Raw genomic sequence first — 57,671 nt, 5'->3', positions numbered from 1 at the left:
TTGGCATATTCAAGTTCTTTAGAAAATGTATTACGTGTAATATGACCGCCAAAAAACAATGCTAATGACCCGTCATGTTTTGTAAATGGAAAACAATACAAGGCTGCAGGATGAAATTGAAATTTATTAAAAAAATACGATCTTGGATCATTCTTAATATTTTCCCAGTACTCATTGTCACCGGTTATAAGGACCCGGCCTAAAAACCCTTCCCCTACTGAGAATTCCGCATTTAATAATCCTTGTGCAGCTTCCCCTGAAACACTTGTAATGGAGTAGGTTTCCTCTTCCCGCTTTTCAGCTAGTCCCATAAAATCAAAATCGTTCCGTTTGCCAAAAATTTTTCCCATTAATGCATTAAGTTCTAAATCACTGTTTTGGAAGGCATCCATGAGCAAGTCGTTATATATTTGGTAGGATACATATTCGCTTCTCTCGTCAGAATATGCTGAAGAGAGTTTAATCAATTTATTAATCCAACTAATCCATTCACGCTTTTTCTCTATAGTAAGTATCGGTGTTTCATCAAGAACACGTTCCCATCCATTAACATCAGGATAGTTATTTTCCAATTGTTTCTTAACTAAATGTTTTGTTTCTTCCTCAATCATTAAGCCCGCCCATAAAAAGTATGTAGTTCCTCCTGATGTTACAGGGGCTATAATTGTGTGAATACCAGGCCATATTTCGTAGACCAATGGATTCTTTATATTTTTCGCTTCTTTTAATGTCTTTTTCATAACAGCCAATAAACTGTCATGTTGCTGGTGAAGCAATGTTGTACAAAGCCTATTATCCCCTTTTATCGGCAGTACAGGTTCCCCATATACATCTGTCGTTATAACGGAAAGCATGAAACGTTCACTGGATATATCAAGAATTTCTTTCAATACTTCGATATTTTGGTTCATGTACCCTCAGGTGTACTTTTACTTTCAAGCTCCGTTATGATAAAAGGTTCTTTATACCGGTATAATGGTATGGATTCATCTCCCAATAGCTGTAATATTCCTTGCTTCACCAATAGTTCCAAGACTGGAACAAGATTCTCCTTTTCTCTTCCAAGCCGCAGTTCCAAGCCATCAATCGATTCAACCATATAAGGATTCGATTGGAATAGCATAGTACACTCCGCCCTCAATGGCAATAGATTATCCTTTACCATGGGATTTCCTCCTCTAAATTTCCAATTACTCCATAATATGTAAGCCTATATTGTTTGCACTTATATACCCTGCTTTGTTAACTATTAAACTAACGATTGCATAAATCGGGAAAGCAGGCTCCTTTTCTGTACATATAGTCCATTGTCTAAAATACGATAAGGGTGTTCTCCATCAGCGACCCTTGTTCCGCGCATTTTTAATACCTCGATCGTTCTTTTACGTAAAGTATAGAATCGTACCTTTATTGCTAACCGTATATAGCCATCAAATACAAAATGCTCAACTGAAGCAGTTTCTGATTTTAAAGCAGATTGTTCCTGAAGTAGGATTGAAGTCAGTCCATGCTTACGTAATACATTTCGAAATGTGTAAAGCATTTTCCGTTCATTACCGTTTAAGTATTTTATAAGACTTATACTATCAATTACAATCCGCTTACAATCAATTTCCTTAATCATTTCCTCGAACAATCCACCGGGGTTAACTATTTGGTCCATAAGAATTTCTGGCGATAGACCAACAACACGCAGTTTATTTTCCTGTTCGAGCTTACGTAAATCCCAATTAAATAATCTCATATCTTCATAAATTTGTTCAGGGAATTCTTCAAATGTTATAAAAATTCCAGGTTCATTATGCTTTCTAATACCTTCAAGTAAAAACTGGATACCAAACGTTGTCTTTCCTGTTCCCGGTCCGCCTTCTACAATAGTTGTACTTCCTTGAGGGAGACCTCCAAATAAAACGTTATCTAATCCAGGTATTCCTGAAACAGTTTTTTGTCGCATTATCTCACCTATCCTTTTCAGTCAGGGGCATTCATCCATAACAGCATAAAGTTATAGGAAAGATACATCCTATCCTATACTAGCAATCTTTCGATATGTATCCCCTACTGTTCTCATTTTAACTTATACGCTGCTCCTATTAATATCGACTACTAGTATCAGGTGATAAATAATAATAAAGACTCAAAACTTTCGGCAAAATAAGGTGTTTAGCAGGAATTTTTCCTATATTTAGCATAAAATAAGGACTAAAGAATCAAAAACCGAATTTCTAGAAACCATTCCTGGAAAATAAAAACCCCCAAACTATGTCAATGCTGCTGAACAAAGTTTAGGGGTTTTTCTAATTCTATATAGATTGCTATTTCGCAAAGAACTCTTCTGCCTGTTCCAAGTAGGTTTCCTGATCAGGTGTCAAATCATATTCTTCCACAATCGCATCAACTGGGCATACCGATTTGCATGCAGCACAATCAATACAAACGTCTGGATCTATGTAGTATTGCTCCGGTCCTTTTTCAATGCAATCAACCGGGCAAACAGTCAAACATTCTGCTGATTGTTCTTGACGGCATGGGTCCAATATTACAAAAGCCATCTATCGCACCCTCCTCTACATTCATGCTACAGTTAATAATACACGATACAAGCCTTTCAAGTAAACTATTCAATTCACAATTTGTCAAAATACAAGTGATAATGCAAAGAACAGCCAGGGTTAAATGCCACATGACAAGACGGACAGCTGTATCCACTATCAAGATATTCATTTATCGTAAGTTCTGTTTTACACGTACCACATAAAATAGCCTTTTCATTAAAGTCCTCTCGGGGCCACACTCTTGAGGCTCCACACCCATATTGTTGATGACAATGGTAGCATGAATAATATTCGTTGCAACAATAAAACTTAATTGCTATCCTATCATTTTCACTATGATAGTGGTTACAACGTGTTTCGGCATCAATTGCTCCGTTTACTTTCATAAGAATACCTCCAAATTACCTCTGAAAGTAGTATATCATATTAGTTTTATACAATAATATCCCGGGTATCGGTAGGTATAACCAATTATAAAGGAGTGCTTAAACGATGAAGAATTATAGCGTAGCACCAAATCAGGATGCATCAGCATGGATAGTAAAACTGGAAGACATAGCACCAGCCGACGAATTTGAAGCAAAAGATGATGCCATCGCAAAAGCAGAGGAAATGGCAAAAGAAAATAGTCCAAGTAAACTTTCCATTTTGGATAAGGAACATAATGTTACCCGAGAAGAAAGGTTCTAGAAAGCTTGGCTTATTGGTAGGGGGGGTTCCCCCTCATAATTTGGGTGTAGCCTTTACTAGTTAACTTTCTAGAGAAATATACTAAGACATAATTAAAACTTTCAAATTTAACATGAATAATAACAGGATAGGTTTTTAATACGTTTAATTTCAATGGTTGGATTTAATAGGTAGTTGATATAAACTGCGACACAGTGAAAATTTTCTTTTGCACCACTCCGGTACCAATGCAACATCTGCCCAAGCTAACACTTTCGCAGTCTTACTAGCCATGGGCTCACTCATCGGGGTTATGAGAACGCGAACACTGTTCAAATAGTGTGAAACGTGTCTTCATCAGGGTTATGAGAACCCGAAATCTGTTTAAATAGTGAGAAACGGTCACTCATATCGAAGTTATGAGCCCCGGTTGAGTATTTTTCCATGTTACTTCGCAGTTTATATCTAATAAGCAACATTAGAAAACTAGACATTCTCAAAGCCTTTTGGTGAATGCCTAGTTGCACTTATGCATTAAGAAAGTAGTTATACTATCTTAACTGCAAAATAAATTCGAACTAATTCCAATTCTATTTCAAGAATTTGAATCATAGTTCGGATTTCACTTTGACAAAACACTTTTGCCCCAACCTCTTTCTAGTTTTATTGTTTTATTATACATAGTTATATATTACTAATCTTAAGTTGACATAAAGCATAATTCTATATATATTTATAATAGTTACACAATTCAATTAAATTTTGGAAAACTTGGCTTTTGCAAGCCTTAGTTGCAATTATGCAGTAAGAAAGGATTTATACTTGCTTATCTGTTAAATTAAGGGGGTGTTTCCTGGTTTGGAGGTAAATGATAATATCATAAGCAACAAAAGCGTGGATAGTTTCATTCAATCGATTGAACGGGATTTTTTTATAGGGAGGACAGAGGAACTTGAATTCTTTTACAACCACCTTAATTTTACTAATAATGATATAAAAGTCCTGTATATCCATGGAACTGGCGGAGTTGGCAAAACATACTTATTAAATGAATACAATCGGATTTCCAATGAAGAAGGCTTGCTATTCTTAAAAATGGACAGCAGAGACTTCCCTCAGACTCCTGAAGGATTTGCGGATCATATACTCACCTTAATTGAAACACATACCCACACACAGCTATTTTCCGAAAACTACTCATTACGAAAATTCCTTCACACCTTATCAGAATTAGCATCAGATCGACGTATAATAATAGCAATAGATTCATATGAACATATGGATGCCCTTGATCGGTGGTTCCGGCAAGTATTTATACAAAACTTGCCCTCCACCATACTCGTTATTATGGCTGGTCGCCATCCCCTGTCAGGTGAATGGGTCGAATCACCTGCCTGGCGCAGTCTAACGAAAGAAATCGAACTGAAAGATTTTAGTTTGGCACAAACACGGGCATTTCTTGATTACTATGGTATCGATAACAGCCACATGATTAAGGCGATGTGGAAGTTCACTGATGGGCATCCATTAACACTCACACTAGCAGCACTAACAGACAAAGAATTTTCAATTGGCACATTACATGAACAATCATCACATATCCTGATGGAACTTACTCAACGTTGGTTACTTGAAGTAAAGGACGAATCACTACATCGTCTAATTGAAGTCGCCGCCTTGTTTTTTAACTTTGACCAATCAAGTCTGTCAGCTGTCCTCAAGGAAGAAATTGATATAAAAACATTTAATGCACTTACATCTTTATCATTCGTTAAACCTGTTAAAAATGGCTGGGCTATGCATGATTTAGTAAGAGATGCTATTAAGATGAATTTGAAACTGCGTCATCCTGAACGTTTTGAAAAATACAGCCAACGCAGTGCATCTTTTTTTTATAAAAGAACAATCACAAATCGCTCACCTGCAGATGCGGCGTCCTTTTTCTACCATTTAGGTGATGAGTTTATCCGAAGTGTTTTTTTTCAAGAAAAAATTAATAATTCGATGTATCTAGAGCCGATTGCCGATTATAATTTCCATGAAGTATCTCGATTCTTTGAAAACCGTAAAAGTGATTTTTCAGAAAGCGAAGCACAATTTTACAATAGGGAAACAAATGAATCGTATCATTTTCATGCTTCATTCGAACATAACCGCAAAGAAATGGAACTTATTGATGACACATATGTCAAAAAAATTAACTATAAGGATGCCCATTTATTAAAAAATAAAGATAATAAAACATTAGGGCTATCTATCATCGTACCGATCAATGTAAGCACGCTAAAAGTACTTGCCAAAGAACCTGTATCCCGTGCGTATTTCAGCAGATTAAATGATCAGGATACAAAGGAATACAGCGTCCCTGAAAATGAAAATGCGGGGTGGTTTATCCGGTTCCTTGATTACACGGATTCAACTGATACCGCTGCACGATCATTTATGCTATATAACTTATTCCCGCTATTGTTAACTAGCGGAAGAATAATTGTATCAACACCCTTACCATTTTTTCAGGATTTACTGGAGAATTTTGGGTTCCAGAAGATCCCGGAAGCAACGCATTATGACTATGGAGAAAACTACCCGTCCACCACTTATATTTTGGATGTGCGCGGTCCAAGGTTAGCCAATTATTTAAAACAGCTGACAAACGGTAATTCTGTTCAAAATGAGATGGAAGTTATTGCAACGACATTTTCATTAACTGAACGAGAAGTCGACATCGTTACGCTAATACTGGAAGAGAAAGGAAATGCCGCCATTGCGAAAGAATTATATGTTGCGGAAATAACCGTTAAAAAGCATATCACACGGATTTTCAAGAAAATGGAAGTAAAAAACAGATCACAGTTGATAAAATGTGTTATGGAAATTATTTCATAAGTGGATTTGGTAGGCAGTTTAACTGCCTACCTTTTTTCAACTACTTCAGCAGGCTTATTTTGCCGATTAATGGTAATTGTTTTTGTTTACCATTAGCAGCATTGATAATACCTAATATTACAAATATAAACCAGCATAGTGTGCCTAAAGGTAAAATCAGTAACCACCCTATAAGTGGGACTATAGTGCCGATTACACTCACACTAACTCCAAAGAGAAATAATACCAGACCCTGATTTGCATGATACATTGCAAATTTCGAATCCTTTGAGGTAATAAGTGGAATGAAAAAGATAATGTACGCTAAAATTGCCATCCCTTTATTTTCTTTAACATCCGCTGACTCTTCCTCAACTGTTTCATTAACATTTTCCGATTTGACTTCTTCAGTCATAATAAACACCTCCTTATAAATACTATTCAGATCATGAAATATTTATATTACTTTATGCCCAAAAATTATTCTGGTGCGATATTGTGGTTGTAACAAAACAAATTTTCAGGGTCATAAACCCGCTTTATCTTTGCAAGTTTAAAATAATTATCTCCATACGTATTTCGTGTAATTTCCTCACCAAGTTTTACACCGTTTAAATAAGACGTTTTTTGATAGGAATAAGGTAATAATTGATTATAGACAGAATCCATCCATTCTTGACTTCCAACAGGGTCCCCACTTACTATTTCACCATCGAAAAGAACTAGGAAGCGTGCATCCCTGACAGCGAATGCGGTTTCGTCTGCTGAAACACGGTTCATTCGTCCATTAAGCATCCAAATTTGTGCCATTGCCATAGGGAGCGGTGAATTTTCCATGCTTTCAAAAATGATATTAAGCATTGCTTCATCCAATTCTTTAAAAAACAGTGATGTTCCAACAATTTCAGCACCTTGAGGAACCATTTGATCAAGCTTTTTCTGCAGGTCGGTATATGCTGTTTTTCCTGTATTATCCATTAAAGGAATTGCCAGTTCCTGTAACGGTTCTATAAATGCCTTTTCAGTTTCATGAGTCAACTCACCAGTGTACATTCCCGATACTGCTATCACACGTTTTCCATGCATACTCTCAGGCAAAAATGGTGCTGGAGGCAACTGCATAATTATCGAATTCACTGATATCTCATCCGGCGCATTATTCATATAGTCATCCAACTTCTGAAATATTTCTTTGGCATCCTTGTAATCATACATTATATCAATTGCCATAACATTAGGACCTACAGGGTAAAGCTGTAATTCAAATGATGTCACAACACCAAAATTCCCACCCCCACCACGAATAGCCCAAAACAGATCAGTATGCTCATCATTACTAACCTTAATTAATTTCCCATCAGCAGTAACCATTTTCGCTGACAAAATATTATCGCACGTTAATCCATATTTCCCTCTCAAATAGCCAAATCCACCACCTAGCGCTAATCCGCCAATACCTGTCTCTGAAACAGTTCCCGTTGGTGTAGCCAATCCGAATTTCTGTGTTTCAGAGTCAATATCACCCAGCATGGCACCCGCCTCTACGGTAGCAACTTGACGTTCCTTATCAATAGTTACGGAGTTCATTTTTGATAGATCCAACATAACACCCTCTTCACAAACAGCAGTTCCAGCCAGGTGATGTCCCCCACTACGAACAGAAATGTCCATCTTCTCCTTCTTTGCAAAGGAAACAGCTGATATTACATCTGCTTCTGACAAGCACTCAAATATAGCAGCGGGATATCTGTCAATCAGATTATTCCACACCTTTCTTTTTTCATCATAGCGTTCATGATTAGGTAAAATAATAAAGCCGCTTTTATCCGTTTGTGCCTCTTCTTTCATTCACCATTACCTCCATGATTAAAAATTAGGAACTTTCATTTGATTAAAGAAAGCATACCATAGGAGTGGTATGGTGTAATGTATACTCAGGTATACTTTTTTAAACAATTAAAACAGCGGCTTGATTAATAATAATCAAGCCGCTGTAAACTCTATTAAGGTATGATGAGCCTTACCTGAAATAGATCAAATATAGATTCGACAACATCTTCCAATTCAGTTGTTTCTTCATCTTGAGACGAATCTCCATCATTTTCCTCATCCGTTGTGTCATTTGAATTAGGATCCGTTTCATTATCTGATTCTGATTCCGTTTCTGTTTCTTCTTTCTTATTATCGGTTGCGTTCTCATCGGTATTACTATCGGTTTTTTCTTTCTCTTCAGAGGACGCTTTCTTTTCTGTTTCTGTAATGCTATCCTTCAAACTGGTTATGCTATCGGTTATTGTACTGGTCTTTTTTTGTATGGATTCCTCTTTCACTTTTAAACTATTAACTTTTTCTTTAACTTCTTCAGTTTCTTTCGTTACCTTTTCAACGCTTTCCTTTATTGTTTTAATATCTATTTCAGATTTGGTAGTTTCATTCGACTCCGTTTCATCAGATTTAGCTTCAGCTCCATCATTATTGGTTTCGGTCATCTCTAATAATTTAGAGAAAACTTCCGCTTGTTCCCGTTCACTTTCATTTGCGGGAGAATGCTTTTCGGTTAGTTTAGTAAGCTTTTCTTGTTTAGTGTTTATACTATTTTCAAGATCCTTAACCAATCGGGATGATTCGTCGACTAAGCTCGAAAACGTTCCGGAAACATCTTGAAATGATTGCAATTCTTTTTCCATTCTTTCTGTTAAGGCAACCAAATTATTCAATTTATCGGTGACTCCATCTTCAATTTCTTTTTTTAGAAGATTTTTAGTATCTTCTATCAAGTTTACTAATTCATCCGATGGTGTACCATTTTTTACTTTTTCATATGTCTCTGTTGCCTTATCTATTAATTCTCCAACTGCGCCAAGTTTCTGTTTATCATTTTCCAGTTCCTCTTTTATTTGATCCAGTTTGCTTTGCTCTTCTTGCTCCTCTTCTAGAATTTCCTTTATTTTCTCTTTAGTCGTCGGACTATAGTCTGGTAATTTCCCACATTCGCTTTTATAACAAGCTTCAATTTTTGTATTCGGCAAGGAAATGTCCGAAACCGTTTGCTTGGAAACCTTCATTACAACATTTGTTAGACAAACCCAACCCACTTTACTAGGGGCACATAAACCACCAATATTTGGAGGAGTGCCATCTATTGTTTCTGCATACAAATTTTGTACATGAATTGGTCCTGGTGATTTAATTCGTATCACCATTGGTTCCTGTTCCCCTCCAGTTTCGAGAACCTTCGTAATGGTTAACCCGTGGATAACTCCTTCCTTAATTTTTACTTTACCCTGCAGTGCACCCACTAGATCCATCTGGCCATCTACCTTTTTCGTTTCGATAATAAAACCGCCACTATTTCCATTATCTTTAGAACTATCTTCACTGTCAGTGTCAGCCGAAACGTTAGTTGTTCCTGCAGGCATTAAGGAAAATCCAAATACAAGTATGAAAATGAAACTGATTAAAGCAGTATTTTTCATATTTTATTCCCCTAGTTAACAAATTAAACGTACGATACAACATTAAGCCTGGACTGTCTTAACTTCTTTATCTTCCATGAATTCATTCGGTACTTCATCCTGGTCTTGTTGTTTTTTGTTTGGCACAACTCCCCTAATGGTAACTTCTTGCTTCTCCCAGGCAATGGACAGCGCTCCACCAATAATGCCTATTATCGTACCTATCACAAATCCTCCTAGTGCTCCCATTACTGAAAGTATAGACAGAAATATAGTGACGACACCAAACACAGTTGAGAATTGCGGGTATATATAATCTAAAATTCCCATGATTAAAATTAAGCCACCAAATAAAAAGCCAATAAATACAAAACTTCCAGGAATAAACGCAATAGAATAAAGGTGTAATGGTATATACAAAATCATTAGCCCTGCTAAGAAAATTAAACTCGCACCCCAAAAAGGTCTTTTGTTTCGCCACTTCCGAAATTTTCCACCATTAGCTATTTTACGGTGTTTTCCCTGTAACTTTTCTTCCTTTTTTAAAGCCTTTGCTTCTTTTCTACTCATATTTATCCCCTCCCATTGAGGATTTATTGATGTGTCATATCCGGTTCATCAATTTTCTCGACATAAATTTTGGTTCCATCCAAACTGACCACACTTTGAAATAGGTAGTCCGTAACTAACTTAGCATCCTTAATCGTAATTGTTTTAGCATCTTGCGACCAATTAGTTGAGAAATCTTCAGTATTTTGTTCTTTAATTGCCAATTCATTAAAGCTTAAATCAGCATCAATCATACGGGCATCTTGAATCAGACCGCTGATTTTGGTAGGACCTGAGGCTCGTATATGAACCCTTACCCAGCCACCTGTTGGCATTTTGATATCCTTATAAATGTGTAAATTCTTAATCTCCACTTCTTCTATCTTGTTTCGGATCATCGGTTCAGCATCAGAGTCACCTGTTTCACCAATGTGCGGTAATAACTGAAATCCCTTACCATTCAATTCATCAAATTCTACATAAAAGTCACCAATTCCACCAAGTGGTAATGCAAACGCTGTTCCGGTGAACCCGAACACAGACATAAGTCCTCCAAGCCCCAAAAAGCCAGCGAATAAAGCAATAAAAAACTTCTTTTTCCACGTTCTACCTACTGTTTCTTTCCTCTCTTCACCCAAACTTCACACCCCTTTGCACCTATTATCACACAAATTGTATTGTTATCGCTTACATTTAAAGACTAATTAAAGACTGAAATAAACTTAATTGATACGTCAGCACCAATCAAGTAAGTTCAAATTTATTCCCTCCTTTCCCTTTTACTGAATTAAGCAAAAATTCTTTAATCTTATTATAAGATAGAAACAATACAAAAAAAACCCGACAATTATAGGTAATTTTCTATTTAGACCTACTTTATAATGTAAGAAAATTATGATTAATATACCAGTACCCTGTTTTCAGTGATAGGAAACCCACCCGGGTACAACATTTTGGATCTTACCCCTATTTTTGTCGGTTGTGAACTTGCATGATTTAAATATAAGTAACAATGCTAAATATACAGCATTTCATATCTTTATTTATTAAGAGTAATAATTACAAAGGTCTCCTTTCATTGAAACAATCAGGTTTATTTATTATTGTTAAAAGGTATTGTTAGAAAACTTGCTTAATCGTTAATGGGATTCTTATGTGTTTTAGAGCCTTCTATATTGGAGTACAAACTTTAATACAATAAGAAATTATCTATACTTTCTTACTGCATAAGAAGGATTTATACTATTTCTATAGAATAACTTGTAGATAGCCTTTAAAACTTCACAGTCAATATTTCAAGGGCTTTGCATAGAATAGCTTTATGAAAGGGGAAAAGAGTTATGTCCCTAACCTTAAACAGTCAAATGATTAGGTTATTTAATAGTGGCCTTGAGATTGTTAAAACACATCAGCAGCAGATACTACTAGAGTGGGAAAATGTTCTTGCTCACCTGCAAGGGGGAGAAAAATCAACAAAAAATGTTGAAGATACAATCAGCTTTTTTGCAGAGTATTTTTTTGCAAAAGAAGACGATGAAACAGATGGTTATCAATTAAATGCTATTACACTTAAGCCTGTATCACTTCAAACAAATCAGTTTATTATTACATTATTAGAAAATGCCGTTCATAAGGTCATCCAGAAAAAGGAAAATCATTCATATCATGACCATCAGGCAGTTCAATATCTATTTTCAACGATTAGTGATGACATACTTAAACAACCATATCATCAATATTTTACGATTGATTCCTTTATAAAAAATCTTGTATCCTCCAATCAATTACCAATTGAATGGGCAGCTATTACTATTAAAAAAGAACAATCTCATACGGTGGAGAAGTGGTTTAATAACTTAAGTCAGGATTTGTTATTAGGAAGCGATGAGTTGAAGGCCGATACAATTTATTCATTAACTGAATTATTACTGAATCAAATGCCTGAAAATAGTAAAGCCAAATACAATGTTATGACAATCCCATATGAAGACCTAACGCTATTAGTATGTGTTAACCATCACGATACTTCTCATATTATGCCGTTCATCACATATGCCCTGCAAACATTTCAATACGGAAAGGATACATTTAAAGAAAATAAACAAGAACAACAATGGAAAGATTCTGTCATCATGTTCAATGAAACCATTATGCGTTCTAGAACTTATAACGAAGCTGTGGAAAATATAACAGCTGGGTTTGTTAATTATTTACCTTTCGAACGTTGCGCACTTTTCTCCTATTCTGTTAATGATCAAATGGGATTCGGGTTATTTGGTCACCGTCTTGACAATAAGGCGATTCAGAATATTACAGAGGACATTAGTAATCTGCCGTTAATCCAAAATAATCTGCGCATATTAGAATTGTTTGGAAAAAGTATGAGTTACCTACAACCGATTTACATGGAAGATGCAACTCTTGGATTCCCTGACCAATACGTTCAGCAATTCGGACTAAATTCAGTCGTGGTTGCACCAATCTATGTATCTTCCAGCAGCAAGCTTTTAGGCGCAGCTATTCTAGATCAAGGTCGTGGTAAACACTTTAAAGTAGCTCAAGAGACGTTTTCAGCACTAACAAAATTTGGTCAGAGCGCTGGTGAAATTCTATCGAAACATCAGAATGATCGACATGATGACAAACAACATACAGGTGAATTACGTCTGTCACCACGTGAAATCGAGGTTCTGAAGCTTATGGCTCGGGGTGCTTCCACCATTGAAGCTGCAAGCAACCTAAATTTAAGTGAATACACTGTTCGTGACTATATCTCTGCCATTATACAAAAAATGGACACTAAAAACCGTACTGAATCGGTAGCAAAGGCTATTCGCGAAGGTCTAATATAGACAAGATTAATAAGTAGTGGATAGCCAATATCCACTACTTGTTTAGCAGTTAAAACTTAAAAAATTATATAAACTTTCTTACTGCATAATTGTAACTAAGGCTTTCGCCAAATAGGTTTGCACTTCAGAGTATAAGGTGTTCTAAGAAAGCCAAGTTTTCTAATCTTATGCATTTCCTGCTGTTGCACCAGTTTCCATTTGTGAATTTGTCGGACGATCCTCTGCATATAATTCTTCAATTATATTCTTATACTTATTTTCTATAACATTGACTCGCATAGATAACTTGGGGGTCAATTCACCGGTTTCGACTGTCCACTGCTCACCAATAATAACTACCTTTTTAGGTTTTTCATATTCAGCAAGGTCTTTTGTATGTTCTTTTACTTTGTCTTCAATTAGGTCCTTGACAATCTTATGACGGCAAATTTCATCTAGTGACTCTGAACGGATACCGTTCTGTCTCGCCCATGGTACTAAATTTTCAAAATCTGGATTAACCAGACAGATAATGTACTTCCGCTGATCACCAATTACAAGGGATTGCTCAACAAAACTGTTTTCATTAATAGCATTTTCAATCAATTGTGGTGCAACATTTTTTCCAGTAGATAAGACAAGAATTCGCTTTTTCCGATCGATTATTTTTAAGTAGTTATCTTCATCAAGTTCCCCGATATCCCCCGTGTATAGCCAATCACCTTCAAACGCGTTTGCTGTTGCTTCTTCATTATTATAATACCCTTTCATCACACTTGGTCCTCTAACTAGCACTTCACCATCAGCTGCTATACGGACATCCAAATTTGGCATTACTTTTCCAACTGTCCCCACTTTAGCACGTACCATCGGATTTGTGGTAATAACCGGAGAAGTTTCAGTAAGCCCATATCCTTCTAATATCGGTAAATCAATTGCCCAGAAAAAGCGTGCAACATCAGGATTCAGCGTTCCGCCACCAGAAACCATGCCACGAATCCTGCCACCAAGCTCTTTCTTTACCTTTTGATAAACAAGTCGTTCAGCAATTTTCCATTTCCGCATAAAATCGCTCGGCATAACCTCTCCCAGAATTAATTCATTTACAGTAGCGTTCAGGTATCTTTCATAACGCTCTATACCAATATTAATCGCCCAATTGAAAACCTTTTGTTTAATTGGAGTCCCATTATCAATTTCACCAAGCACTTTTGCATACACTTTCTCAAACAATCTCGGGACGCTCGTCAAAACCGTTGGGCTAATTTCCTTTAAATTCTCCTGAATTGTTTCAATACTCTCAGCATAAGCAATCGTTGTACCGACTGATAAAGGCATATAATAACCTGCCATACGTTCGAACACATGTGATAACGGTAAATAGGACAGCGTAAGATCCTCTGGCAGCAATTCAATCAGCCAAAATTGAACTGCCTCCATATTTGACAGAAAATTACCATGAGATAGCATTACACCATTTGGTTTACCAGTCGTTCCAGAAGTATGGATAATCGTTGTCAGCTGATCACGATTTATCTTTTGCCATCTTTCTTCCCAGTCTGGGATTTTATTTTCTTCTCCTATTTTTTCTAATTTAAAAAATGATAAATTTGTTTCTGTTGAGGAGAAGCTCTCACCAGGATACATCGTAATTATGCTTTCCACATTAGCATCCCCAGCTAAAACTTTATCTCGTTGTTCTTCATTTTCAACAACGACTGTTCTAACATCGGCATTCTTTAAAATATATGCAACCTGTTCAGACGGCAAAGTTGGATAAACAGGTACACTTACCGCCTTTAAACTTGCTGCTGCGAAGTCTGTAATCCCCCACATTGGATTACTATTAGATAAGATAGCAACTTTGTCATTTTCTCCTATGCCAAGATGTTTCAGTCCTGATGCAGCATCATAAATGCGGTCCCAAAACTTCTGATATGTGATATGCTGATATGTCCCGCTTTCCTTCCATATCAACGCATCTTTTTCTGGAGACCTTTCAACTGTTCTATGAAGCATTTCCAGTAAATTATTCGGTTTCATGAGAACCCTCCCCATTTCATCTCCAATTCACATGATCTCGCTAAACTTTCAAAAACACCTATTTTAAAATGAAAATGAATTAAGCACTGTTTGCAGTTTTAAAGCAAGCCCCATATTTCCATTAATTTTCAACTTTCCACTCATAAATGCTGCAGTTGGATTCAGGGTCCCGGCAACCATCTCTCTGAAATCATCACTATCAATCGTCAATGTAACTTGTGCCTCATATTCTTCGCCTTGAGCAATACGTGAACCAGCTTCATCAATTATCATTTGGTATGTTCCGCCATCATCCCCCTGCAAATTGAATTGATATATCCCCTCCTTCCCTTGCGTGGCCGATAGATTATATTTTAATGCTGCATCAATCATTTCGAACACTTCCATTGAGCTAGGCTTTACTAACTCCGGCATATAAAGTCCTCCTTTTATAACCGTTCTATTATTGTCGCAGTTGCCATTCCGAATCCGATACACATAACTTGAAGACCATATTTACCATTATTGTCTTCTAATCTATGAAGTAATGTTGTCGCAAGCTTAGCACCACTTGCACCTAGAGGATGACCTAGGGCAATTGCACCACCACGGGCATTCACTTTGTTCATATCTGGATTCAATTCCCTTTCCCACGCCTTTACAACGGATGCAAATGCTTCGTTTATTTCAATAGCATCTATATCCTCCAGTTTTAACCCAGCCTTTTTTAACACCTTTCGTGTTGCCGGAATAACACCTGTCAGCATAATGACAGGATCTTCGCCGACAACTGCACGAGCAATGATTCGCGCTCTTGGCTTTACCCCTAATTGCATAGCTTTCTCCCTGGACATAAGCAGCAGACCTGCTGCACCATCACTCACTTGGCTTGAGTTTCCAGCAGTAACAACACCACCATCAGGTTGAAATGAAGGAGTCAAACCAGCTAATTTATCTATAGAAGTGGTCCGTCGTATCCCTTCATCCTGGTTAAAGAGCTCTTCCCCATTTTCTTTTTTAACATTAATAGGTAAGATTTCCCGTTCGAAATCACCGTTATCTGCAGATTCTGCAGCCCGTCGGTGACTTTCTAATGAAAGCTCATCCAACTCCTCACGGGAGAGTGCCCATTTTTCTGCAATCATTTCAGCCGAAAATCCCTGTGGGACAATGTTAAAACGATCAACTAGGTCACTGCTGAAACTCCCCATATCACTTCCCATCGAGACGCGCGACATATTTTCAACACCACATGCAATCGTAATATCTGCATCCCCTGCCAATATTGTTTGTGCAGCATTGTGAATGGCTTGCTGGCTCGATCCGCACATCCGATTTAGTGAATAAGCGGGAACTTCGACAGGGAATCCGGCAGCAAGTACTGCCATACGTCCAATATTCCCGCCTTGTTCACTTGTCATAGTGACACATCCTGTTACAACATCGTCTACCTCGTTGGCATCTACTCCACTTCGATTTACAAGCTCTTTAAGAATCGGTGCGAGTATATCGACCGGATGTGTTTGTGTTAACATACCTTTTTTACGACCTGCAGCTGTTCGGACTGCATCAACTATAACTGCCTCTGTCATAATAATCCCCCTAATCAATATGTGAATAGTTCAATGCCGCCAGACACGTTCATTCCGATTCCAGTAATATAATTTGCTTTATCTGATACCAAAAAAGTGATGGCATTGGCGATATCTTCTGGCTGGCCAGCACGTTTTAATGCAGTCCTGTCAATCATTCGATCATTCATTTTTGCATTTCCCATATTAAATGCCTCTGTCCCGATAATCCCAGGCACAATCGCATTCACGTTAATACCGTATTTCGCTCCTTCCAATGCCATGCTTTTTGTTAAACTTAAAAGACCACCCTTTGTGGCAGAATAGCTTGCCTGACCAAAACCACCAAGTGTTCCAGCGACAGAAGACATATTAATAATTCGGCCAAATTGCTGTTCTTTCATATATGGCCACACCGCTTTTGTACAATTGTAGGAGCCTGTCAGATTAACAGTTAGATCACGATCCCATAAATCATCATTTTGATTTTCAATTTGTGACACGTGGTCTAACGTACCAGCATTATTCACAAGAATGTCGATCCTGCCAAACTCTTCTTTTACTTTAGCGAATACTTCTTTAATTTGATCACGATCTGTTACATCCATTTTCACAGCAAACGATCGCCTTCCCATTGCCTGGATTTCCTCTGCAGTTTGATCAGCGTACATTACCTTTGTGCTTTGCATGACCTGTGCAATTGGACCAAATCGTTCCGCTTCTTGTTCACTAGTTTCATCTGATTCGATTAAAATGTCTGTAATAACAACATCTGCTCCAGCTTCAGCCAAGGCAAGTGCATCTGCACGTCCCAAGCCACGTGACGCTCCTGTCACGACAGCTACTTTCCCTTTTAGCATTTCATTCCAGGATGACAAATATATCCCACCTTTTCTGAAATCTTACTATCTATTTAGTTAAGGAATCGCGCCTTATCTTTTTGAAAAAATGCTGCAAGCCCGATACTTGGTTCCTCTGTCAAAAACGTATCAGCAAATGCAGTTGCTTCCACTTCAAATCCTTCTTCTATCGACCCTTCTGCTGCATTAATCGCATGTTTGGCAAGTCCCATTCCATGCACAGCACCTTCTGCCAGCTTTTCAGCAAACGCAGTTGTATCCGCTTCCAATTCATCAGGTAGTGCAGCATGATTAATAAGACCTGCTTCTTCTGCTTCTCTCGCTTCTAATTGTTTTGCAGTGAGAATTAATTCCATAGCTTTTCCCCGCCCTAATAATCGCGTCATTCTCTGGGTCCCTCCTGCTCCAGGGATGAGACCAAGCGACAATTCGGTTAGCCCTATTCGGCCTTTTCCCATAAAACGAAAATCACATGCCATCGCCAACTCACAGCCACCTCCGAGCGCATGACCATTAATTGCTGCAATTACTGGTTTAGGCATTGTTGCCAAGCGATGAAAACATGCTTGCATTCGGGCGCTTTGTCTGGCAATCACATTTTCTACTTCATCGTTAGTACTATGTTGAATCATTCCTTTTAAATCTGCTCCAGCTAGGAATATTTTCTCGTGGTTGGAAGTAAGAACGACAACTCGAACCGAAGTATCTTCAGTTAGTTCATCCACTGCAGATTCAAGTTCATGCATTAATTCTTCTCCAATGGCATTAACGGGGGGATTATCAATGGTGATCCACGTGACACCCTTGTTCCGTTTATCTATTGTAATAGTTTGATAGGACACAATATCACTCCTCACTAAACTTTTATTCCATATGGAGCATATTGACGACGAGCTATCACAAGATGCTGTACTTGGTTTGTTCCTTCAAAAATATCGAACACTTTCACATCACGGTATAATTTTTCAACTAGATGGCCATCTAGCCCGTCAGGACCTAGAAGTTCCAGGCATTTTGAACACACATCAAGCGACATTTTCCCAGAATAAGCTTTACACATTGCTGCTTCTTTCGCATTGGCTAAACCCAAATCAGCTTTCCATGCAGCTTCCCATGTTAACAGCCGTGCTGCTGCAATATCCTGTTCAACTTCTGCTAGAATTTCAGATGCTAGCAGAAAATACCTGCCCTGTTTCGGATAGTCTCGTTGTACAATATCCAATGTATATTCATAGGCTGCACGCGCTATCCCGATTGCCATTGCAGCGACAATTGGTCGTGTACTGTCAAATGTTTTCATAGCTACCTGGAATCCTGTTTGTTTAGAATTACTCGTTTCGTAAACTTGTTCTCCCCCAAGTAAATTTTCTTGTGGGACAAAGCAATCTTCTAGTAAAAGTTCTGCTGTTTCATTTGCTCGCAGTCCCATTTTCTTTGCTAGTCGTGTACAGCTGAAACCTGATGTTCCTTTTTCGACCACAAATGCACGTTGGCCAGCACGTCCACGTGAAGCATCAACCGTTGCAAACACAACAACCCATGAAGCGCGTTCACCATTCGTAATAAATATTTTTTGGCCGTTTAAGATATAACCGCCTGCAACTTTCTTTGCTGTTGTTCGAATGCCTGACGCATCCGAACCTGCCTCAGGCTCTGTTAAAGCATATGCTCCCCATCTCGGTTTATCTTTTGTAAAAATAGATAAAAAGCGCTTTTTTTGCTCAGGTGTTCCACTACTTTCCACAGGAGGTCCACCTAGACCTGCTCCAGGAAGTGATAATGTAACAGCAGGATCTCCCCAGGCCATTTCCTCTGTTGCTAAAACACCCATACGGTTTCCTTCCCGTTCTTTTTTAGAGTCCTTAGCTGACGTTTTTTGGGTACTATTTTCACTGAAAGATGATGTGTTTAAGTGGATACCCATTCTGTTTACATTGTCGAGCCAATCATCAGGAACTCTTTCCATTTTTTCTGCTTTCATTGCAATTGGCCGTATTTCATTAGCCGCAAACCAATGAGTCATTTCCTTAATTTGCTTTTGCTGCTCCGATAACTCAAACGAAATCATTGCAATGCTCCTTCTTTTGTACCAGCGATAATTTGTTCACCACACTGAAAAAGTAAATCCTTTTCCCTTCCATACAAGGAAACCTGTGCTTGAGCATCCCGCATCCATTTCTCTACAGGGAATTCTTGCACAAAGCCATGCCCTCCAAGCAATTGAACTGCTGAATCCGTAATATAACGAACAGAACGATGGGCACGATATAACGCCCGAGAAGCTAATCCATCTGACTCTGAACCCTGTTCATCTGCTTTAATAGCAGCTTCCTTTACAAGGTGATTCGAAATTCTTGTTTCCATTGCCATTGAAGCGATTCGAAACGACACCCCTTGAAACTTTGCAATTACTTGACCAAATGCTTTCCGTTCCGCCGTGTACTCTGTAACATAATCAAGTGCAGCCTCCATTAAACCGACTTCTTTTGCCGCCTGTAATATTCGAATCCGTGTACGAACCTGTCTAAGTAAATCATCGGCTGTATAACCTTCTGCCACCACACAGTTATTGGGAATATATACACCATCAAAAGAAAACCGCCCAAGTCCAGAAGCAAGTAACCCTAGGCGGTAATCACCTTGTTCAACCGTCCAATGATTGTGATTATCTAACCAGAGAATAACACTTTTCCCTTGTGAATTTTTCGCTGCAACTATCATATATTCAGCAAAGGACGCCATTCGAACTGGTTGTGAAGTTCCCTGTAGGATATACCCATCAGCTTCTTCTGTAATAAATAATCGGTCCTCTCTAACTTCATCGGTATTGACAGTGTTTACAAAAGCTGCAGTTCCATGATTGATTTGCACATCTTTTGTTAAGTTCGTAACTGTACTCTCCGGAAGAATACGTATTATAGAAGCTGCATCATTAGCGCCTGGTAACCCTTGAACAACATCGAGATCCCCATAACTGAGCGCTTGAATTAATTGCACTTGTGTAATTAACGGTAATTCTAACCCTTCAAAATATTCAGGTAACTCCAGCGATAAAAAACCCAGTTCTGCTAATTCGTTAATCAGGTTTTTATCAACATGACGGTTTTGTTCGCATTCGCGTGCAATCGGACGAATTTTATCTTTTGCAATATTTTTGGCCACTTCGATAAAAGATGTTTCCTCTTCTGTCGGGCGAAACGAAATCACATAGGCTCCTCCTTTTTTTGCTTTAACATATCAGGAGTGAACATTTATTTTGCTGCCTGATTATATGACGCGAGAATATCCTGCAATTTTAACGCGAGTCCCATATTTCCTTTGATTTTCAATCGTCCTGTCATAAATGCTTGTGTGCCATTTAACTTTCCATCAACCATTTTCTTAAAATCATCCGTGAACATATTCATTGTACAATCAGCATCCTCTATCTCACCTTCTGCGGCGTAACAATTATCATCATTAAATACGATATGGTATGTGCCTGATTCATCTCCGTTTAAATTAAACTGATAAATTGCTTTCATCCCTTTTGCACGTCTTGGATCATCTTTTATTGCCGAATCAATCTCCTTAAAAATCTCTTGTAATTCTGCCATTTAGCATCCTCCTTAAAGAATAAATAGTATGTAAAAAGCGTAGACCTAAATGAAAATAAAATATATTCCTTATTATGTCGGGTTCTTAATTTTCGTTTTAAAGAGATACTACCTTTGTACGGACTGCAAACAGATAAAATAATAAGACTGTTTTTTTAGCGAATAAGCCTTATTTCACTTATACAGTTTTCTTAACTGCTAAAAAAGAGCAAATTGTAAGAATACAATTCACTCTTGATAACAGGATCGTATGAAATTAAGACGGGTGAACGAACCAAAAGACATTAACTCCAATTTAACTTTTTCTGGAAACATAAATTTGATAATTTCCTTATCGGTATATCCCTTTTGGTGTAACTGAATTACTTTATATCTAGTGGATTGTAAATAATCGAGTTTCCGCTCCATCATTTCTTTCCCATTGGGAACCACACCCTCATGAGCACAAAGTACAGTCTTAAAATTGTATTGACCAAGCTTTTGCAGTGAATCAATATAGGAAGCAATTGACTCACCCTTTGAAAATACCTTTGGATAAGGCGTCACATAAAAATCACCAGAAAACAGCCATCCCTTATTTGGTTCCAAGAGACATACATGATCTGAAGAATGACCAGGAGTTTCTATTGGAAGGAACTCAAACTTAGATGTCTGGATAGTGTCAGGGTATGGGATTACCTTACTATCATAACGGTGACTAGAGAGTAACCCTCGGTACCAAGGTATTTTCACTTGTTTATTTAAGGTAGGAACTGCTTTTGTATGACTATAAATATTCACAGAAAAATTATTAGCAACCCATTGTAGCATCCCAATATGGTCCTCATGACAATGTGTTATAGCAACCTGCCGAATATCCCATGACCTAAACGCTCGAATGAGATTTCTCCGCTGCACACTTGGACCAGTGTCAACAAGTACACCATCAACAAAATATAAATATACTTTCATCATTCGATAGAATGGATGAACTGCAATTTTTTGAATGTTTATCTCCTCATAGTTTATCTTTTTCATAGTTCTCTCCTTATTCCCTTCATTCTCCATTAAACATAAATCCAAGTGAAATTTCTATCCCGTGAAATGAAGGGTTCAAGTCATCTATTGAAGCTGTGTGATTTCATTCCATCTATAATATGATTAGAGCTAATCCAAGCGCAGAAAAATACTAGAGTGCCATGACACCGCTCCGATATATACTCAGCTATCGCTTTCGTAGTATCATCTTAGCCGCGGGAGCCTCCATGTATTTCGGGAGCCGGATTTAGTTCGTGGTTAAGAAAGTATAACTATTTTCTTAACTGCTTAAAAAAGAATGAAGGACGGTTAAGTCCTTCATTCCAATAGTTATTATGAAATTAATCACGAGGTCTTTCTTTTAGTTCTTCCCCATTTTTCCCTTGGAAACGAAGTCCCCAGCCGGTTAGTGCTGCAATAAGCATCACGATTACCAGGAACCAGCCTTGGAAAACAAACGGAAACACAGCAGTCGGCTCAACGATAGGTAGCCAATCATACTGACCTTGCATTGTTTTAATAGTAGACCAGCCCAATAACACTGGCGCACCCCAAGGAAAGATATATCCTAATGCAGATGTTACAGCATCAAGCATATTAGCCATGCGGTAACGGTGAATTTGATATTTTGTTCCTAATTCTTTAACAAATGGTGCAGCTGCAATCTCTGCTGCAGTATTAATTGTAATAGCACTATTTAGTAATGCAACGATACCCCAAATAGCAAACTCGGCTTTGCGAACTGAATTTTTAATCCACTTAATTAAGCCTTTCGTTATTGCATCCATTGTACCACCTAATTTTAACAAGTGAGCTGCGGCTACAATTAACAGGATAAGAATCGCCATATTAAAATAGCCAGTCAACCCGCTTACCAGTGCACCCTCAACAATGGTATCTGAATCAGGATTAAAACTTATTATATCACCAAAAGTTCCTAATCCTGATAGAACAATAAGTGGAATAGAAGAAATAATTCCCCATGTTAGTGATGTTAATAGATGATGTCCTGACAAAGCTAATATAAGTACGAGCGCAAACGGAGCGAGCATGATAAGTCCACCAGGGGTTGTCGATTCAATCATAGCGTCAAGTGCACCCTGATCAGCCTGTGTTTGACCACCACCGCCAAAGATTGCGAACAAAATAACTGCTGGCACTGCCGCCACAACCGCATATTTAAAACGACTGCGCACAACTCCAGGTACATCAGCATCCTGTGTTGTCGCTGATACGATTGTTGTATCAGAAACTGGTGCAAGGTTATCACCAAATACTGCCCCAGCCAAAATTGCCGCAAACATGAATACAGGATCTGCTCCAACCGCAACACCAGCTGGATACATCAATGTACAAAATGCAACTGTTGTTCCATAACCTGTACCAACAGCAGTTGAAAATGTTGCTGCCAATAAGAAGGTTAAAGCAACGAATAAACCACCAGTAAGTCCGGTTATAGCTCCAATCCATACAAGTCCTTCTACTAGTCCACCAGCCTGTAACACCTGTGCGAACATACCTGCATAAAACCATGCTACCATTGCAATAACACCAACTGGCTGTGCTAGCCCATCAAATAAACCCTGTGCATAATCTTCCCACTTACTTCTACAAAAAAGTAAACCAAGAGTCAGACCAATAACCGCACCCATAACCAGCCCAACTTCGGACGAAAGCTGAAGTACACTGATCGAAATAGCCCAAACTACAAAGAACAATAAAGGTATGGCTGCCCCGACTGCCCCGAGTCTAAAGTCCAGTTTTTGAATCGTTTTGTCTCCAGTTGCTTTTTCCAATTCTTCGTTATCTGACATGTTTCTTCCCCCAAACAAAGTTATTTATAAATGCTTTTAGAAAGGCTATAGAAATATAACTTCTAAGCTTGCATACAAGTCTACCATAAGTTTTGAAATGTATGAATAGATAAAAAGATATAATCCCACTCAAATTTTTCATACGAGGGGGCTTATTCCTATAATCGTACGTCATTCGGAAAAAGTGTCATTATCTTTAAAAATTAATTTCAAAAATAATGCCACCAAATCCAGTAGAGAAACGATTAGTAATATAAGAGACAGGGAAATAACTAAGACTTCCCACATTAAAGAAGTATAATAACAGGATAGGATGTTTAGAGCGTTCATTTTCAATGGTTGATCTAATACGAAGATGATATAAAATGCGATACAGTGAAAACTTTTTTATGCACCACTCCGGTACCAATGCAACATCAGCTCAAGCTTACACTTTCGCAATCTTACTAGCCATGGGCTCACTCATCAAGGTTATGAGAACCGGAACGCATTCCAAATAGCGTGCAACGGTCACTCATCGAGGTTATGAGACCTGATTGAGTTCGCAGTTTATATCTCAACAGCACCATTAGAAAACTAGACATTCACCAAGCCTTTTTGGCACTTATGCAGTAAGAAAGTAGTTATAGTTTCTTAACTGCAAAATAAATCCGAACTAACTCAAATTTATTTCAAGAATTTTGAATCATAGTTCGGATTTTACTTTGACAAAACACTTTTGGCCCAGCCTCTTTTAGAAAACTTATTCTTTTAACTTAGACAACGCATCAGCCAGTGCATTATTTTTAAAACCATCGTCGTCCTGCTTTTTCAAGTATTTATTCACATCTTTTTTGGAGACTTTATGCTTCTTCTCTTTTTCTTTACGCTTATTGAAAGCTGATAATTTTTCCCGGTGACCACATTTACAGATGAACATTTTCCCTTCACCTTCACCACGAAGCTCTAAACGCTTATGACAATTTGGACATCTGGCATTGGTATGCTTAGCAATATTCTTTTTGTGTCCGCATGAGCGATCTTGGCAGACAAGCATGCGTCCATTCTTATTCTTAATTTCCAGCATTAATTTCCCGCAGTCAGGACATTTCGTCCCTGTCATATTATCGTGCTTGAACGTTTCATCACTGTTTTTAATTTGTTGTACAACTTCTCTGGCATAGCTCTTCATTTCTTTGATGAAACGGTCTTTATCAAGCTTTCCTTCAGCAATTTGTCCGAGTTTATTCTCCCATTCCGCTGTAAGAGCTGGTGATTGCAGGTCTTCAGGGACAAGATCAAGCAGCTGTCGACCTTTTGATGTTATAAAAATGTATTTTCCACGCATTTCCATCAACTGATTATTAAATAGCTTTTCAATAATATCAGCCCTTGTCGCAACGGTTCCAAGGCCGCCAACTTCGCTAATTGTCTTTGCTAAGTGCTTCTCATCAGAGCTCATATAACGGACGGGATTTTCCATTGCTTGCAGTAATCCGCCTTCTGTGAATCGTTCGGGCGGTTTTGTCTCACCACTCGTCTGCGTCATTTTTACATTGGAAAACGCTTCTCCTTGTTGGATAGCTGGTAACTGCTGTTCTGAAGTGTTATTTTCCTGATAAATTTCTTTCCATCCTAATTTCTTAACAATGTTCCCTTTAGTTGTGAATCGTTCATTATCAATTTTTACTTCAATTGTTGTTTGCTCGTATTCATATGGATCAGCCAGCACAGCCAAAAACCGCTTTACAACAAGGTCATAAATTTTACGTTCCTTATCATTTAATTCTGCTAGGATGACCGGTTGCTCTGTCGGGATAATCGCATGGTGATCTGAAACTTTTGAATTATCGACAACTGATTTTGGCAGCTTCCATTCGCGCTTCATCACTTTATTAGCAAATTGCGCATACTCATCTACACCACAAGCCTTAACGCGCTCTTTCAATGTTGGAACAATATCAGTCGAGATAACTCTTGAATCTGTACGTGGATACGTAAGTACCTTATGCTGCTCATATAGTTTTTGCATCAGGGATAATGTTTGTTTTCCAGAATATCCGAAAATACGGTTCGCATCACGCTGCAGTTCCGTTAAATCATACAATTGCGGTGCATATTTTTTCTTATAGGATTTATCAATGTTGATTACTTTTGCAGGTTTATTTTTCAACTGATTATGTAATGAATCAGCCTTTTCCTTGGAAAAAATCCGGCTGTTATTTTTTGGATCCTGCCATGTCAGCGTAACGCCGTTTGATGTTTTTGCTTCAATTCCATAAAACTTTTGTGGCTGGAATTCTCGAATTTCTTTTTCTCTGGCAGCGATTATTGCAAGTGTCGGCGTCTGCACACGTCCGGTGGATAGCTGAGCATTGAACTTAGTTGTCAACGCACGAGTTGCATTCAAACCTACATACCAGTCCGCCTCAGAACGTGCCACTGCTGATGCATATAAGTTTTCATATTTTCCTCCAGGCTTAAGTTGCTTGAATCCATCACGAATTGCTTTATCTGTAACAGATGAGATCCATAATCGCTTCACCGGCTTTTTTACACGTGCTTTTTCGATGATCCATCTAGCAACCAATTCACCTTCACGTCCAGCATCTGTCGCAATTACAATATCCTGCACATCATTTCTGTTCATTTGTGTTTTCACCGCGTTAAATTGCTTGCCGGACTTTTTAATTACAACCAGCTTCAGCTGCGATGGCAGCATCGGTAAATCGTCTAAACGCCATGTTTTCAATTTTTCATCGTATACTTCCGGGTCAGCCAGGGTAACTAAATGCCCAAGTGCCCATGTCACAATATAATTAGATCCTTCAAGGAAGCCATTGCCTTTTTTATTGCAGTTCAGCACTCTGGCAATATCTCTACCTACAGAAGGTTTCTCAGCTAATACAAGTGTTTTGCCCATTTAAAAAATCCTTTCTTATTTAACAACTCTCTCATGTTACTTTACCATAATTAAACTAAATTTGTGGACGGTCACAACTCATTTTTAAATCCATACAATATTTTATATAAGTACAGAAAGGAAATTGATATGGATGCTCTTTTATACCGGATTAATCCTGTTAATTATAGGGGTAAGTATCGATGGGTTTGGAGTTGGAATCACTTATGGAATGCGGCACATTCGTGTTCCATTTCTTGCTTTAAGTATAATTATGTTCTGTTCTGGAATAATTGTTTTTATATCAATGACAATTGGTAACATACTTAGGTCCTTTATTACGCCTGACCTAGCTGAAATGATCGGCGGTATTATTCTGCTTTTAATTGGTTTATTTTGTTTCTATAATGTTACGCGTTCCAAAATTGATGCACCTTCTGAAATGGATTCGAATGATGAAGCTTGGAACAATTTTAAAACCGTAATGAAACAGCCCGTTCAAGCCGATTTGGACCAGTCTGGGAGTATTTCAGCAAACGAGGCACTGCTTCTCGGATTTGCGCTGGCAATTGACGCTTTTGGTGCTGGTCTTGGAGCTGCTATGCTAGGCTATTCTCCAATCATAACTGCTGTTTTAATAGCCCTTATGAGCGGGGTGTTCGTATTATGTGGAGTCCGTTTAGGAATTTTTTTAGCAACCAAAAAATGGATGCAACGGTTTGCACTGTTACCTCCATTTTTGCTGATTATGTTAGGGATATCTAATATGTTATGATTTACAACGCCTTCACCTGGCCGCCGTCAATAATAAGTGACTGTCCGGTAATATAAGTATTGGCACCAGATGCAAGAAACACAATTGCCTTTGCAAATTCATCTGGTTTGCCGTATCGCTTCATTGGTATTTGCTGAACTGCTTCTTGTTTTACCTCTTCAACAGACACCCCTTGTTCATCCGATTTTTTCTGATTTAACTCCAACACGCGATCTGTTTCAATTGTTCCTGGACCAACCGTATTTATTAAAATATTATCTTCAGCAAACTCTCTCGCAAGACTTTTAGCAAGGCCAACAATTGCAGGTCGCATCGTGTTGGACAGAATAAGATTATCCAGACTTTGCTTTATCGATGAGGAAGCAATATTTACGATATGACCAAGCCCCTGTTTTTTCATATAAGGAATGACCTCGCGGGTTGTTCGAATAAAACTTAGTAAATTCAATTCAAATGCATGGTACCAATCCTCATCTGACATGTCTGCAAATTTCCCGGCTGGTGGACCACCTGCATTGTTAACTAAAACATCTATCGTCCCATTCACAGAGACTGCATGCTTTGCCATCTGCTTGATTTCCTCGGCATTCTTCATATCACAAACAATATAACTAATATTATCATTACCAGTCTCTTGCTGGATATCTTTGACAGTACTAGAAAGAGTAGATTCGCTTCTACTACTTATTAAGACATGCGCTCCCTCTTTAGCAAATTCAGTAGCAATTGCTCTTCCCAGACCTTTGCTGGCAGCTGTTACTAGAACTGATTTTCCTTTTAGTTGAAGATCCATTCTATTTCACATCCTCTTCATTTAATTGTTTTAGAATTGCTTGGCTAATCGTTAGAGGAGTTCTTATGAGAAAGAATTATTTGCTTTCTTAACTGCCATTAAAGCCCGAAATCCACACTCTTATGGATTTCGGGCCGGTCATCTATTCAAACCGATGGTGAATATTGTTCGTTTTATATGTTTTATTAAATTCACACAGTTCCATCGATAGTGCCAAATATCGTTTCGCAAATAAATCAAAAAAATGTTCCTCAATCATTTGAAACAACCGCTCACATACAGCTTCCTTTACCTCAGTCGAACGACCTGGCCCAATCTTCATTGTAACATGAACAAATGCATCATCTTCAGAACCATCGGCAATAAAGTAATCTTTGAGTTCAATCGCCCGAGAGCGCAACCCTCCTGTGGGGAACACGCTTCCCTCTGCTATCAGCGTCTCGTTTATTTTCTTTAACAGCGTATTGATCGCTGCTTCTGTCTTTATATTGTCCGTGTATTCAACAATAATATGCGGCATCTCATGAACCACCTCCTTCATCTAGCAAAAACACTATCACCAACAATTGTATTTTTCAGAGCACCGATGCCCTCAATTTCCGTCACAACTTCATCACCTTCGTAAACGTGAACAGTACCCTTTGGCGTTCCGGTCAAAATAACATCACTTTCGTTTAGAGTCATGAAACTGCTCAGATATTCAATTAAATACGGAATATCAAACACCATATCCCTCGTTGAACCTTCTTGTTTTAATTCACCATTTACATACGTTCGCAAACCCAACTGCATCGGATACGAAATATCATCTTTGTCAACGAAATAAGGCCCAATTGGCGTCAAATCATCTCTGTTTTTCGCTGCTAGATTTGGGCGATAATAGTTTTCGAGATAATCCCTAATCACATAATCATTTGCGATGGTATATCCTGCGACATAATCATACGCATCGTCATAACTTATATTTCTGGCAGTTTCGCTTATGACGACAGCAAGCTCGCATTCATAATGCATGTGCGTCGCATCAACCGGACGACGTGATTGCCCATTATGTCCAACAAGTGCGTTAGGCCCTTTTAAAAAAACTAATGGTTCATTTGGAGCCTTAAAACTGATTTCTTTAGCATGGTCCGCATAATTTAGTCCAAGTGCAAAGATCGTTTCCGGCTGAATCGGCGGGAGCCAGACGACATCCGCTGGTTTAACTACGCGTCCATCCGTAAGTTTCAGCCTTCCATCTATTTCAACTGCGTCATGTACCGAACCGAAACAAGCAACGCGTGCATGCCTCATCATGAATCACCTCCAGTGAATGTATCCTTTTCATTTATGATGTTATTTTCCAAAACACCGACACCATCAATTTCAATCCGTACTTCATCGCCTGCCTTGGCGAGTGGCGCTTCTTCCGGGACACCGACAAGCAGCATGTCACCTTTAATCAACGTCATAAATTCGCTTACATCGGACACAAGTTGCGCCACCGATCGTACAAGGTTTTTCGTGTTATTTTCCTGAACCAATTCGCCATTCACATAAACACGGATTTGTAATTGGTCTGGATTGGCTACCCCAGTGCGCTTTACAATCCATGGAGCAACAGGACAAAATCCATCACGTACTTTATTTTTAATATTTGGCCGGTAAAAATTATAATGCGGAATACTAACATCGTTCACCGCAGTATAACCATCAACATAATCCATCGCATCTTTTACTGATACATTTGTAGCATTTTTTCCAAGAACAACCCCGAGCGCAGCGCCTACTTGAATTTCAGACTCTCCTTTAGGAATTACTACTGGCTTGCGATGACTGTTAAGCGTATTTCGCGGTTTAATATATAATACTGGTCGTTTTGGGGGCTCATTATATGGCTTCTCTTGTAACGCTTTACCTATTGCCTCAAGTTGTCCCTGAAAATTGAAAAGCACACCATAAATGGTACCCTTGAAATAGACTTGCTTTAATTTAGCAGTATACATGAATGTCCTCCTTACTAGTTGTTGATTCCGGTAACAGAAGGCACTGTTTCATTGCCAGGATCTTTTTCAATAAAAGTTAACGTTTTACCAGTAAATCCGAATATAATTGTCAAAATTGGCGATAGTAGGCAGAAGAATGCAAACGGTAAATACGCCAATGTCGACACACCGAGAACACCGGAAATGAACACACCACAAACACTCCAAGGTACAAGCGGGTTTACAACAGTTCCTGCATCTTCAGCTACTCTTGATAGATTCTTATTCGCTAGCCCTACTTTGTTATATTGTGAACTATAAGACTCGCCAGTTAGCAGAATCGATAAGTATTGTTCACCAATAAGTACGTTAATTCCAATCGCTGTAAAAGCTGATGCTGCGATAACAGATCCTACTTTTCTTAATAAATGCTCAATTGACTCCAGTAACCTCGGAACAATTCCAAGTTTAAATAATAAACCACCCATACTTAACGCGAGTAGCACTAGCCCAATGGTGAACATCATGCTGTTTAATCCGCCTCGTGTCAGCAACGAATCTATAGCTTCAATGCCCGTTTCGGAAACATATCCACCAAATAACAACCCTAGTAAATCGCTAAGCGGAGTGAATCCGTTTACATAAGATAATGCAATTGCACTAATTGAACCCGCTGCAAGCGTCAATAATGCTGGAACTTTCATAATGGAAAGAATCAACAAAACAAGCAATGGGATTAATCCGTTATACCATTTAACAAGTCCTGTATCGAACAGCCCCTGTTGGAAAGTTTCCATTTGACTAAAATTGGCAGCAGTTATCTCCGGGGAAATAAGGGCAAAAATGATAAGTGTAATTAAAAATACCGGTATCGTTGTCCATGACATGTTTCGAATATGTTCAAACAAATCAACCTTCAATGTTGATGATGCCATGTTAGTTGTATCGGATAACGGTGACATTTTATCACCGAAAAATGCACCAGACACAATAGCACCAGCCACGATTGCGAGGGAAACATCAACAGCAGAAGCAATACCGATAAAAGCAACACCCACAGTTGCAACAGTTGTTAATGAACTTCCCACAAAAATACCGACAATTCCTGTAACGATAAACACAATAGCAAAAAAGAAGTTCGGTGTTACCAGTTCAAAGCCCGCATATATCAATGTAGGGATTGTACCACCCAACATCCAAGAAGCAATTAATATTCCGATAAAGAAAAAGAGAAATACTGCTCCCATACCAGATTTAGCGCCTTCGGTAATTCCATCCTCCAAAGTGCGATATGATATCCGCTTTGACAACCCATACACCATTAAAAGCAGAAGTGCAATGACAAGCGGAATGTGCGGGGCCGCCTCAAACACAATAATTCCCATGCTAATAATCAATAACACTGCAATCGTAAGACTAATCGCTTCACTTAATGACGGTCTCAGAACTGCTTTTATTCGATACATATGAAAATCCCCTTTATTTGTGTGTTCAAAAAGTAACAAATCAGAAACAAGAAGATTGAGACACGCTGGTTTTGAAGCCCGAAACGTATGCCCTTAATACGTGAGGACTGAAAAAACCGAGTAACAAAGAGATTCACCTGTTATCATTTGTTGGCTTTTTGAACTACCTATTTTATAATTTTATTACCGAAGTTCATTTCATAGGTGTTTTTTGTTTTTTGGTGGAACGTGTATGGCCATGTCAGTCAGTCCCTCTATCGCTTCCAGAAGTCCTTCATTTATACTTGGATGGGGATACGAAGGAAATTTTAAATCCTCTTCCCGTGCAACCATCTCAAGTGCTGTCACCCCTGTACTGATTAACTCTACTGCACCAGAACCAATCATATGGATACCGAGTAAAAGATCTGTTTCTGCATCTTTTACAATTGTCACAATACCTTCCTTCTCACCTGAGATCATTGCATAGCTATTTCCGCTTATTGAGAAATTGCTCGTAATCACGGAATGTCCTGCATTGCGTGCTTCAAGTTCCGTTAACCCCACAGCAGCTATCGGTGGTATGCTATGTACCACGGTTGGGGTGAGTGTTAAATCTACCTCACTCTTCATCCCGGCAATCGTTTCAGCAGCAACCTTTCCTTCTTTAATTGCCTTCACCGCGCTAAAGGGTCCCCCTGAGACATCACCAACAGCAAAAACATTGGCTAGAGTAGTTTGCGTAGTGTAATCTGTTTTAATGAATCCATTTTCCTTTAATGTAATTCCTATCCGTTCAACCCCCATGTTATTGATGTTTGGCTTCTGTTTAGTAGATATATAAATATGTGAAGCTGTTTCTTTCTCTACCTTATCTTCTTTTGAGAATTGAATCTCAACCTCATTAGAAGCCGGTTCCACGAAATCTAGTTTATGCCCGCTATTCACCTTGATTTTAGTCTTTTTCAAAATGCGACTCAGTTCACGGTTAATCGTTTCGTTAAACGGAAATTCAGTATCGTGGTGATATAGCTTTACATTGCAGCCTAGCTTGTTAAAACTGAACGCGACCTCTAAAGCGATATAGTCACTTCCATAAACAACAAGCGATTCAGGTATCTCATCAATCTGATATACTGTCTCAGGTAGCAAAACACGTTCATGATCTCGATCATCCCAATCTGGCATACTCCCTGTTGCAACGATTGCCTGAGAAAATTCATATACATCAAATTGATGCCCATTTGCAACACCAATCTTATTTTCAGCGGTGAAATTTGCTTCGCCACAAATTACTTCAATTTTATTTGCCTCCATAAGTCCTTCGACACCACTGCGCAAACGATCGACAACTTGATTTTTATAATTTCTTAACTGAACAAAATCTATCATCGGATCAGTAGTTTTAATCCCCATATTATCCATTACAGAAAGGGAATCCATCTTCTTGGCTGCATGCGTAAAAACTTTGGAAGGAATACACCCTCGGTTCAAGCAAACGCCACCAAGTAAACCTTTTTCAATTAGCGTTACGGATTTTCCAAGTTGGGCAGCACGAATGGCAGCCTGATATCCACCGGGGCCTCCACCGATAATAATAAGGTCACGCTTTTCAGCGAATTCGCCAACGACCATTTATACCAACTCCAATAATAGCTTTTTCGGTTCTTCCATCAACTCGATGAACCGATTGGTAAATTCAACCGACATTACTCCATCAGCCACACGATGATCAAAGGATAGTGACATTGTCATCATCTGGCGGATGGCAATTTCATCATCATCACGTACAACTGGTGTTTTTTTTGTTTTGTGAAATGCCATAATCGCAGTTTGCGGCTGAATGATAATCGGTGTTGCTCCTGTTCCGCCAAGTGGACCAACATTACTGACCGTAAATGTACCGTGCTTCATTTCATCTGATGTTAGCTTTCCGTCCTGTGCCTTTTTCGTTAACGCCTTCATTTCGGTATTAATTTCACGAATTGTTTTTTTATCAACATCACGAAGAACAGGTGCGACTAATCCTTTATTTGTGTTTGTCGCAAGTCCAATATGATATCTCTTTGCTAGAAGAATGACATTTTCTTCCTCATTCAGTCGCGCATTAAAAATCCGATGTTCTTTTAGTGCAATAGTGAGTGCTTTCAGAAAAAAGGCCACTACCGAAATAGATTCGCCTTTCTGCTTTAGTTCTTTCCGAAACTCCATTACATTCGTTAAATCTGCCTCATCAAAATGTGTGACATGTGGAATCGTTGTGATAGATTCGGTTAGTTTATCGCCGATTTGTTTTCGCATTCCAATATAAGGGATAATGTCTGACTCAGGTGCTGCAGCTTTTTCCGCTATCGGCTCTACGTCCCCTTCGATAGCTGTAAAAACATCTTTCTCCGTCACTCTTCCTCCTGGCCCTGTACCAGTTATTTGTTCAATATCTACATCGTTATCGCGTGCAATTTTTCTCGTAAAAGGGGCAGCTAGCACACGATTATATTTGTTTGGCACAGGCTCATTCGTTTTTTCCTGGGACACTTTTTTACCGTCATCAATCTCGATGATATTCGTCCCCACCGTCACTACTTCACCTGCCTCAAAATGAATCGCATTAACTTTGCCTGAAGCGGGGGATGGAATTTCGGCGACCATTTTATCGGTTTGCAATTCGACAAGGGGCTGATCAACCTTCACCTCATCACCCACATTCACAAAATAATGAATGATTTCCCCCTCATTCATCCCTTCACCAATATCGTGGAACTTCACCTCGATCATGATTTCACCTCCCTAAAACGTTATTACTTTATTAATGGCATTTGCGACTCGACCGGGTGTTGGAAGATACTCATTTTCCAGAGAAAATAATGGGATAGGTACATCAAACCCTGTTACTCGCTCAATCGGTGCTTTCAAATATAAAAATGCTGTATCGTTAATGACGGAGGTGATTTCACTGCCAACACCACCTGTTGCATGTGCTTCATGCACAATCACGACACGTCCTGTTTTTTGTACTGAATCTGCTATTATGTCTTTATCAAGTGGATACAATGTCCGAAGATCAATTACATCACACGATACGGATTGTTCCTTCATTTGCTCGGCAGCTTTTAATGCAACAGGTATCATCGCTCCCCAGGCAAGAACTGTTACATCCTCTCCCTCTTGAATACGTTCGCCTTTGCCAAGTTCAATACTGTATTTTGCAGAAGGGACATCATTTCGCTCACCACGGTACAATCGCATAGGCTCGAGAAAAAGAACAGGATCCGGATCCTCGATAGAAGCAATTAAAAGTCCTTTTGCATCATACGCAGTGGATGGACAAACCACCTTGATTCCAGGTAAATGCGTAAAAAGTGCTTCCACACTATCTGAATGTATTTCCGGTGATCTGACTCCAGCACCAAATGGCGCACGAATGACCATAGGAATACTGTAATGTCCCATCGTACGCGTTCTTATCCGTGTTACATGTGTGGCAATTTGTTCAAATGCAGGGTAAATAAACCCAAGAAACTGGATTTCCACGATTGGACGTAACCCATTGAGAGCCATACCAACTGCCCCGCCAACAAATCCAGCCTCACTTAACGGTGTATCAATTACACGCTTTTCCCCGAACTCTTCCTGTAAATCAACAGTCGCCCGAAATACACCGCCATTTTTCCCAATATCCTCACCTAAGATTAGTGTATTTTCATCTTCTGTTAGCATTGTTTTCATGCCTTCATTAATTGCTTGAATCAATGTCAGGGATTTTGTTTCCATTACAATTGACCTCCCCTCTGTGCCATGAATGCCTTCTTTTGTTCTTCAATTGTCCAAGTCGGTTCTTCAAATACATAGTCAAACATGTCGTCAAGACTCGCTTTTTCGTATGACTCCATGCTGGCAATCGCATCATCCAATTCCACCTGAATTTCTTTTTTAATAGAAGAAACCCACTGTTCATCCCACATGTTTAGATTCTTCATGAATCGTTCGAGTCGCATTACCGGATCAAGCTTCTCACGCTTTGCATCACTTTCCTCCTGATCACGATATTTAGACGGATCATCCGCTGTCGTATGTGCACCAAACCGCCATGTGACAGCTTCAATTAATGTTGGCCCCTCACCATTACGGGCCCGATCTAGTGCTTCTTTGACCGCTTCATTTACCGCAAAAACATCCATGCCATCAACCCGAATACCAGACATCCCATAGCTTGCTGCTTTTTGTGCTATCGTCTTTGAGTTCATCTGTTTTGAAACTGGCAGTGAGATAGCGTATCCATTATTCTGATTTAAAAAAACTGCTGGCGCCTTGAAGACACTTGCCATATTTAGCCCTTCGTGAAAATCACCCTCTGAGGTTGCACCGTCACCAAAATAAGCGATGGCAGCATTTTTTGTTCCTTTATACGTTTCAGCCATCGCGACACCAGCCGCATGCGGAATATGCGTCGCAATCGGTATCGCAGCCGGAAGAATATTTTTCACCCTTGAAGGGACACATCCATCAATCCGCCCATTCCAATGCAACAGCATCATATCCATATCTGCACCAAACGTCAGTGTCGCCCCATGGTCACGATATGTCGGAAACATCCAATCATTAGCCTTTAGTGCCAGCGCACTGCCAACTTGTGAAGCTTCCTGTCCTTCAAACGGCACATATGTCCCAATCCTTCCCTGACGCTGAAGTGCGATACCTTTCTGATCATACATTCGTATCCGGAGCATGTGATAATAATAAGACTTTGCCTGCTCCTCTGTAATATCATAGTCATCTGAAACAAGATTTCCAGATGTATCTACTATTTGAAAAAGTGGATATTTATCTTCCATCTGTTTCACACCTTTTAGTTTTTATCTGAATTGACTTATATCCGTGTTACTCTCGTATATTCCATTTCGGTCGTCTGCTACGTGCAAAAAAGTTACTGCGACGACGCTGTTCTTCAAGTCTTTTTTCGCATTTTCGATTAGCTGCCTCCACCGTCGTGATATACTCCATATTCGCTTCCTTGTATATTTCAACCAATGAGTTATAGATAGCCTTTGTTTTAGCCAAAACACGCTCTTTGTTAGATCCATATAACTCATCAGCAACCTGAATAAGACCTCCTGCATTAACAATATAATCAGGAGCATATAAAATCCCTTTGTCATGTAGGATTTTTCCATGCCTTGCTTCACGCAGCTGATTATTCGCTGACCCAACAACTGCATGCACACGAAGTTTCTCCACTGTAAAATCATTAATAATTCCGCCTAACGCACACGGTACAAAAAAGTCTGCTTCAATATTGTAAATTTCGTCATTTGCTACAGCTTCTACAGTGCCGCTTGTTCCCGTAGCTTTTTGTTCAATCAAAGCTATTAATTCTTTATTTATATCCGTTACTACTATATCCGCACCAGCCTGCAGTAAATGTTCTGCAATCTTAAAGCCAACTTTCCCCAGCCCTTGAATTGCGTAGCATTTTCCGGCCAAACTATCACTTCCAGACAGGAACGTGTTGGTTGCCTTCAGACCATAAATAACACCCTGTGCCGTTGGGATCGAGGAGTCACCACTTCCGCCAAATGCTTCAGGGACACCATTTATAAAATTGGTTTCTTTGATGGTATGGACAAAGTCATCCATTGTAGTCCCCATGTCTGTGCCAGTATAAAAACGACCATTCAACGAATCTATATATTGGCCGAATGCTCGGAACAATGCAGCTGATTTCGCCTCGTTCGGATCACCAATAATAACAGCCTTTCCTCCACCAAAATCCAAATCAGCTGCAGCACATTTATAGGTCATCCCTTCTGATAAACGAAGCACATCCTCTAATGCCTCATCAACTGATTCATAAGGTCGCATCCTTGTACCACCAAGCGCTGGACCGAGTGTAGTATTATGTATTGCAATGATTGCCTGCAATCCTGATGCTGGTTCATTGCAAAAAACTACTTGCTCATGCCCAGAGAACTTTTGAAAGATATCATGGTCGACCGCCACATTATTCTCAAGTTGTTGCTTCATTTGATTACCCCCAATAAAAACAATCACAATTAATTAACGTTTGCTGTCCCGTTTACCTGCTTATATTTTCCTGAAAAGAACGCAAGCGGTTCACCATCAGTAACAAACACATCGGTCACTGCACCGATATATAACGTGTGGTCACCTGCCACAACCGAATCGTGAACATCACACGTCAAATTGACGATTGCGCCTTCAATGGCAGGCATATCGTTGAACCAGTTAAAGTTGATATTACGCTGTTCTTTAACCTGTCCGGCGAAATAAGCTGACATATCCTGCTGATCCTCATTTAAAATACTTATGGCAAATTGCCCCGCTTCATCAACATATTGGTTCATATTCGCATTTTCATCAATTGAAATTAGCACCAATTTCGGATCAATCGATACTGACATGAACGCATTCGCAGTCATGCCGTAAACCTCGTTATTTAGCTGTGTTGTAATGACGGTGACACCCGTCACAAATTTCCCCATTGCTGTCCTGAAAGTGCGATCATCCATCTATTAAACACCCTTTCTATCAAGACTAGATTATAAATGTCGGCTTATGCTGCTTGAGCTTGCCTTGTTTCTGTTCGACTTTTTTACCTGTTAACACATTCAGTACTGCTGATGCTTCATTAAACCAGCAGTCTGGTGCTTCATGTCCCCAGAACGTTTGCCGCATAGGATCATTGATATCCCATCGTATTGGTTTAAAGTCAGGATCACTTGTTAAATAATCCCCATTATATAGCTCAATTCGATGACCGTCAGGGTCTCGCAAATATAAGAAAAATGCGTTTGATAGTCCGTGGCGCCCTGGCCCTCGTTCAATGTTCTCACCATATCCCAAGGATGCTAGCACATCACACGTATGGATAATTGCTAGGGGATCCGGAAGCCAAAATGCAACATGATGCAATCGAGGGCCTTTTCCATTCATAAGTGCTAAATCATGAACCGTCTGTTTCCTGTGAAGCCATGCCGCCCATATATCGTCATTTTCTGTATCGGTGTATTCGGAACAAGCAAATCCTAAATCTTTATTATAAAAATTAAACGCAGCTTCCACATCAGAAACCATGTAGTTAAAATGATCAATTCGCTGCATCCGTGAACCTTTATATAAATCATAACGCTGCAGCAGACGTTCAACTGAATCGATCTCTGCAAAAAATTCCAGTGGCATACCGGAAACATCCTGTACCCTTAATGTCTCGCCAACTGCATGCTGTTCCCCTTTTTGAAACCATTTAGTCGTAAATCCTTTCATCTCAAATAACTCTGACAGCGCTTTCAAATCGTCGCTAGAAGAAACCTTATATCCCAATGCCTCCACACATGGCTCATCTGCCTTTTTCAATACTAGACTATGATGAGTATGCTCCTCAAGGCCGCGCAGATAAATGTGCGCATCATCTGCCTCTGTTTCAATGAAACCAAGTGCATCGACATAGAAATTTCGTGATGCATCAAGATCGGTTACATGTAAAATGGCCCGTGCACATCGGATAATGTTAAAATCCATCCTGATCCCCCCCCTTTGGAATTTGCATTCACTCGACTTTCATCCTACACGTTCACTTCACTCGAGTTTTTCAAGAAATCCTGTACATAGTTTCGATACATATCCTTTTCATACCCATCAAAGTAGGTCATCCCCATTTTTATTGGATCACCAAAGAAATAGTATTCATAATGCGCCTGGCGAGAACCAAATGCGCTCATTGTCATATCCCATGCAAGCCGGAATAATTGCACACGATCTTGGCCTTCCAGGTTTTTCCCCTGTAAACCACGATGGATAATTGGCCCTATTTCCTCATGGTTAAAATCAGCTTCTGTCGGAATCCCCATCAATCCTGATGCACCAAGGATTCGTACAATCTCTACCATTCTCGGATAAATCCGCGGATACCAATTTCTTGCTGCATTGAGCGCATCAAAGTCTGGTGTCATCGTTCCGGATGCATCCAATTTTGCATTATGCTCCGCTCGATATAGATGTGATTTAATTGTTTCAAGGTTCAGCATGATCTCTGTTCCTTTGTCTTTAACATGCTGGAATTGGTCAATACCGATTGCATCCATCATATTTAAAACAACACCAAGCAAAAACTCTGTCTTCACAACGTTCTTGGCAACAACTTGGTGCGACATATGCACAACTGCATTTGTTTCAAGGAATGTTCGGTTACAAACGGATGAATTACCGCAAACAAAGACCCTCTCCCACGGTACAAATACATTATCAAATGAAACAATAGCGTCCCCTTCTTCAAACCTTGAGCCAAGCGGATGATCCCATTCATTTTTTCCATAGTCAAACGACTCACGGCTGATGAATTTCAGCCCTGGTGTATTGTTTGGCACAGCAAATGCCAGCGAATATGGATCATCGAGTTCCCCTGCCTTTTTAACGGTTGATGGGAAAACCAGAATCTCATCCGTAATACCACCCTGAGTTGCCAATAAGCGAATTCCGTCAACAATGATGCCATCGTCACGTTCTTCCACCAGATGTAATGCAACATTTGCATCCTTTTGTTCATGCTGCATCTTCGCCCGGTTTACCTGTGGGTGGATCAGCGTATGCGTCAGACTAATATCATTCTCGCGGGCATACTCATAATAATTACGTGCGTTTTCGGCCAAACGCGGGTCTGCCTCAGCAAATATGCCATTGTTCATCCCCATTGCCATTACTTCAGCATTCAGATAATCCGGTGAACGCCCCATCATTCCTCCACTTGTACGAGCCCATTCTGTCATTGCCTCCCTTCGTGCAATGAGATCCTCCACTGTTTTCGGCTGTAAAAATGTCTTTCCTACCTTTTCACCGGTTGTTGGTGAAGTGTACAGCATTTTGTCCTGTTTTTCGTACTGCAAATCATACAATTTTGCCATCGATTTTATCACGTTTTTAAACGCTGGATGTTCGGTTACATCATCGACCCTCTCACCATGAATGTACACGTTATTTTTCGCAGCTTTCAATCTACTAATATATTCTTTCCCTGTTTTTGCTGGCATACAGTTATACCCTCCTCTTTTATTTTCCCCATTGTGGTATACGGTGCTCTCCAAGTGCTACGTGAATAGCTTTTGGTTCCGTATAAAATTCCAATATAGCAAAGTGCCCACCTTCACGTCCGACACCACTCCCTTTCATGCCGCCAAACGGGATTCGTAAATCACGTATATTTTGCGCGTTGATCCATAGCATGCCTGAATCGACTGCTTGTGCTACACGATGCCCCCGTTTAATATCATTCGTCCACACATAGCCGGCCAGACCGTATTCGGTATCGTTCGCCATCTCGATTACTTCTTCTTCTGTTTCAAAAGCAATTACTGACATAATCGGACCAAAGATTTCATCTTGACATACACGCATATTGTTTTTTGCATTTAAGAATATTGTAGGTGGAACAAAATTGCCGGCTTTCATGGCTCCAGGTACTGTTCCCTGTACAACCTCACATCCCTCTTCACGTGCTATATCAATATATCCTGTTACTTTGTCAAAATGCCCTTTATCAATTAATGGCCCAACCTCTGTAGCAGGATTCATCGGATCACCAATTGAAATTTTATCCACTCGTTTTCGCAATTCCTCCACGAATTTATCTTCAATCGACTTATGCAAAAAAACACGTGAATTCGCTGTGCACCGTTCACCATTGAAAGAAAAAATTCCCCAGACAGCCGCATCTAGAGCCCGTTCAAAATCTGCATCATCAAATACGATTAACGGTGATTTACCGCCAAGTTCCATCGATGTTTTTTTCAATGAATCTGCACTATTTTTAATAATCGTTTTTCCGGTGACAGTTTCACCTGTAAATGAAATCGCTTTCATTTTATCGTTTTTAACAAGTGCATCACCGGCAGTTTCTCCGTACCCATGGACTACATTAAACACACCTTTTGGCAATTCTGCCCTAACCATTATTTCCGCCAATTTGTTTGCACTTAATGGTGATAATTCTGCCGGTTTTAAAATAACTGTGTTTCCTGTTGCAAGTGCTGGAGCTACTTTCCATGTTGTCAGCATAAAAGGTGCATTCCATGGCGTTATCAGTCCAACAGCACCCAATGGTTGATAAACCGTATAATTAATGAACTCATCATCAACTTGATACGCATCCCCATGCATCCGTGACTGAACCATTCTCGAGTAAAAGCGGAAATTCTCCGAAGCACGTGAAACCATTTTTCGCGTCTGGCTAATAGGAAGTCCTGTGTCAAGTGATTCTAGTACCGCAATTTCTTCCACTTCCTCAGCAATTAAATCTGCAATTCTATCGATATACGCCATACGTTCTTTCTGTTTCATACTTCCCCACGGCCCATTTTGAAATGCCTCATTTGCAACATGCGCCGCTTTTTCAATATCTGTTTTACCACCTTTTGCCACACGATTCATGACTTCATTTGTAAAGGGATTCAAATTATTGAAGTATCCTGACCCTCCTGCATCGACAAAACTTCCGTCTATGTAGAGTTTCACGTCCTCTACTTTTTTATGTTCCAAACATATCACCTTCTTTATTATAGTAGATTATATGACGTTAATGTATTACGTATATCATGTTGTATTTTTTCAGAAGGAACATCCAAGGGCTTGCGCAATACCGGCTTTATTTTCCCCATCATACCAAGTGCAGCCTTTGCCGGTGCAGGATTCGTATCGCGGAAAAGAACATTATTTAGCGGCATGAGACCAAAGTGCAAATCCTGTGCTCCTTCCACATCACCGGCTTCCCACTTGTTATAAAGTTCTGCAACTTCCTTAGGTGCAACATTTGCAGTTGCGCTCACATGACCAGCTCCGCCAATTGCTAGCATCGGATAGCATAAAACCTCAATACCAGAGTAAAGGTTAAAGTCACGCCCGGCTTTTAGCAATACCTTATTCACATGCTCAAAATCCTTATTTGATTCCTTTACACCGATAATATTCGGACAATCCTTAGCAAGTGAAGCAATTGTGTCTACCTCCAAATTCACCGCTGTTCGACCTGGAATATTATATAAAATAATTGGGATTTCAACTGAATCAGCTACAGCCTTGAAATGCCTATATAATGCATGCTGATTTGGTTTGTTGTAATAGGGAACAATCACAAGTGCACCGTCAGCACCCATTTCTTGTGCTGCTTTTGTTAAACGCAGTGTTTCCTGGTGGTTGGTTGACCCTGTTCCCGGGATAAACGGAACACGCCCATTTACCGTCTTGCACGCCGTTTTCATTACCATTTCCCGTTCCTCGACAGTCATCGAACTCGGTTCACCTGATGTTCCTGTCACCGAAATCCCATGACTCCCACTTTCAATTTGCCAGTTAATTAACTCTTTGAATTTGTCAAAATCAATCTGCTCATCTTCATGGAACGGTGTGATAACAGGCGATATAGATCCCCTAAAACGCTTTTTCGCTTCTTCATACGCCACCCTAAATCCCCTCCAATTACGATAGTTTAATTACTATTAATATTCTGAATAATTAAATCGTATATGATTTAGTATATAATGTCAACAGGGTTTTTAGAATAAAAAAAACCTGTATAATAACCGTAATTGTACAGTCATCATACAGGGTTGTTTGCTTCCAAATGTTTTAATCTGCGGTGTTCGAAGTCTTTTGCTGTCTTGATTTTGTGCATTCGTGAATGTTGTTCAACTTCTGCAAAAGAACCACCAAGTTCAAAAAAACGAATAATTTCATAATGCTCTTTAATCGATTCCTTCACACGCAAAGAATACAAGGTAGACCCCAATCCACGTATAGAGTCGAGTCTATTCCACGTATCTTTTATCGACTCCAGCAAATAGTTATTATTACATTCTTCGCATATAACTCGGTGAAACTCGGAATTGAGCCTTCCGAATTCTAAAATATCGAATTCTTCCAATGCCTCCTCCATCTTTTTATTTAAATTTTTTAATATGTGCAGTTTCTCTTTAGGAAAACTTTCTGCACTTAATGCTGTCGCATGCCCCTCCAAGACTGCCAGCACGCGTAACGTATCTGAATAGTCGGTTTCATTTACCTCAGCAACTACAGGTCCAACATTCTGTTTATAGAAAATAAGCCGCTCCGACTCCAGCTGGCGTATTGCCTCCCGAACAGGAATTGTACTAGTTTCCAGTTCTTTTGCTATCTGATCAATAACAATTCGCTGCCCGGGAACGTAAAGACGTTCAATGATTCTTGATTTAATTACTCTGTACACTTTGTGTTGTTTCGTTTCTTTTTTCATAGTAAATCAATCATATATAAAATGATATATGATGTCAATAGAGTACCTCCAAAATTAAAAACTACTGAATAAAGGTTAACTCTATCCAGCAGTTTACATGTCTCACCTTTATAACATTGAAAGTATCCAGCCAATAACTACAATCGCACCTATAACCATTAAAATTGTCCGTATCATAAATTTCACCCTTTCAACTTGTGCATATCAATAAAATACCCATTTAATTAAAAATGGAAACATCACGCAATCACATTTAACAGCACCGTTACTGTAACAATACTGATAAGCGTTGTCACAAGCGTAATACTGGAAACAAGGTCAGGCTCTGAATCAAACTCAATCGCATACATCGTTGTTGTTGCCGCACTTGGCATTGCAGCAACAATTATGATAACTGATGCAAGTACCGGTTCAACTGGTAAAATCCAGACAAATAAAAATGCAAGCAATGGTGAAATGACCATACGAACCACCACTGCTGACAAAATAACCTGCCAATTAAATTTTAATGATGTAATGGAAGCAAGCTGCATGCCAAGCATCACCATCATCAACGGAATTGCCGCATCGGCCACCATTGACATCGTGGAATAAACCGATTCAGGCATATCCCAAGGGACCGCTTGGAAAAAGAATGCCAATACAGCCGCGTACGTCGCAGGCATCTTAAAAATGGTGTTAAATGCATGTGAAAAGCCACTTGTACTTCGGGATGCATAATACACTCCAAAGACATTCATTACTAGTGACTGAAGCACCATGAAAAATATTGCATATGGCATTGCAGCCTCACCGATACTGTATAAAATGACAGGCACACCGTAGTTACCACCATTCATAAATGCCGTCGTCAAAATTGAACCACTTTCAACGGATTGGTCCCATTTAAAAATCAACGCAAGAATTTTAATGATAACGATCATCATAAATAATAAGAAGAATGCAAATATAATAATATAAGTAAATCCTTGATTAAAGCTAGATTCATATAATGTTGTAAAAACCAATGCCGGCAGGAAAATGTATATCGAAGTCGTTGCCAATGACTTCACATCAAGAATACGAATCCGCTGCAAAATAAATCCAGAACCAAAAACCGCCATAATCGGCAGCACAACCTGAAAAAACAACCCCATAATCACAACTCTCCAATTAACCTAATCTCCACTTAGTTTATCACATGTGTATGGATAGCTGGTCCCTGTCACTTCCCGTTTTTTGTCGAACACTTTTCCCGAAAATATGTTGACATGTGTTAGATTGTGTGAGATTATATATAAGTTAACGAATGAAGTAACTAGTAAGTATGAAATTCTGGCATTCTGCTAGTAAGTTTTTGAAGATCTTATTCACACTGGCGCGACTAAGGGGTCGCAAGGACGTCAGAGCAGGTAGGGCTGACGTTGCTTAAGGAAGAAAACCCCAGTGGAACAATGACCGCGGTAAAGCGAAATCCCACAAGTGGCGATTTCCCACCCGATAAATTAATTCGGGATAAATAAAAAATTGAAACTTATGTGTTACTTTATAAATCAAAGGGGTACTCTTATAGTAAGAGTACCCCTTTTCCAATACATATAATGAAAGTAGGCTAGAAAATATGAGAATAGGATTGATCCAAAAACTTAAGGTACTTCGAAAAATTGATACTGGTTACGTACTAGAAGACGATGTACTACTGCATAATAATGAGCTAGACACTGAACTTGAACCAGAACAGGAAATTGAAGTTTTTCCCTATACTGATAAAAAAGGACAGGTCATCGCAACCACCAAGCTGCCTTCTGTACAAATGGACGAGTATGACTGGGCTGAAGTAGTTGAAGTCATGCCAGGTCTTGGCGTGTTTGTAAACATTGGTATCGCAAAAGAAATGCTTGTGTCTATCGATGATCTCCCATTGTTCGAAAGCGTTTGGCCGATAATCGGTGATATGCTTTACGTGACATTAGGAAAGGACCAAAAAGGACGCTTGCTGGCAATCCCAGCATCTGAGGGTGTCGTTGAGAGACAGTGGGATATAGCTCCAGATGACTTGTTAAACCAGGCAATCAGCGGACGTGTGTATCGAACTAGCAAGGAAGGGTCTGCTATTATTTCTGAAGATGGCTATCGTGGATTTATTCATCATACAGAACGAAAAGATGAACCCCGGCTCGGCGAATGGGTTGAAGGACGAGTAATCGATGTAAAAGAAGACGGAACGCTAAATGTTTCGCTTAGGCCGCTTAAGCAACATAGCATGGGTGAAGATGCTGACAACATTTTAATGCACCTTAAACAAAGTAATGGCGTCATTCCATTCAGCGATAAAAGTGACCCTGAAGATATTCAAGGAACATTTAATATTAGCAAAGCCGCCTTCAAACGCGCCCTAGGAAAACTAATGAAAGAACAAAAAATCGAACAACACGACGGCAAAACATTTTTGAAATAGATTTTGGGAGGTGCCTATTCGTATGGCGCCTGTCACCTCCCGATTTTTGTGTCCGAATCTATCGAAAAATATTTATAACTAACTTTGCAGCCTAATCATGGCTGTTTTTTTATACTTAAGGATACATTACAGCCCTGTTTTAGTGTGGTAAAGTTTGAGCACCAACACTAAACGAGGTGCACACATGAAAAAAATTATAGGCTTTAGTTTAATCGGGCTTTTCCTATTTCTAATGACCGCATGCAGTGAAGACGAACCAGCGATGAATGACAAAACCAACAAAAATACGATAGAAGATACACAAGCAGCAACAGATGGAGATAAAGAGGTCAAAACAGAACAGCAAAATGAAGATGATAGCAATCAATCAGAAGAGCAAACAAATATCGATGATACAAACAAGGAAGAAACGAAAGAAAGTGAAGTTGCAACAGCTAAATTGACAGACGCTCCAGCAATTCTCCGCAAATCAAGTGAAGCAATGCAGAATATTGAAAGTTTATACATCGGTGGTACTACTGTTTCAGACGCAATTATCAATGATATCGAACGCATTGAAACGATCAATATTAATGCAGATCTGATGATCGGAGAGCAAAACACGCTCCACCAAACCGTTAAAATTGAAGCAAACGATGAGCCAGACAGTAATATGGAAATGTACCTTAATGAAGAAATGTATTACCTGAAAGAGAATGACAAATGGCTTTCAATGGAGCCGGAGTATGCGGTTAATAACCTATACAATACCGTATTTGATGAGCAATTAAGCTTTTATATCGACTTCGGTTCCCTTTTCCAGGTAATCGAAGAAGAAGATCATTACATCCTCAGCTATTCTGGCACTGATGAAGAATTTAAAGAAGTCGTTTTTGGCGCTGGTCAAAAAGTCTTGAATGATTTTTTTAGAGATTTCTATCATAATATGAAAGTTACTGGAACCTACGAATTGACCATTGATAAGCAAACATTTTATCTAACAAACTATTTCCTCGAATATGAAGCGACCACCTCTGGGGCAGCTGGTAAAGGGCATATCTATGAAAAAAGCGAATTTTTCTATAGTAACTTCAATGCTTACGTTGAGCTTATTGTACCGGAAGAAGTTCGAAAAGCAGCAGAACCTGTAAATTAATTTTATATACTTGAGGATACATTACAACAGCTTGTTTCGTATGCTAATGTTTGATAATAACCCTAAAAGAGGTGGCTTATGAGGAAATTAATTGCTTTATTATTTCTAATTAGTGTGTTGGCACTTGCCGCATGCGGCACCGAAAATGCCGATCAAGATGAAACGGAAAAAGATGCTGTCGCAGAAGAAGAACCAACAAATGAAGAAACATCAGATACAAGTGATGAGAACACTGAAGAAAGTACAAAAGAAGAGGAACCTGAAGAAGCTGAGGAATCAAGCGAAAGCGGTAATCTTATTGGTTCTGATGCCAAGAAGATTTTTCAAAAATCAGCAGAAGCAATGCAGGAGGTGTCCAGTTATCTAGTAAAAGGAGAATTTACAGATGACAGTACTATTAATGGGCAAAGTGAAAAAGCAACAACTGAACTGACAATGGAGCTTAGCTTAGCTGACCAATCCAATATGTATATGAAAGCATCGACAACTAGTAATACGAATTCCGGTGGAGTTGTCGAACTCTACAAAGTAACAGACGGAATGTATGTAAATTCACCAGATCAAGATCAATGGATGAAGATGCCTGCTAGTTCAGACTATGGAAATCTGTTTACCACGTTGCAGGCTGACCAATTAACTGAATACGTCAATTTTAGTAATGCATTTGAAGTAACCGACAATGGTAACCAGTTTATTTTAACATTCACAGGTACAGATGAGGAATATAAAACGACCGTATTGGGTGCTGGGATTGCAGCGCAGGAAGGCATTTTAAAAGAACATTATGATAATATGAATGTCAGTGGAACATATGAAATAAAAATCGATAAAGACTCATTTTATATGGTGGGCTACACATTAGAATACGAATCAACAACCTCAGGAGAAATAGGGGAAGTTGAAACGTATCATAATGCTAAATATACTATAAGCGAATTTAACGAGCACGATAATATCACGGTTCCTAAAGAAATCGCGGATTCCGCTGTATCGTTCAGCCAATGAAGTGAAAAATCGGCTTTGGGATGTTAAGTTATCCCAAAGCCGATTTTATTATTGCTTTGATGCTGTACTCAGGAATGCGTGCTTGTGTCAACTATTGATGTAACAGTAAATTGAATTGCTGAAGCGAACAAACATGCTATCCCCCATCCTCCAAGACCTAACCCAGTAATTTCAATTTTTCCAGCCATAGTTGCAATCATGAATAAGAGTAATCCTGTTGCGAACAACACAACCCCTGGCATATATATGATATACCTGTCTTGGGATGATACCTTACTCAGGATAATGTTTAAAATCATCAGTGCAACTGTTAGTACAAGTGCAATAATCACAGTGGTAACAAACATAATATCACCTCATCATTATTCTGCTATTATAATTCAGTCTATCTAGGAACTTTCATTAAGTCAATTAAGTTATCATATTTTTCAGAATTATATTCATTTCATAATCCCAAAGAGATCATCCAATTTCTCATCAACATATGCATGACTGTCTTCAACACCCAAATTATAAAATACTGGACCAATCTCTTCCATAAAAAATTCCAACATTAACATTGCAGCAAGGTCTCCTATTTCTTCATCACGCTCCTCCGAAAAATATCTTTTGATTGACTTCACAATTCCTGCTTTCTTCTCTTTTGTTAGTTCAAATTTTGGCTTCATGCAAAAAACCTCCGAATCATTTTAGAAAGATAGTATATCACATATTCACAGATAACTTTTACCTTCTTTAAAAGATTTGATATTCTTTAAAGCGATCCATATGAAAGCGTATTTTACTTTCCTGGAACCCCATATACTTTGGAGTGCAAGCCTTAGCAGCGGAATGTTAAAGTACACTTAGCAGTAAGAAAGTATTTATAATTTCTTAACTGCTAAAAAAGGATTTCGCCGAAAAATGTCGAATACGATAATTATAACAAGGAGGTATACCATGCTGTCTTTTGAAAGTTATACATATGAACGACCTGACATGCAGCAGGAAAAGAAGACGTTCAACGCACTAATAGAAAATTTCATAAAAGCAGAATCAATTGATCAGCAGAATGAAGCTATCACGAAAATAAATGAATTCCGCAACCGGTTGTCAACACTTTCTAACCTAGTTTATATTCGTGCTTCGATTGATACAAATGATGATTACTATCAGAAAGAACGGGATTTTTTCGACGAGATCGAACCAGAAATACAAGAGCTGGACACGTTATTTTACAAAGAACTGGTAAAATCATCTTTTCGTGATGAACTGGAGAAAAAATGGGGCAAGCAGTTATTTCAAATTGCTGACTACCAAATCAAGTCTTTTTCACCTGAAGTTATTAAACTGCTACAAAAAGAAAACAGGTTATCATCCCAGTACTCAAAACTGGTCGCTTCGGCCGAGGTTGAGTTTCAGGGAGAGACATACACATTGGCACAGCTTTCACCTTTTACCGAAAGTAAGGACCGATTAATTCGAAAAGAAGCTGTTGAAGCAAGTGCAGGTTTCTTTGCCGGGCATGCAAAGGAATTTGATGACATATACGACCAGCTTGTTAAAACACGGCATAAAATCGCAACAACATTAGGTTACAAAAATTTCGTCGAGCTTGGTTACGTAAGAATGCTGCGTATCGATTACAACGCTGATATGGTTAATATTTTTCGAAAACAAGTCCGCGAATCAATCGTTCCCCTAGCTACTAAACTTTACGAAAAACAAGCAGAGAGAATTGGTCTTAATTCACTCAAGTTTTATGATGAAAACTTTAGATTCCAAACAGGAAATGCAACACCAAAAGGGACACCCGAATGGATTATTGAAAACGGGAAAAAGATGTACGAAGAACTTTCACAGGAAACGAAAGAATTCTTCCAATATATGCTTAATCGAAACCTTATGGATCTTGAAGCAAAAAAAGGCAAAGAGGCTGGTGGGTACTGTACATTCATCGAAGATTATCAATCACCATTCATTTTCGCGAACTTTAACGGTACCTCAGGTGATGTCGATGTTTTAACACATGAAGCAGGACATGCATTTCAATTTTATTCCAGTCGTAACATAGGAATTCCAGAGTACTTAATGCCGACATATGAATCAGCAGAAATTCATTCGATGAGTATGGAATTCTTCACATGGCCATGGATGGAGCTATTTTTTAAGGAAGATACTGAAAAATATAAGTACGTTCACTTATCAGAAGGTTTACAGTTCCTCCCATATGGTGTTGCAGTTGATGAATTTCAGCATTTAGTTTATGAGAACCCAGATTGGACTCCAGATGAACGTAAGCAAGCATGGAGAAAACTTGAAGAAATTTACCTGCCCCATCGCGACTATGATGGCAATGCTTATTTGGAAGCAGGGAGTTTCTGGCAGCGTCAAGGTCATATTTACGAAGCCCCATTTTATTATATCGACTACACTTTGGCTCAAATGTGCGCATTTCAATTCTGGAAACGATCACTAGATGAAAACGATAATGCCTGGAGCGACTATCTAAACTTATGTAAATTAGGTGGAACAAAATCGTTCCTGGGTCTTGTCGAAGCCGCTAATCTCCGCTCACCATTTGAAGAAGGAACCGTTGAATCGATTGTTGACTCAATTAAAAATTGGTTGGATTCAGTAGATGATAAATCATTGTAAACAAAAGCGAAATGCCTGCCCAGCACCGTAGTGAGTGTTCCAAAACTAAAAAAGAGTAACTGTCAACATAAACAGTTACTCTTTTTGCTTTCATTATGACTATATTCTTAGAGAACCTGGCATTTACCAATCATTTTGGTGATTGCAAAATTGCACTTATGCAGTATGAAAGGCTTCGGCGAGATCCCGCACTGCTTAGCACGAGGAAGCTTGCCAGCCGCTCTAAGGTGCGCGCTATTCTATTTCCGAAGCGGTCCAATAGCACACTCAAGTATCTTTTCACTTGCAGTTAATATCAATTGCGAAAATTAAAAACTTACGAAAAGAGCATTCATTTTTAAGCAGCTAAATTCGATTCATTCGGTATTCTCTGCCCCCATACCCTGTTTAAAATGAAGGCCAATATAACTAGCGTGATAACACCTATAATAATAGAGAGAACTGCAGAACCTGATATACCCGCAACCAGGAATGAGACTATACCAGAAATTCCTGCTGTTATCGCATATGGGATCTGGGTATTTACGTGATCAATATGGTCACTTGCAGACCCTGCTGAAGACAAGATAGTAGTATCGGAAATCGGCGAACAATGATCACCAAAGATTCCGCCACTAAGTACTGCAGCAATTGCCAGGTACATTGATATGTCCATTGAATCAGCAATCGGCATTGCTATTGGAACCATGATAGCAAATGTTCCATACGAAGTGCCTGTTGTAAAAGCAACAATTGCACCAATAATGAACAGTAATACCGGGATTATCGCTGGCGAAGCTGTCTGTTCCGCAAAGTCAACAATATATGCTGCTGTTCCCAGTTCAGATGTTACACTTCCAATCGACCATGCCAATGTTAGAATAATATATACGAGCATCATACTCCTAAAACCACTTACATAAATAGACATAGCTTCTTTAAATGAAAACAGCTTTTGCTGCATGCCCATAACAAGAGCAACTATTCCAGCTGAAAAGGCAGCAATTAATATTGATTTCCCACCGTCAGCTTCACCAACTGCCGCAACAAAATCTTTTTCTGGAAACCCACCTGTCCATAAAAATAGTGGTGGAATGAGACCAATAAGCACTACAATTGGAACAATCATATTTCGCATTTTAGGTGTATGACCTTCAGCAATTTCAACATCTTTCATTTGATCATCTGATGGTGGCTCGGCACCCTTACGAATGACTTCTCCAGTTGTACGTGCACGATATTCAGCTTTAGCCATAGGACCGTAATCCCATTTCATAAAGACAATAATTGCAACAAGAGCCAATGCCAGGATTGAATAAAAGTTAAACGGTATCGTGAAAATATATGTCATATACTCTGATCCTGTCATACCAAGCTCCACAAACTGTGCACCAATAAGCCCCATAACAAAAACAACCCATGTCGATACAGGTGCTAATAGACACATTGGTGCAGAGGTAGAATCAACAATATATGCAAGTTTTTCTCTTGATACACGCATTTTATCCGTTACCGAGCGCATAACACTTCCAACCGTAAGTGCGTTAAAATAGTCTTCAAAGAAAATAATAATACCGAATAAGAAAGTTGAACTTTGTGCACCCCTTGGCGTTTTAACCTTTTTAGAGATTGCATGTGCTATAGCGTTAGCACCTCCTGTTTTTTGCAGGAATGCAATTAACACCCCAAATAGTCCACAATAAATTAAAACTGTTGCACTCCATTCGCTCCCCACGTTTGGTATGATAAAATCACCAAAACTTGCATACAATCCCATTAGTGGATTCCAATCATGCATCATCGTTGCACCCAGCCAGACACCAGCAAATAACGCAGGTATAACGTTCCGGGTTACTAACGCCAGCAAAATCGCAATAACTGGGGGCAATAACGATAGTATTCCAAACTCCATACTCTCATGCTCCTTTCAATTATTTATTTAAAGTACTACCTCCTAAAACATATTAATACTTATACATTAATATTTCTTTATTATACTAAAAAAGTCCTGCAAATTGATTTAAAAAAATTCAGATTACTTTTAAATACTTTTATACCAGGGCTAGTTTCCTTTATTTCACAAAACAAAACGAACCCACTAATGACAGGTTCGTTTCCATTTAACTTGTTCTTTAAATAGAACGATAAATGTAAAAAAAATTATTCTTCACCATGATCTTCCCGTAAAAACTCTCTAATTTCTTCAATTCTTAAACCCGCTGCCTTGGCCTCCTGCACTAACGCAACCCATTCCTCATCAAGCGCAATTATAAACTGATCATTCATTTAATTCCCCCCATGTAATCATGTTTATGTAAATTCAAATCTGGTTATATATTCCTATACCCTACTCAAAAAGTGTATATTATAACCATACAAAAAAAAATTGAAATATAAAAGTATACCTAAGTATACTTATTAAATTTTAACGGTAGGTAAAAACTTGGCTTATCGACAAAACACTTGCCTTAATTGCACTTAGTAAGAAAGGATTTATACTTTCTGGCTAAACAAAGCCACCCTAACTGACTTACAGTTAGGATGACTTCCCGCATCACTAATACAAACGCTACTTATTTGTATCAGACATGCTTGATTCGGCGATTTTGATCATTCGTTTAACCATTTCGCCGCCCACTGATCCGTTTTCGCGTGCAGTTGTGTCAGCACCAGTCTGAACACCAAACTCACTTGCAATTTCCTCTTTCATGCGATTCATTGCATTATCCGCACCAGGCACTAACAAATCATTACGATTATTGTTACCTGCCATAACTGATCACTCCTCGTGGGTTTTTGAACAGTAATAAGACCTAACCTGTTCAGTGTTATTTTCTGATGACTACGTAATTTTACCCCTGTTAAATATTGCATTAGCCATAATTTATACACTTCTTTTATGAAATACGGTATAGTAAAGAACTCTAACCCTAATGATGGAAGTTAAACATATTTACACACAATAATTACAGCCTGTGTTAAAATACGATATATATTAAGAAAATATGGCTTATTGCATTGCCAAGCCTATATTAACTGCAAATAAATACACAAGGAGATCTATATGACATACAAGATATTATTTCTCGATATTGATGGTACTATCTTAAAACCAGATCACACGTATACTGAATCCACAAAAAATGCTATAGCGAAAGTTAAAGAACAGGGTGTTGAAGTGTTTCTCGCTACAGGTCGTCCGTTACATGAAATTGACGATTTAGCAAAAGAACTCGATATCCACTCCTACATCGGGTATAACGGTGCATTTGCAGTCTATCGTGATAAGACAGTTGTAAATGAACCAATGGATAAGAACACCGTAGAACAATTTTTGGATATAGCTAAAAAAAATGATCATGAACTGGTATTATACACAAGGGATACGAGTTACTACACGACACTAACACGGCCACTTGTCACCCATTTTATTGATACATTTCAAATGAAAAAAAGCGAGCTCTACAATGGGGAGCATAAAGATCAAATATTAGGTGCAACATTAATGAATTTATCCCCATCACAGCCTGCCCTATATGAATTGGGAGCTAATATTCATTTATCTCCAGTTCATGTACCTGGTGTCGAGCATTGCTATGATATTATTCGCAAAAACGTTAACAAAGGAATTGCTGTTGATAAGGTGCTTGACCTGCTGGATATTCCACGTGAACAAGCGATAGCTTTTGGCGATGGTATGAATGATAAAGAAATGCTTCAAGCTGTTGGAGAAGGTTTTGCAATGGGAAACGCTCCTAAAGAACTATTCCATTATGCCAAGGATAAAACAACCACTGTCTCAGATGATGGAATAGTTAATGGACTAAAAAAGTTAGGTTTAACCGTTTAAATAAAATGGCAGGATTGGTCTTCAACCCCAATCCTGCCATTATTTATGAGCAAACACGTCCAACCTGTCCATCCTCCAGCCGTACTTTGATTCCGTGTGGATGATAGCTCGAATTTGTCAAGAGATCCTTTACAACACCAGCTGTACGTACACCACTCCGCTGATCTTTTTTTAAAATAACTTCTACCTCTAACCCTGGATAAATATTCTTCCGATGCCTGCCATCAATTGTCATATAATTAGTCCTTTCCTTTTAAACTTCCTCCTAGAGTAGTTTATCAAAATAAGTCAAAAATATATACATACTAATCTTAAAGGTCTTTCCTTGCTTACCGGTCCTATGAGCTTGACTTCCAGAATGAAATACAAATAGAGGCTGACATTAGGCATTTGCGGAACCTTCTCCACCTTTTTCAATCATCGTTTGGTAAATATCATCCATTGACCAGGTTTTACCTTTTTCATCTTTATAAACAACATGTTCACGCTTGAAATGGACTGGTGAATCTAGCCCTGATGCGGCAGCAACCCTGAAAAGGCCCTTTCGCATTGTAATTACATAGTTGGCTGTACGATGTTTTTTTTCATTAATTACTAGGGCTTTTTGCATATCAGGGTCAGTAGTTGCCACCCCAACAGGACACATATTCGATGCACATTGTAGCGTTTGAATACAGCCAACAGTTATCATAAAGCCACGTGCAATATTCACAAGATCCGCCCCCATAGCAAGCGCTATTGCAACTTTGTCCGGTGAGATTAACTTTCCTGCAGCAATAATTTTTACAGTATTACGAACGCCATATTTTTTCAACGCGTTATCAACTAGAGGCAATGCAGATCTTATTGGTAAACCTACACTATCTGTTAGTTCTTGATAAGATGTACCCGTCCCCCCCTCACCACCATCTACTGTTATAAAATCTGGCCCTTTTCCCGTATCTCTAATTTGTTTTGCTAATTCATCTGCTTCAATGTGGCTTCCAATTACAATTTTCATTCCAACAGGGAGCCCTGTATGTTCTCTGATCCGATCAATGAAATTAAATAACGAGGGCATATCACTATATTCAGGAAATCGATTTGGACTGTCAATAGACTTGAATGGCTCAACCATACGAATTCTGGCAATTTCTTCATTAACTTTTTCAGCATCAACATGTCCACCACGTGTCTTAGCGCCTTGTGCCAGTTTTACTTCAAAAGCCTTTAATTCTGGAATCTTACTTTTCTCAAGTAACTCATCCCAATTGAAGTTGCCTTCACGGTCTCTTACACCAAACATACCGGGGCCAATTTGCATGATAAGGTCAACGCCACCTTTTAAATGGTAATCCGAAACCCCTCCTTCCCCGGTATTCATCCACGTACCTTTTGCCATACCCAAACCTTCAGAGAGTGCAGTAATTGCCCTTTCGCCTAATGAACCATAGCTCATTGCTGACATACCTATTTGACCTCTTACTTTAAATGGATATTTACATTGCCCACCTATAACAATCGTATCTTTTTCATCAAGCAGATACACGGAAGATTCATGTTCCTCTAACTTCTCCACTCTTTGTGCAAACATGGGTTCCTTAATCAGTAAGTAACGATTCGTTTTTGCTTTTGTTTTTTGATCCATTTTTAATTCCTTAGTGAGCTTTGGAAACATCGAATTCCGTATATAATACCCTTCTGCTTCAAAATCACGCTGTGACCCGAAGCCAAAAACGTCACGTTTATACTTTGCTTTTCTCACAATGTGCTGGAAATCATTACGTGAAAAGGGCTTTCCTTCATTATCATTATTGAAAAAATACTGCCGTAACTCAGGTCCTATACTCTCAAAAAAATACCGAGCTCTCCCCAATAAAGGATAGTTACGGAGAACCGGGTGCTGCTTTTGGGTCTGATCAACGTTATATAAATAAATACCTGTCACTACTACTATAATTAAAATAAGAATGACAACCACAAAGCCAATAATTGTCATGACATTAGCTATATTCATCCTACAATTCCACCTCTAATTAGTGATTATAAAGTTAGGATGTATAGTAGTGACAAAAATTATCCAGATTAAACATTGAAAAACTTCGAAAATTTGGCTTTCGCAATACTATAATGGCGATAGCCTTAGTTGTATTTATGCAGTAAGAAAGTAATCACTTTTTTAACTGAGTCAATTTCATAAATACTTATATTCATCATTTATCCGATCTATTTTACGAACTAACGTTTTACCCTTCGTGAATTCAAAGTACTACTATTGTTGATTTTCACTGCGGGCGGCGACTCCTGCGGGAATAGCATGAGCCTTGAGACCATGATGAGGCTCATACCATGCACAGCTGCATAGAAGACACTGTGAAAGCTTCAGCTTGAACAGATGTCGCACTTGTACCCGGAGGGTGAAAGCGCTCGCCTGCAGAGGAAATCAACTGGCCTAGCACATTGACAAATAGTTTGTATTTACTGCTTTATTTTTTAATTAATTATGAAATTGATTTAATTGCTAAAAAAACTTGCCAAAAGCCGAATTGACTTGGCAAGTTACTATTTAGTTCAAATGATATTAATCCCGTACAGTTACATTATATTTAATCAACCAATAATTAATCTGACACAAGTGTGCAATAAGCTGCGGACCTTTCATTAATTGTCCGTACCATGGCTCTCTGAATTCTTTCCCTTCACTCATGACAAT

55 protein-coding genes (2 of these 55 cut by a window edge) are annotated in these 57,671 nt (G+C 39.0%); 9 read left to right on the top strand and 46 right to left on the bottom strand.

The annotated features are described in order from the left end of the window. From BLS02_RS19100 to BLS02_RS05130, 5 genes are all read right to left on the bottom strand, one after another. Nucleotides 1-911: the start of a LuxR C-terminal-related transcriptional regulator gene (locus BLS02_RS19100; protein WP_217633933.1), read on the bottom strand. 1,228 nt of this gene lie to the left of the window's left edge; only the first 911 of its 2,139 coding nucleotides appear in the window; the start codon lies at nucleotides 909-911; its stop codon lies off the left edge, out of view. Beyond that, a complete protein-coding gene (locus BLS02_RS05145; RefSeq protein ID WP_092491878.1) occupies nucleotides 908-1,165 on the bottom strand; it encodes a hypothetical protein in 258 nt (85 codons plus the stop codon). The genes BLS02_RS19100 and BLS02_RS05145 overlap by 4 nt, the downstream gene beginning before the upstream one ends. 84 nt (nucleotides 1,166-1,249) lie before the next feature. Then, nucleotides 1,250-1,954 (bottom strand): ATPase domain-containing protein, encoded by a 705-nt coding sequence (locus BLS02_RS05140; RefSeq protein WP_092491877.1) that lies wholly within the window; start codon nucleotides 1,952-1,954, stop codon nucleotides 1,250-1,252. A gap of 361 nt (nucleotides 1,955-2,315) precedes the next feature. Next, nucleotides 2,316-2,552, bottom strand: a complete 237-nt coding sequence (locus BLS02_RS05135) for an indolepyruvate ferredoxin oxidoreductase subunit alpha (protein WP_092491876.1) — start codon at nucleotides 2,550-2,552, stop codon at nucleotides 2,316-2,318. A gap of 74 nt (nucleotides 2,553-2,626) precedes the next feature. After that, nucleotides 2,627-2,941, bottom strand: coding sequence for a CHY zinc finger protein (locus BLS02_RS05130; RefSeq protein ID WP_092491875.1), 315 nt, complete (start codon nucleotides 2,939-2,941; stop codon nucleotides 2,627-2,629). A gap of 106 nt (nucleotides 2,942-3,047) precedes the next feature. On the opposite strand from BLS02_RS05130, the gene BLS02_RS05125 reads away from it, so the two are divergent. Both BLS02_RS05125 and BLS02_RS05120 read left to right on the top strand, forming a co-directional pair. Then, nucleotides 3,048-3,245 carry a DUF2188 domain-containing protein gene (locus tag BLS02_RS05125; protein WP_092491874.1) on the top strand — a complete coding sequence of 66 codons (198 nt, stop codon included), beginning with the start codon at nucleotides 3,048-3,050 and terminating at the stop codon, nucleotides 3,243-3,245. Nucleotides 3,246-4,082: 837 nt separating this feature from the next. Beyond that, complete coding sequence (locus tag BLS02_RS05120; protein ID WP_092491873.1) at nucleotides 4,083-6,110, top strand: LuxR C-terminal-related transcriptional regulator; 2,028 nt, start codon at nucleotides 4,083-4,085, stop codon at nucleotides 6,108-6,110. A 40-nt stretch (nucleotides 6,111-6,150) separates the two neighbouring features. On the opposite strand, the gene BLS02_RS05115 is transcribed toward BLS02_RS05120, so the two are convergent. The 5 genes from BLS02_RS05115 to BLS02_RS05095 all read right to left on the bottom strand — a co-directional run bounded on the left by BLS02_RS05115 (nucleotide 6,151) and on the right by BLS02_RS05095 (nucleotide 10,731). Further along, entirely contained in the window at nucleotides 6,151-6,504 is a 354-nt protein-coding gene (locus BLS02_RS05115; protein ID WP_092491872.1) for a DUF4870 domain-containing protein, read from the bottom strand. A 65-nt stretch (nucleotides 6,505-6,569) separates the two neighbouring features. After that, nucleotides 6,570-7,937 carry an FAD-binding oxidoreductase gene (locus BLS02_RS05110; protein ID WP_092491871.1) on the bottom strand — a complete coding sequence of 456 codons (1,368 nt, stop codon included), beginning with the start codon at nucleotides 7,935-7,937 and terminating at the stop codon, nucleotides 6,570-6,572. A gap of 155 nt (nucleotides 7,938-8,092) precedes the next feature. Continuing rightward, nucleotides 8,093-9,565 carry a coiled-coil domain-containing protein gene (locus tag BLS02_RS05105; protein WP_092491870.1) on the bottom strand — a complete coding sequence of 491 codons (1,473 nt, stop codon included), beginning with the start codon at nucleotides 9,563-9,565 and terminating at the stop codon, nucleotides 8,093-8,095. Between the two features lie 42 nt (nucleotides 9,566-9,607). Then, a complete protein-coding gene (locus tag BLS02_RS05100; RefSeq protein ID WP_175476709.1) occupies nucleotides 9,608-10,114 on the bottom strand; it encodes a DUF6114 domain-containing protein in 507 nt (168 codons plus the stop codon). A gap of 23 nt (nucleotides 10,115-10,137) precedes the next feature. Further along, nucleotides 10,138-10,731 (bottom strand): DUF6230 family protein, encoded by a 594-nt coding sequence (locus tag BLS02_RS05095; RefSeq protein WP_092491869.1) that lies wholly within the window; start codon nucleotides 10,729-10,731, stop codon nucleotides 10,138-10,140. Nucleotides 10,732-11,433: 702 nt separating this feature from the next. Between BLS02_RS05095 and BLS02_RS05090 the strand changes: the two genes are divergently transcribed. Beyond that, entirely contained in the window at nucleotides 11,434-12,945 is a 1,512-nt protein-coding gene (locus BLS02_RS05090) for a LuxR C-terminal-related transcriptional regulator (RefSeq protein WP_092491868.1), read from the top strand. A 165-nt stretch (nucleotides 12,946-13,110) separates the two neighbouring features. On the opposite strand, the gene BLS02_RS05085 is transcribed toward BLS02_RS05090, so the two are convergent. From BLS02_RS05085 to BLS02_RS05035, 11 genes are all read right to left on the bottom strand, one after another. After that, a complete protein-coding gene (locus BLS02_RS05085) occupies nucleotides 13,111-14,967 on the bottom strand; it encodes an AMP-dependent synthetase/ligase (protein ID WP_092491867.1) in 1,857 nt (618 codons plus the stop codon). A 63-nt stretch (nucleotides 14,968-15,030) separates the two neighbouring features. Further along, nucleotides 15,031-15,381 (bottom strand): SCP2 sterol-binding domain-containing protein, encoded by a 351-nt coding sequence (locus BLS02_RS05080; protein WP_254788724.1) that lies wholly within the window; start codon nucleotides 15,379-15,381, stop codon nucleotides 15,031-15,033. Between the two features lie 14 nt (nucleotides 15,382-15,395). Continuing rightward, nucleotides 15,396-16,538: a thiolase family protein gene (locus BLS02_RS05075; protein WP_092491866.1), complete on the bottom strand. Its 1,143-nt coding sequence runs from the start codon at nucleotides 16,536-16,538 to the stop codon at nucleotides 15,396-15,398. A 14-nt stretch (nucleotides 16,539-16,552) separates the two neighbouring features. Beyond that, nucleotides 16,553-17,395 carry an SDR family NAD(P)-dependent oxidoreductase gene (locus BLS02_RS05070; protein WP_092491865.1) on the bottom strand — a complete coding sequence of 281 codons (843 nt, stop codon included), beginning with the start codon at nucleotides 17,393-17,395 and terminating at the stop codon, nucleotides 16,553-16,555. A gap of 35 nt (nucleotides 17,396-17,430) precedes the next feature. Then, complete coding sequence (locus BLS02_RS05065) at nucleotides 17,431-18,219, bottom strand: enoyl-CoA hydratase/isomerase family protein (RefSeq protein WP_092491864.1); 789 nt, start codon at nucleotides 18,217-18,219, stop codon at nucleotides 17,431-17,433. A gap of 14 nt (nucleotides 18,220-18,233) precedes the next feature. Further along, the gene (locus BLS02_RS05060) at nucleotides 18,234-19,445 is read right to left on the bottom strand and encodes an acyl-CoA dehydrogenase family protein (RefSeq protein ID WP_092491863.1); all 1,212 of its coding nucleotides are present in this window, start codon (nucleotides 19,443-19,445) and stop codon (nucleotides 18,234-18,236) included. Continuing rightward, nucleotides 19,442-20,584 carry an acyl-CoA dehydrogenase family protein gene (locus tag BLS02_RS05055; protein ID WP_092491862.1) on the bottom strand — a complete coding sequence of 381 codons (1,143 nt, stop codon included), beginning with the start codon at nucleotides 20,582-20,584 and terminating at the stop codon, nucleotides 19,442-19,444. The genes BLS02_RS05060 and BLS02_RS05055 overlap by 4 nt, the downstream gene beginning before the upstream one ends. A 44-nt stretch (nucleotides 20,585-20,628) precedes the next feature. Beyond that, nucleotides 20,629-20,973, bottom strand: a complete 345-nt coding sequence (locus BLS02_RS05050) for an SCP2 sterol-binding domain-containing protein (protein ID WP_092491861.1) — start codon at nucleotides 20,971-20,973, stop codon at nucleotides 20,629-20,631. A 228-nt stretch (nucleotides 20,974-21,201) separates the two neighbouring features. Then, complete coding sequence (locus tag BLS02_RS05045; protein WP_175559436.1) at nucleotides 21,202-21,990, bottom strand: MBL fold metallo-hydrolase; 789 nt, start codon at nucleotides 21,988-21,990, stop codon at nucleotides 21,202-21,204. 341 nt (nucleotides 21,991-22,331) lie between these two features. Continuing rightward, nucleotides 22,332-23,804, bottom strand: coding sequence for a Na+/H+ antiporter NhaC family protein (locus tag BLS02_RS05040; RefSeq protein ID WP_092491859.1), 1,473 nt, complete (start codon nucleotides 23,802-23,804; stop codon nucleotides 22,332-22,334). Between the two features lie 742 nt (nucleotides 23,805-24,546). After that, the gene (locus BLS02_RS05035; RefSeq protein ID WP_092491858.1) at nucleotides 24,547-26,706 is read right to left on the bottom strand and encodes a DNA topoisomerase III; all 2,160 of its coding nucleotides are present in this window, start codon (nucleotides 26,704-26,706) and stop codon (nucleotides 24,547-24,549) included. A 133-nt stretch (nucleotides 26,707-26,839) separates the two neighbouring features. Between BLS02_RS05035 and ytaF the strand changes: the two genes are divergently transcribed. Continuing rightward, nucleotides 26,840-27,460: a sporulation membrane protein YtaF gene (gene ytaF, locus BLS02_RS05030; protein WP_092491857.1), complete on the top strand. Its 621-nt coding sequence runs from the start codon at nucleotides 26,840-26,842 to the stop codon at nucleotides 27,458-27,460. Between the two features lies 1 nt (nucleotide 27,461). Here the strand turns inward: ytaF and BLS02_RS05025 are convergent, their stop codons facing one another. The 17 genes from BLS02_RS05025 to BLS02_RS04945 all read right to left on the bottom strand — a co-directional run bounded on the left by BLS02_RS05025 (nucleotide 27,462) and on the right by BLS02_RS04945 (nucleotide 45,072). Further along, nucleotides 27,462-28,253, bottom strand: a complete 792-nt coding sequence (locus tag BLS02_RS05025; protein WP_092491856.1) for an SDR family oxidoreductase — start codon at nucleotides 28,251-28,253, stop codon at nucleotides 27,462-27,464. A 142-nt stretch (nucleotides 28,254-28,395) separates the two neighbouring features. Further along, nucleotides 28,396-28,773 (bottom strand): 5-carboxymethyl-2-hydroxymuconate Delta-isomerase, encoded by a 378-nt coding sequence (locus tag BLS02_RS05020; protein ID WP_092491855.1) that lies wholly within the window; start codon nucleotides 28,771-28,773, stop codon nucleotides 28,396-28,398. Nucleotides 28,774-28,790: 17 nt separating this feature from the next. Further along, nucleotides 28,791-29,546, bottom strand: a complete 756-nt coding sequence (locus BLS02_RS05015; RefSeq protein ID WP_092492235.1) for a fumarylacetoacetate hydrolase family protein — start codon at nucleotides 29,544-29,546, stop codon at nucleotides 28,791-28,793. Beyond that, entirely contained in the window at nucleotides 29,546-30,238 is a 693-nt protein-coding gene (locus BLS02_RS05010) for a fumarylacetoacetate hydrolase family protein (protein ID WP_092491854.1), read from the bottom strand. The genes BLS02_RS05015 and BLS02_RS05010 overlap by 1 nt, the downstream gene beginning before the upstream one ends. Nucleotides 30,239-30,252: 14 nt before the next feature. Continuing rightward, the gene (gene nhaC, locus BLS02_RS05005) at nucleotides 30,253-31,683 is read right to left on the bottom strand and encodes a Na+/H+ antiporter NhaC (RefSeq protein WP_092491853.1); all 1,431 of its coding nucleotides are present in this window, start codon (nucleotides 31,681-31,683) and stop codon (nucleotides 30,253-30,255) included. Between the two features lie 198 nt (nucleotides 31,684-31,881). Continuing rightward, nucleotides 31,882-33,297, bottom strand: a complete 1,416-nt coding sequence (locus BLS02_RS05000) for a dihydrolipoyl dehydrogenase family protein (protein WP_092491852.1) — start codon at nucleotides 33,295-33,297, stop codon at nucleotides 31,882-31,884. Then, entirely contained in the window at nucleotides 33,298-34,437 is a 1,140-nt protein-coding gene (locus tag BLS02_RS04995; RefSeq protein WP_175476707.1) for a dihydrolipoamide acetyltransferase family protein, read from the bottom strand. Nucleotides 34,438-34,449: 12 nt separating this feature from the next. Continuing rightward, nucleotides 34,450-35,433 (bottom strand): alpha-ketoacid dehydrogenase subunit beta, encoded by a 984-nt coding sequence (locus tag BLS02_RS04990; protein ID WP_092491851.1) that lies wholly within the window; start codon nucleotides 35,431-35,433, stop codon nucleotides 34,450-34,452. Beyond that, the gene (pdhA, locus tag BLS02_RS04985; protein WP_092491850.1) at nucleotides 35,433-36,494 is read right to left on the bottom strand and encodes a pyruvate dehydrogenase (acetyl-transferring) E1 component subunit alpha; all 1,062 of its coding nucleotides are present in this window, start codon (nucleotides 36,492-36,494) and stop codon (nucleotides 35,433-35,435) included. The genes BLS02_RS04990 and pdhA overlap by 1 nt, the downstream gene beginning before the upstream one ends. 46 nt (nucleotides 36,495-36,540) lie before the next feature. After that, the gene (locus tag BLS02_RS04980) at nucleotides 36,541-37,683 is read right to left on the bottom strand and encodes a Leu/Phe/Val dehydrogenase (RefSeq protein WP_092491849.1); all 1,143 of its coding nucleotides are present in this window, start codon (nucleotides 37,681-37,683) and stop codon (nucleotides 36,541-36,543) included. Nucleotides 37,684-37,712: 29 nt separating this feature from the next. Next, nucleotides 37,713-38,189, bottom strand: coding sequence for a flavin reductase family protein (locus BLS02_RS04975; RefSeq protein ID WP_092491848.1), 477 nt, complete (start codon nucleotides 38,187-38,189; stop codon nucleotides 37,713-37,715). Between the two features lie 25 nt (nucleotides 38,190-38,214). Further along, nucleotides 38,215-39,198: a 3,4-dihydroxyphenylacetate 2,3-dioxygenase gene (hpaD, locus tag BLS02_RS04970; protein WP_092491847.1), complete on the bottom strand. Its 984-nt coding sequence runs from the start codon at nucleotides 39,196-39,198 to the stop codon at nucleotides 38,215-38,217. A 44-nt stretch (nucleotides 39,199-39,242) separates the two neighbouring features. Beyond that, the gene (hpaB, locus tag BLS02_RS04965; protein WP_092491846.1) at nucleotides 39,243-40,703 is read right to left on the bottom strand and encodes a 4-hydroxyphenylacetate 3-monooxygenase, oxygenase component; all 1,461 of its coding nucleotides are present in this window, start codon (nucleotides 40,701-40,703) and stop codon (nucleotides 39,243-39,245) included. Nucleotides 40,704-40,722: 19 nt separating this feature from the next. After that, on the bottom strand, nucleotides 40,723-42,207 hold the full coding sequence (gene hpaE, locus BLS02_RS04960) for a 5-carboxymethyl-2-hydroxymuconate semialdehyde dehydrogenase (protein WP_439144703.1): 1,485 nt from the start codon (nucleotides 42,205-42,207) through the stop codon (nucleotides 40,723-40,725). Between the two features lie 17 nt (nucleotides 42,208-42,224). Next, entirely contained in the window at nucleotides 42,225-43,127 is a 903-nt protein-coding gene (hpaI, locus tag BLS02_RS04955) for a 2,4-dihydroxyhept-2-ene-1,7-dioic acid aldolase (RefSeq protein WP_092491844.1), read from the bottom strand. Between the two features lie 137 nt (nucleotides 43,128-43,264). Then, on the bottom strand, nucleotides 43,265-43,936 hold the full coding sequence (locus BLS02_RS04950) for a GntR family transcriptional regulator (protein ID WP_092491843.1): 672 nt from the start codon (nucleotides 43,934-43,936) through the stop codon (nucleotides 43,265-43,267). A 239-nt stretch (nucleotides 43,937-44,175) separates the two neighbouring features. Beyond that, nucleotides 44,176-45,072 carry an AEC family transporter gene (locus BLS02_RS04945; RefSeq protein ID WP_092491842.1) on the bottom strand — a complete coding sequence of 299 codons (897 nt, stop codon included), beginning with the start codon at nucleotides 45,070-45,072 and terminating at the stop codon, nucleotides 44,176-44,178. 464 nt (nucleotides 45,073-45,536) lie between these two features. Here BLS02_RS04945 and BLS02_RS04940 point away from each other — a divergent pair, with 464 nt between their 5' ends. The 3 genes from BLS02_RS04940 (at nucleotide 45,537) to BLS02_RS04930 (ending at nucleotide 48,513) form a co-directional block, all read left to right on the top strand. Beyond that, the gene (locus BLS02_RS04940) at nucleotides 45,537-46,373 is read left to right on the top strand and encodes a CvfB family protein (RefSeq protein WP_092491841.1); all 837 of its coding nucleotides are present in this window, start codon (nucleotides 45,537-45,539) and stop codon (nucleotides 46,371-46,373) included. A gap of 184 nt (nucleotides 46,374-46,557) precedes the next feature. After that, nucleotides 46,558-47,508: a DUF6612 family protein gene (locus BLS02_RS04935; protein WP_092491840.1), complete on the top strand. Its 951-nt coding sequence runs from the start codon at nucleotides 46,558-46,560 to the stop codon at nucleotides 47,506-47,508. A gap of 78 nt (nucleotides 47,509-47,586) precedes the next feature. Next, complete coding sequence (locus BLS02_RS04930) at nucleotides 47,587-48,513, top strand: DUF6612 family protein (RefSeq protein ID WP_092491839.1); 927 nt, start codon at nucleotides 47,587-47,589, stop codon at nucleotides 48,511-48,513. 68 nt (nucleotides 48,514-48,581) lie between these two features. On the opposite strand, the gene BLS02_RS04925 is transcribed toward BLS02_RS04930, so the two are convergent. Continuing rightward, nucleotides 48,582-48,860, bottom strand: coding sequence for a hypothetical protein (locus tag BLS02_RS04925; protein ID WP_092491838.1), 279 nt, complete (start codon nucleotides 48,858-48,860; stop codon nucleotides 48,582-48,584). A 93-nt stretch (nucleotides 48,861-48,953) separates the two neighbouring features. Next, entirely contained in the window at nucleotides 48,954-49,181 is a 228-nt protein-coding gene (locus BLS02_RS04920) for a DUF2164 domain-containing protein (RefSeq protein WP_092491837.1), read from the bottom strand. Between the two features lie 271 nt (nucleotides 49,182-49,452). On the opposite strand from BLS02_RS04920, the gene BLS02_RS04915 reads away from it, so the two are divergent. Further along, nucleotides 49,453-51,150, top strand: a complete 1,698-nt coding sequence (locus BLS02_RS04915) for a M3 family oligoendopeptidase (RefSeq protein WP_092491836.1) — start codon at nucleotides 49,453-49,455, stop codon at nucleotides 51,148-51,150. A gap of 337 nt (nucleotides 51,151-51,487) precedes the next feature. Here BLS02_RS04915 and BLS02_RS04910 read toward each other — a convergent pair whose 3' ends face one another. From BLS02_RS04910 to BLS02_RS04900, 3 genes are all read right to left on the bottom strand, one after another. Continuing rightward, complete coding sequence (locus tag BLS02_RS04910) at nucleotides 51,488-53,041, bottom strand: Na+/H+ antiporter NhaC family protein (protein ID WP_092491835.1); 1,554 nt, start codon at nucleotides 53,039-53,041, stop codon at nucleotides 51,488-51,490. Nucleotides 53,042-53,289: 248 nt separating this feature from the next. Further along, nucleotides 53,290-53,415 carry an anti-repressor SinI family protein gene (locus BLS02_RS04905; protein ID WP_092491834.1) on the bottom strand — a complete coding sequence of 42 codons (126 nt, stop codon included), beginning with the start codon at nucleotides 53,413-53,415 and terminating at the stop codon, nucleotides 53,290-53,292. A gap of 283 nt (nucleotides 53,416-53,698) precedes the next feature. Beyond that, on the bottom strand, nucleotides 53,699-53,902 hold the full coding sequence (locus BLS02_RS04900; RefSeq protein ID WP_092491833.1) for an alpha/beta-type small acid-soluble spore protein: 204 nt from the start codon (nucleotides 53,900-53,902) through the stop codon (nucleotides 53,699-53,701). Between the two features lie 291 nt (nucleotides 53,903-54,193). Here BLS02_RS04900 and BLS02_RS04895 point away from each other — a divergent pair, with 291 nt between their 5' ends. Further along, a complete protein-coding gene (locus BLS02_RS04895) occupies nucleotides 54,194-54,979 on the top strand; it encodes an HAD family hydrolase (protein WP_092491832.1) in 786 nt (261 codons plus the stop codon). Nucleotides 54,980-55,022: 43 nt separating this feature from the next. Here BLS02_RS04895 and BLS02_RS04890 read toward each other — a convergent pair whose 3' ends face one another. From BLS02_RS04890 to asnB, 3 genes are all read right to left on the bottom strand, one after another. Beyond that, complete coding sequence (locus tag BLS02_RS04890) at nucleotides 55,023-55,214, bottom strand: YwbE family protein (RefSeq protein WP_092491831.1); 192 nt, start codon at nucleotides 55,212-55,214, stop codon at nucleotides 55,023-55,025. Between the two features lie 147 nt (nucleotides 55,215-55,361). After that, on the bottom strand, nucleotides 55,362-56,975 hold the full coding sequence (locus tag BLS02_RS04885; RefSeq protein WP_092491830.1) for an FMN-binding glutamate synthase family protein: 1,614 nt from the start codon (nucleotides 56,973-56,975) through the stop codon (nucleotides 55,362-55,364). Nucleotides 56,976-57,539: 564 nt separating this feature from the next. Then, nucleotides 57,540-57,671, bottom strand: the 3' portion of a protein-coding gene (gene asnB, locus BLS02_RS04880) for an asparagine synthase (glutamine-hydrolyzing) (RefSeq protein WP_092491829.1). 1,716 nt of this gene lie beyond the right edge of the window; the window shows 132 of its 1,848 coding nt (coding positions 1,717-1,848); its start codon lies off the right edge, out of view; it ends in the stop codon at nucleotides 57,540-57,542.

Source organism: Virgibacillus salinus, assembly GCF_900102415.1.
Taxonomy (GTDB): domain Bacteria; phylum Bacillota; class Bacilli; order Bacillales; family Amphibacillaceae; genus Lentibacillus; species Lentibacillus subterraneus.
The sequence above is the reverse complement of the archived record's forward strand: the minus strand, read 5'-3'. Positions and strand labels throughout refer to the sequence as shown.

What these genes read in the sequence shown, in the direction of transcription:
- BLS02_RS05145 (WP_092491878.1), bottom strand. Translation starts at nt 1,165, where the DNA reads ATGGTAAAGGATAATCTATTGCCATTGAGGGCGGAGTGTACTATGCTA.
- BLS02_RS05140 (WP_092491877.1), bottom strand. Translation starts at nt 1,954, where the DNA reads ATGCGACAAAAAACTGTTTCAGGAATACCTGGATTAGATAACGTTTTA.
- BLS02_RS05135 (WP_092491876.1), bottom strand. Translation starts at nt 2,552, where the DNA reads ATGGCTTTTGTAATATTGGACCCATGCCGTCAAGAACAATCAGCAGAA.
- BLS02_RS05130 (WP_092491875.1), bottom strand. Translation starts at nt 2,941, where the DNA reads ATGAAAGTAAACGGAGCAATTGATGCCGAAACACGTTGTAACCACTAT.
- BLS02_RS05125 (WP_092491874.1), top strand. Translation starts at nt 3,048, where the DNA reads ATGAAGAATTATAGCGTAGCACCAAATCAGGATGCATCAGCATGGATA.
- BLS02_RS05115 (WP_092491872.1), bottom strand. Translation starts at nt 6,504, where the DNA reads ATGACTGAAGAAGTCAAATCGGAAAATGTTAATGAAACAGTTGAGGAA.
- BLS02_RS05110 (WP_092491871.1), bottom strand. Translation starts at nt 7,937, where the DNA reads ATGAAAGAAGAGGCACAAACGGATAAAAGCGGCTTTATTATTTTACCT.
- BLS02_RS05105 (WP_092491870.1), bottom strand. Translation starts at nt 9,565, where the DNA reads ATGAAAAATACTGCTTTAATCAGTTTCATTTTCATACTTGTATTTGGA.
- BLS02_RS05100 (WP_175476709.1), bottom strand. Translation starts at nt 10,114, where the DNA reads ATGAGTAGAAAAGAAGCAAAGGCTTTAAAAAAGGAAGAAAAGTTACAG.
- BLS02_RS05090 (WP_092491868.1), top strand. Translation starts at nt 11,434, where the DNA reads ATGTCCCTAACCTTAAACAGTCAAATGATTAGGTTATTTAATAGTGGC.
- BLS02_RS05085 (WP_092491867.1), bottom strand. Translation starts at nt 14,967, where the DNA reads ATGAAACCGAATAATTTACTGGAAATGCTTCATAGAACAGTTGAAAGG.
- BLS02_RS05080 (WP_254788724.1), bottom strand. Translation starts at nt 15,381, where the DNA reads ATGCCGGAGTTAGTAAAGCCTAGCTCAATGGAAGTGTTCGAAATGATT.
- BLS02_RS05075 (WP_092491866.1), bottom strand. Translation starts at nt 16,538, where the DNA reads ATGACAGAGGCAGTTATAGTTGATGCAGTCCGAACAGCTGCAGGTCGT.
- BLS02_RS05060 (WP_092491863.1), bottom strand. Translation starts at nt 19,445, where the DNA reads ATGATTTCGTTTGAGTTATCGGAGCAGCAAAAGCAAATTAAGGAAATG.
- BLS02_RS05050 (WP_092491861.1), bottom strand. Translation starts at nt 20,973, where the DNA reads ATGGCAGAATTACAAGAGATTTTTAAGGAGATTGATTCGGCAATAAAA.
- BLS02_RS05045 (WP_175559436.1), bottom strand. Translation starts at nt 21,990, where the DNA reads ATGAAAAAGATAAACTATGAGGAGATAAACATTCAAAAAATTGCAGTT.
- BLS02_RS05040 (WP_092491859.1), bottom strand. Translation starts at nt 23,804, where the DNA reads ATGTCAGATAACGAAGAATTGGAAAAAGCAACTGGAGACAAAACGATT.
- BLS02_RS05035 (WP_092491858.1), bottom strand. Translation starts at nt 26,706, where the DNA reads ATGGGCAAAACACTTGTATTAGCTGAGAAACCTTCTGTAGGTAGAGAT.
- ytaF (WP_092491857.1), top strand. Translation starts at nt 26,840, where the DNA reads ATGCTCTTTTATACCGGATTAATCCTGTTAATTATAGGGGTAAGTATC.
- BLS02_RS05025 (WP_092491856.1), bottom strand. Translation starts at nt 28,253, where the DNA reads ATGGATCTTCAACTAAAAGGAAAATCAGTTCTAGTAACAGCTGCCAGC.
- BLS02_RS05020 (WP_092491855.1), bottom strand. Translation starts at nt 28,773, where the DNA reads ATGCCGCATATTATTGTTGAATACACGGACAATATAAAGACAGAAGCA.
- BLS02_RS05015 (WP_092492235.1), bottom strand. Translation starts at nt 29,546, where the DNA reads ATGAGGCATGCACGCGTTGCTTGTTTCGGTTCGGTACATGACGCAGTT.
- BLS02_RS05010 (WP_092491854.1), bottom strand. Translation starts at nt 30,238, where the DNA reads ATGTATACTGCTAAATTAAAGCAAGTCTATTTCAAGGGTACCATTTAT.
- nhaC (WP_092491853.1), bottom strand. Translation starts at nt 31,683, where the DNA reads ATGTATCGAATAAAAGCAGTTCTGAGACCGTCATTAAGTGAAGCGATT.
- BLS02_RS05000 (WP_092491852.1), bottom strand. Translation starts at nt 33,297, where the DNA reads ATGGTCGTTGGCGAATTCGCTGAAAAGCGTGACCTTATTATTATCGGT.
- BLS02_RS04995 (WP_175476707.1), bottom strand. Translation starts at nt 34,437, where the DNA reads ATGATCGAGGTGAAGTTCCACGATATTGGTGAAGGGATGAATGAGGGG.
- BLS02_RS04990 (WP_092491851.1), bottom strand. Translation starts at nt 35,433, where the DNA reads ATGGAAACAAAATCCCTGACATTGATTCAAGCAATTAATGAAGGCATG.
- pdhA (WP_092491850.1), bottom strand. Translation starts at nt 36,494, where the DNA reads ATGGAAGATAAATATCCACTTTTTCAAATAGTAGATACATCTGGAAAT.
- BLS02_RS04980 (WP_092491849.1), bottom strand. Translation starts at nt 37,683, where the DNA reads ATGAAGCAACAACTTGAGAATAATGTGGCGGTCGACCATGATATCTTT.
- BLS02_RS04975 (WP_092491848.1), bottom strand. Translation starts at nt 38,189, where the DNA reads ATGGATGATCGCACTTTCAGGACAGCAATGGGGAAATTTGTGACGGGT.
- hpaD (WP_092491847.1), bottom strand. Translation starts at nt 39,198, where the DNA reads ATGGATTTTAACATTATCCGATGTGCACGGGCCATTTTACATGTAACC.
- hpaB (WP_092491846.1), bottom strand. Translation starts at nt 40,703, where the DNA reads ATGCCAGCAAAAACAGGGAAAGAATATATTAGTAGATTGAAAGCTGCG.
- BLS02_RS04950 (WP_092491843.1), bottom strand. Translation starts at nt 43,936, where the DNA reads ATGAAAAAAGAAACGAAACAACACAAAGTGTACAGAGTAATTAAATCA.
- BLS02_RS04945 (WP_092491842.1), bottom strand. Translation starts at nt 45,072, where the DNA reads ATGGGGTTGTTTTTTCAGGTTGTGCTGCCGATTATGGCGGTTTTTGGT.
- BLS02_RS04940 (WP_092491841.1), top strand. Translation starts at nt 45,537, where the DNA reads ATGAGAATAGGATTGATCCAAAAACTTAAGGTACTTCGAAAAATTGAT.
- BLS02_RS04935 (WP_092491840.1), top strand. Translation starts at nt 46,558, where the DNA reads ATGAAAAAAATTATAGGCTTTAGTTTAATCGGGCTTTTCCTATTTCTA.
- BLS02_RS04930 (WP_092491839.1), top strand. Translation starts at nt 47,587, where the DNA reads ATGAGGAAATTAATTGCTTTATTATTTCTAATTAGTGTGTTGGCACTT.
- BLS02_RS04925 (WP_092491838.1), bottom strand. Translation starts at nt 48,860, where the DNA reads ATGTTTGTTACCACTGTGATTATTGCACTTGTACTAACAGTTGCACTG.
- BLS02_RS04920 (WP_092491837.1), bottom strand. Translation starts at nt 49,181, where the DNA reads ATGAAGCCAAAATTTGAACTAACAAAAGAGAAGAAAGCAGGAATTGTG.
- BLS02_RS04915 (WP_092491836.1), top strand. Translation starts at nt 49,453, where the DNA reads ATGCTGTCTTTTGAAAGTTATACATATGAACGACCTGACATGCAGCAG.
- BLS02_RS04910 (WP_092491835.1), bottom strand. Translation starts at nt 53,041, where the DNA reads ATGGAGTTTGGAATACTATCGTTATTGCCCCCAGTTATTGCGATTTTG.
- BLS02_RS04905 (WP_092491834.1), bottom strand. Translation starts at nt 53,415, where the DNA reads ATGAATGATCAGTTTATAATTGCGCTTGATGAGGAATGGGTTGCGTTA.
- BLS02_RS04900 (WP_092491833.1), bottom strand. Translation starts at nt 53,902, where the DNA reads ATGGCAGGTAACAATAATCGTAATGATTTGTTAGTGCCTGGTGCGGAT.
- BLS02_RS04895 (WP_092491832.1), top strand. Translation starts at nt 54,194, where the DNA reads ATGACATACAAGATATTATTTCTCGATATTGATGGTACTATCTTAAAA.
- BLS02_RS04890 (WP_092491831.1), bottom strand. Translation starts at nt 55,214, where the DNA reads ATGACAATTGATGGCAGGCATCGGAAGAATATTTATCCAGGGTTAGAG.
- BLS02_RS04885 (WP_092491830.1), bottom strand. Translation starts at nt 56,975, where the DNA reads ATGAATATAGCTAATGTCATGACAATTATTGGCTTTGTGGTTGTCATT.